Here is a 57671-nt window from a genome sequence, read left to right as displayed (position 1 = left end):
TCCTGATTGCCGGGGCCGTGCTGATGTTTATGCTCCGCTTCTACTGGGTGCAAACAACCGCTGGCCGTGCCTACAGCGCGCCTGTGCTGAAACTCAGTGGCTGGCTCAACGGTCTGGTGGTGCTCTCCGGCGTGCTGCTCTGTGTGGCGCTGGATCTCAACCCGTTCAATAACGGTACACCCTGGCTCAGCGAAAAGTTGATGGGTATTGTGGTGCTGGTGTTTCTGGCGACCATGGCGCTGCGGCTGGCCAAAAGCAATCTTATCCGCTGGTGTTCTTTTCTGGGCGCCCTGGGGTGGCTCTTTTTCATTGCCAAGTTGGCAGTGCTCAAACAGACGAGTTTATTCGGTTAAGGCATGAAGAAGATGTTACGCATAGACGAATGGACCGATTTTGAAGCTCATGACATCACCGAACTGGCGTTGTCGATCAGCGATGAGATTTACGGATCTGCCGAGCAGGGAGGGCGTGAGTTGACCCTGCTGGATGAGTGGCTGGACGAACAGATCGAAGAGGGAACGTGCGACGAGGTGCGTGAGCAACTGTTGCAGGGCTTTTACCAGCAGCTCGGTTTTCATGGCGACTGGCAGGATTACTTCTCTGCAAATAATAGTGACCTCAATCAGGTTCTAGTGCAGCGCAAGGGGATCCCGGTCAGCCTCGGTATTTTGATTATTCAGCTGGGGCGCAAGCTCGGGCTCGATGTGGAGGGGATCTGTTTCCCCGGCCACTTCCTGGTCAGTTTTGCCGGTGGTGAAGGAGAGGTCTATGTCGATCCCTTTACCGGCGATGAGCTGAGTCTGGCGCGTATCGAACTGTTGCTGCGCGGTGCGTTGGGGGATTTGGCCACCTTGACCCCGGCTTATCTGCAACCGTCTGGGCAGTGGGAAATCATCGAGCGACTGCTCAACGTCAGCAAGGGTGCCTTGCTGCGGGAAGATCGCATGCCAGAGGCGCTGCGCTGCAGTGAGCTGCTATTGCGCATGAAGCCGGGTGACCCGCTGGAGACGCGGGATCGCGGCTTCATCTATGAGCAGCTCGACTGCCCCCGTCAGGCCGCCGACGATTTTAGCTATTTTATTGAACAATGCCCGGACGATCCGGTAGCCGATGTGCTCAAAGTACAGCTGGCTGCGCTGGATCTCAGCCCCAAGCCTCTTCATTAAGGATGGCTTGGAACTGAAACAGAAGAATATCAAGGCTGCTGTGCCCGGTCGCAGCGACTAACTTGGCTTCATGCCCCAAGCCCCTTCATTAAGGATGTCTTAGATGGACCAGAAGAATATCAAGATCAACGAGATCGACGTTGCCAACGACAAACCGTTTGTGCTGTTCGGCGGCATGAATGTACTGGAATCGCGCGATATGGCGATGGCAGTGTGCGAGAAGTATATGGAAGTGACGACCAAGCTGGGTATTCCGTTTGTCTTCAAGGCGAGCTGGGATAAGGCTAATCGCTCCTCCATCCACTCCTATCGCGGTCCGGGTCTGGAAGAGGGGATGAAGATTTTCCAGGAGCTGAAGGCCACCTTCGGCATGCCGGTGATCTCTGATCTGCACGAGCCCCATCAGGCCAAGGCTGTTGCCGAGGTGGTTGATGTGATCCAGCTGCCCGCCTTCCTGGCACGCCAGACCGATCTGGTGGAGGCCATGGCGCGCACCGGTAATGTCATCAACATCAAAAAGCCCCAGTTCCTGAGCCCGGGTCAGATGAAGAACATCACCGACAAGTTCGAGGAGTGCGGTAATGACCGCTTGATCCTCTGCGAGCGCGGCGCCAACTTTGGTTACGACAACCTGGTGGTAGACATGCTGGGTCTGGGTGTGATGAAGAAGAGCACCGGCGGTTACCCGGTTATTTTTGACGTTACCCACTCCCTGCAGTGCCGTGATCCGCTGGGAGCGGCCTCCGGTGGTCGTCGCGAGCAGGTGACCGAGCTGGCTCGCGCCGGTATGGCAGTGGGTCTGGCCGGTCTGTTTATCGAATCCCACCCGGATCCGAAAATCGCTCGCTGCGATGGCCCGAGCGCCTTGCCGCTGGAGAAGCTGGAAGGCTTCCTCAAGCAGATGAAGGCCATCGATGACCTGATCAAGGGCTTCGAACCTCTCGATACCTCGGTCTGATCTCGATGCTGTCGTGCTTGATGAAAAATGCCCCGCAATGCGGGGCATTTTTTATATCTGCCATATTTTTCTGACGACTAAAATTAATCTTTGAGTAAACAACAATTAGTTGCCGTGGCGTTAAAGGTGTTAATTTTGTTGTGTGATTGATGTCTCTTAATTGTTTTTTGTTACATGTAGAGTAGTCGCCGTAGTAATGCAGAAACGGCATGGATCGGGTGAGATACGGAGATATCTCGTCCCGGCTATCTGCATGTTTATTGCTGCCCTAACAATGTGCAATTAAATTAACAGGACGTTAATAATGCGAAAGAAACTATTTAGCAGCCTCTATTTTCAGGTATTGCTCGCGATCACCCTCGGGGTATTACTGGGGCATGTCTATCCGGAGCTGGGCGCTGATATGAAGCCCCTTGGTGATGGCTTCGTCAAATTGATCAAGATGATCATCGCCCCCGTTATTTTCTGTACCGTGGTCACCGGTATTGCCGGGATGGAGAGCATGAAGGCGGTCGGCAAGACCGGCGCCATTGCCCTGCTCTACTTCGAGGTGGTCAGCACCATCGCCCTGATCATCGGGCTGTGCGTGGTCAACCTGCTGCAACCCGGGGTTGGCATGAACGTCGATCCGGCTGCACTGGATGCCAGCGCCATCTCTGCTTATGCGGAACAGGCCAAGTCACAGGGCATTATCGCCTTTTTGCTGGATATTATTCCGGGCAGCGTGATCGGCGCCTTTGCCAGCGGCAATATCTTGCAGGTATTGCTGTTTGCGGTGCTGTTCGGTTTTTCCCTTCACCATATTGGCGAAAAGGGACAGGTTATTTTCGGCGTCATCGACAGTTTCTCCAAAGTCATATTTGGCATTATCAATATGATAATGAGACTGGCGCCGATCGGTGCATTCGGGGCAATGGCATTTACCATCGGTAAATATGGGGTGGGTTCGCTGGTACAGTTGGGCCAGTTGATCGCCTGCTTCTATATCACCTGCCTCTTTTTCATCTTCGTTGTGCTGGGCAGCATCGCCAAAGCCTCCGGTTTCAGCATCCTGCGTTTCATCTCCTACATTCGCGAGGAGCTGCTGATCGTGCTGGGGACCTCCTCTTCCGAGTCGGTACTGCCGCGGATGCTGGACAAGATGGAGAAGCTGGGTTGCCAGAAATCGGTGGTGGGGTTGGTCATTCCGACCGGTTACTCCTTCAACCTGGATGGCACCTCCATCTATCTGACCATGGCGGCGATTTTCATTGCGCAGGCCACCAATACACCGTTGGACCTGTTCCAGCAGATCACCCTGTTGGTGGTGCTGCTGATCTCCTCGAAAGGGGCGGCCGGGGTAACCGGTAGCGGCTTTATCGTGCTGGCGGCGACCATTTCGGCGGTGGGTCATCTGCCACTGGCCGGTTTGGCGCTGATCCTGGGGATCGATCGCTTCATGTCCGAGGCGCGGGCGCTGACCAACCTGATCGGTAATGGGGTTGCCACTGTGGTGGTCGCCAAATACTGCAAGCAGCTGGACCAGAAGAAGATGGATGCGGTGCTCGGCGGCAAGGCCGGGCAGCTGGAAGTGGACAGGGCTTAAGCGCATTTTCCCCCGCACGGCCGCGTTGGCTGGTGCGGGAGCAATAAAAAAACGGCCGTTTGGCCGTTTTTTTATTGTGCTGATACCGTGAGTATCAGCGGTTCACTGCAAGGCGCTGATTACAGGCTGGCGGTGAAAGTACGGGTAACCACGTCACGCTGCTGTTCCGGGGTCAGGGCGTTGAAACGCACTGCGTAGCCAGATACACGGATGGTCAGCTGCGGGTACTTTTCCGGGTTGGCGATAGCATCTTCCAGGGTTTCGCGACGCAGAACGTTGACGTTCAGGTGCTGGCCACCTTCAACAACCGGGTCAGTTTGTACTGGCAGTTCACGATATTCGAACTGACCCAGGTCAGCCAGTTGCACTTCTTGATCGGCAGCGAAAGCATCGCCTTTGACGCAGATGCAGCGAGCTTGTTGCTTCTCTTCGTCCAGCAGCCAGAAAGAGTTCAGCAGAGCGGTGTTAGCAGCTTGGGTGATTTGAATGCCTTTGATCATGGTATGACTCCTCAATGGGAACGCGAATCCAACTGTAAGGAAATTACCCTGATGTATTTAAGCTACCGTCGATGGCGATGACTTAAAGGGCCCTTGCCTTACACCTTTACTTTGATGGGGTCATATATACCATGGTGGTAATATTACCAAAATTGATCCAGATCAATAAAGTTCAATAAAGCCGCATGTCAACGGCATTAATTTATTGAGTTGAATCAAATTTAGGTCATTTTTCCAAATTTGTAAGATATCCAGATAATGCATCTTTTATATCTTCAATCTAGTAATTTAACTACACCTTTTAGGCTTTTTTCTGATGAGGGCAGGGGGATTGGCTACACTCAGCAAACACACTGAGGAGAGTGCCGGGTGAAGAGCGGGTGGCGAAAGTGGGCATGGCTAGCCCTGTTTTGTTGTACCAGCGCAGTGCGTGCCGAGACGGTGCGCATTGCCGTGGGCGAGTGGCCACCTTATATCAGTGAGGCGCTGCCCAATCAGGGATTCCTCTGCCAGGTGGTACGCGAGGCTTTCGCTCAGTCGGGGCTGGATGTCAGCTTTCACTTCTACCCCTGGGCGCAGGCTTACCAGCTGACCCAGGAGGGGAGGTATGTGGTCACCATGCCCTGGTTTCGTTCCCGTGAACGTGAACAGCACTTTTATTTTTCTGCCACGCTCGGCGATTTCACGACTCGCCTCTTTATGCTGGTCGGTTCGCCGCAGGTGAATCTGGGGGAGCTAAAAGATCAGCCGGTCGGGGTCACCCGTGGCTATTTTTATGGCGATGGGTTTGCCGCCCGCCAAGCCGGGCTTACCCTCGAGTGGTCAGATTCTGATGAGCAGAGCATGGGCAAGTTGCTCGACGGGCGTATCCACTATCTGGTGATGGATGAGCAGGTGGCACAGATCCTGTTCCAGCAAGCGATCTCCCGTCATCCCCCATCGCTGGCGCTGACCAGTGCCGCTGATCCTATCTGGTCGCAACCGGGATACTTGTTGATGCGCAAGGCTGATCCTGAGGCGCGCCGTTTGATGTTGCTGTTCAACGCCGGCCTGCACAAACTGGAGCGCTCGGGGCGTGTTGCCCGAATTTGGCAGCAGTGAGCCACGGTTGCGTCTTGCGGGCTGGCCCCCTATCCTGAGCCCTTCGCCGATTCAAGTGAGGAGTTAGGGGTGCAGACCTGGAGTGATGTGATTGGCTCTGAAAAAGAGCAGGACTATTTCAAACTTACGCTGGCGACCGTCAGATCGGAGCGGGAAGCGGGTAAGGTGATCTACCCGCCAACAGCCGATGTGTTCAATGCCTTCAAGCTGACCGAACTGGATCAGGTCAAGGTGGTGATCCTGGGGCAAGACCCCTACCACGGCCCAAATCAGGCGCACGGTCTCTGTTTCTCCGTCCTGCCCGGGGTGCGTACCCCGCCTTCCCTGGTCAACATCTATAAAGAGCTGCAGCGGGATCTGCCCGACTTTGTCACCCCCAATCACGGCTTTCTCGAATCCTGGGCCAAACAGGGGGTCTTGCTGCTCAATACCGTGCTGACGGTGCAGGCCGGTCAGGCTCACTCTCACGCTCAGCTCGGTTGGGAGACCTTCACCGATCGGGTTATCGAGCAGATCAATGCCAGCTGTCAGGGGGTAGTCTTCCTGTTGTGGGGGGCTCATGCCCAGAAGAAGGGGCGTTTTATCGATCGTCAGCGCCACCATGTGTTGACCGCCCCCCATCCGAGCCCTCTCTCTGCCCACCGTGGTTTCATCGGTTGTGGCCACTTTACCGAGACCAATCGCTTGCTGGAACAACAGGGCAAGAGTCAGATAGAGTGGAAATCTGTCTGCATCCCACTTGATTGAGTGCAAAGTTCGGGCGACAAATGACCGTATACTCAGGGACATAACATTAATTCAGAGCCAAGGAGTGCCCATGTTATCCAGTCTGCACAAGGACCATCTCAACATCGCCCGACTCTTGGAGCTGCTCAAGCACAAGCTGGCAGCCATCCATGCCGAACAGCCCATCAGCTACTTTTTGGTGCGCGATGTCATCGACTACCTGCGGGAGGTCTCCGACAAGTATCACCATCCCAAGGAAGACCTCATCTATGACTACTACCTGAAATATCGGGTGGTGGAAGGGGAGGTTGCCAACCGTCTGCAGGAGGAGCACGTCAAGCTGCTGGAGGCAGGGGCCGATCTCAAGGAGATGGTGGAGATGATCCTGATGGATGCGGTGATCCCTCTCGATCAGTTCACCACCAAGCTGGAGCGCTTCGTGGAGCTGCAAGAGGCGCACATGAACTACGAAGAGGGGGTGATCTTCCCCCATCTGCGTGACTCCCTGACCGAGGATGACTGGCGCCAGCTGGAGCAAAACTGGCAGAACCGTGCCATTGGCGACCCCCTGTTCGGGGCCGAAGTGAGCCAGCACTTCCAGGCGCTGGCCAAGCGACTCTCGCTGCCGCTCACTACCGGCTAAGCGCTGCGCGTACCAGCAGCGCGGCGGGTACCCCGTGAGTGCAACTTGAGTGAAAACAGAAAAGGCCTCCATCCGGAGGCCTTTTGCATGGAAGGGCTGAGTTATGCCTGTGGTTTCAGGAAGTTGCGATAGAGCATATAGAGGTGGGCAGAGCTCCAGCTAAAGTTGCTGGCCCCCTGCATGGCACCGGTCTCCGGGTTGTAGTTTTCACGGATGGGGCCGCTGCCCGCCAACCCTTCGGCGTTGTTGAACAGCTTGTTGACCAGTGCCTCGGCATCGCTGCGGTAGCCGTAGTTTTCCAGCCCCTTCACCCCGAAGTAGAACTGATCGAGCCAGACCCGACCGCGCCAGTAGATATTGGGGTCGTAGGCCGGGTTGGTCAGCGCGGCTGTGCCCAGCGGGATCCTTGTGTTGAACTCCTGGGCGTTGAGCATCACCTCGCGCACCCGCGCCGCTTTCTCCTTGTCGGCGACCTCTGCCCAGAGCGGGCTCCACCCTTCCGGGCCACGGCCGCGGGCGGTCAGCAACTTGCCGACGCAGCCGTTGCCGTCAGCGACATCCCCCTGTCCAATCTGGCGATCGTAATAGAAGCCTGACGCCTCATCGAACATACAGCTGTTGATGTAGCCAGCCAGCTGGGTCGCACCATCGCGGTAGCGGCTTGCTTCATCCGGTTTGCCAAGCAGGTCGGCCATGTCTGCCAGAATGCGCTTCTCCTTGGCGAGAAAGGCGTTCAGCTCCACCGACTCCTGATCGATGGAGAAACCGATCAAATCGCCATTGTCCTGATGGTTTTCAAAGAAGGCGACGTTCCAGTCCTGACGCGCCTTGGCCAGATCTCCGCCATAGGTCTTGTCGGCATAGCGTTGCAGCTGGCCCGGTTCGATAAAGCCGAAGCGGGCGGCGTTGTCCATGCCGGACTCCCAACCGGCGCCGTGCTGGGCGCCGATATCCATGTCGCTGTAACCGCCCACGTTCAACACCTGTTGATAGAGCGGCATACCGGCGCAGGCATACCAGCCATCCTCCTCAGTGGTACAGCTGGAGAGATCCAGCCCGGCGGGAATACCGTTGGGGTACTGCACCTTGAAGGTGATATTGCCGAACTCATCGTTATGCTCGACATGCTTGGTGGCGCCATATTCGATGATGCCGTTGCGGTTGTTGTCCCGCGCGCGGTACCACCAGTCGTGATAGGCCTGCAGTTTGGGATACATCTCGGCGATAAAGGCCTTGTCTTTGGTGGCGCTGTAAATTTCCCAGATGGCCCAGGCGGAGAGGGGCGGCTTGGTATCGCGCTCGTTCCAGTTGCCGCCATCGCCACCGCGATCTGCCAGCTTGTTGTAGAAGACTGCGTCGATCACCATGCCCGCATCCTGCGGACGAACCGGATCATCCGGTTGCACCTGATAGTCATACATGGCGCGCACGTTGTTCTTGGCCACCTCAGGGTTGAAGTGGGCCATGGCGTAAGCGTGCTTCCAGCTGTCCCAGGCCCAGACGCCGTCGAACCAGCGGGCGGTATTGGAGGGGGTCACCCCGTCGTGGAGGATGGCGCCAGCCGGGGATCGCCAGTTGCCGTTGAGGGTCTCCATCGCCTTGACGGCGATGCGACGCTCCGACTCGGGGATCCCCTGATTGGAGAGACCGTTGGCGAGGTAGCCCTCCCAGCGGCGGATGGAGTCGGCAAAATAGTTGGCCGGGTTGGCCAGCAGGGCCTGACGGCTCTGCTGGTAGCGGCTGGCGTCATCTGCAGAGTGGAGATAGCTCTGCAGGGTGTAGATATCCTCGCTCCCCTTGGCGGCCAGGGTAATGCTGGCATCGCTTTGGTAGCCCAGCGTTTTCTGGTCGAGAGTGGTGCGGCTTGGCAGGGTGCGGTCGATGCGATAGCGAGCGCTGCCGCTCTGCATGATGTTCCAGGTGCTGCGAAGTTTGCCGAACTGGAATTCAATCCCTTTGTCGCTCTCGCTGATGGTGCGGGTCCAGGCAGGATACTGCTCGGCGATGGTGTGCTCGGCATCCCACTGGTTGAGCAGCTCGCCCTGCCAGTTGAGGTTGAGGGTGAGCGGCGCATCGGTGTGGTTTTGCAGGCGGGTGCGGATAAGCGCGGTGCGGGCATCGCCGTAGCGCAGCTCCAGCTCCAGCGTAAAGGGCTCGAACTCGAAGCGTTGCACCAGTGCGCCCGGAATCGCGAACACCTCTTGCTTGCGGGCGCTGGTCAACGGGAACTGGCGGCCGCTCGCATCGCTCAGGGTGAGTTTGTCGAGCTCGCGGGCAAAGAAGAGGCTGTACTCCTCCGCGATCACCATGGGGCCGGTGAAGCCACCCCACTCACTGTCCTTGGCAGGCAGCAGGAAGCCATGCCAGGCCCCCAGATCGAGCAAGGGGTTGTATTTGAGGTTGTCGTAACTATCAAAGTCACGGAATTGGATCGGTGTTCCCCGGCGGTCTATCACGTCCCGATATTGGGTTGCCTGCTCCGGCTTGGCGACGGTGCTCTCTTCCGTCTGGTTATCGTTGCAGGCAGTCAGTCCAAACAGGGCGGTGCCGAGGGCTACTGAGAGTAAAGTTTTACGAAACATTTCTCGCTCCAATTCCATTTTTGTAGGTTAAAAAGAAGACTTTTTGCGCTTACTTTTAGTGAAAAGGTTTTCGGTAGCCATTGTATGGCAAGGTTAAAGGGATCTCTGGTGCGAGATCACACTCTGAAGAGGTGGCAATGTGAGCGGGATCACCGGGTTACATCAGGTTACATAAGATCGTTGTTTAGTAATATTTTACTTGGCATTGCTCGCCAATCTGGCGGGGCAGGTGTGCAGATATTGATGGGGAGTCAGACCGAACTCCTGTTTGAAGCGGGCGGCAAAACGGCTGGGGGAGTCATAACCGCAGGCGAGAGCGACCTCCAGCGGGGTGAGGCCCTGTTGCAACAGGTTGAGGGCGTGGCCCATGCGCACCTGAGCCAGCAATTGGCTGCGGCATGCTAGCCAGGGCGGGTTCAATACGAAACCATATTTTTTGGCGGGCTTGACGCTCTCAATATAAAAAGCCCCGAGAGCAGGTGCTTTCGGGGAAGAGGAAAATCATCGACAAGGGATTACAAAGGCAGTGGGGTCAGGCCTGAAAAAGATCAGGCATCGACATAGAGCACCTGACCGCTAATAAAGCCATCGACGGAGCGCTCAAACGCCTTGCCGACCAAAGCGCCCGGCACCGGCTGGAAGCCCGGCATCATCTCGCCATATACGTCCCACGCCTCTTCCAGTACGGTCGGGTTGACCACATTGATGCGGATGCCGCGGGGCAGCTCGTGGGCCACGCACTGGACAAAGGTATCGATGGCGCCGCTGGTGGTGGCATCGGCAATGGCCAGCGGGATCGGCTTGATATTGAGGATGCCGGAGATCAGGGTGAAGGAGCCCCCCTGATTGATGTAGTTGAGGCCGACATTGACCAGATTGATCTGGCCCATCAGCTTGCTCTGGATAGTGGTTTGCCACTGCTCTTCGCTCATCTCGCCAAAGGGGGCGTATTCGCAAAATCCTGCGGTATTGACCACCGCATCGAAGGAGCCCACGTTTTGGTAGAGCCGCTCGATTGACTCCTTGCTGGTGATATCCACCTGAAAATCACACCCCTCGCCGGAGCGGCTGGCAGTGATCACCTTGTGCTTGCCCAGACCACTGAGGGCGGCTTGCCCCATTTTCCCCTGAGCACCAATCAGAATGACAGTTTTCATCGTTAACCTCGCTTTGCTGGAAGAGCTGCAAGGTTAGAGATCCGATGATACAATGTAAATCATGGGTAATTTGTATGTGATACAACTTAAATTGGTGAGACGAGGGTGGAGAAGATCGATATCAGGCAGATGCGGGTGCTGGTGCTGCTGGTCAGATACAAGAGTGTGTCGCGGGTGGCCGAGCTGCTGGAGATCTCCCAGCAGGGGGTAAGCAGTCATCTGAAAAAGCTGCGCGATCTCTTTCCCGCCGAGCTGTTTATCCGCCAGAGCGCCGGGTTGCAGCCGACCGACTACGCCTGCGAGCTGGCCGACAAGTTCGAGCAGATACTGGCCGATATCGACGGGGTCTTTGTAGCAGCCCCCTTCGATCCCGCCAGCAGCCAGCGCACCTTCAGGGTGATGGCCAACGAATATGCCCAGCTCGCCATTATCCCAAGGTTGGCGAGCGTTCTGCGCAATCAGGCGCCCTTCATCCGGCTCGATGTGGTGGATTTTCAGGCCGAAAACCATCTGGACGCGTTGGCCAGCGGCGAGGTCGATCTGGTGATTGGTTTTGATGCCTATCTCGACCCGGGGTTGCTGCGCGCCACCCTGCGCCGGGATCACTACTGCTGCGTGCTGCGCCAGGACTCCCGATATCTTCCGGATAATGCCCAGCCGCAGGATATGGCGGCCATCCCCTTTGTGCAGTTCGCCAACAGCGTCGGCAATTTTGAAGGGCAGATGAGCCCGCAGCAGGTCGCCAGCTCGGCGGTGGCGACGCTCCCCTGTTACACCTCGCTGCAAGCCTTTATGTCGGTCAATGACGTGGCGGCCTGCATCCCGTCGGCCATCGCCGCCCTCGGGGATTTTCGCACCGTGGCGATGGCCGGGTCGCCGCAGCCGTTCGAGGTGGTGGTCGGCAGACATCGCAAAAGTCAGGGCAATCTGGCCATCGAGTGGCTGGCCGAGGTGATTAAGTCGGTCTGCGATCTTGCCATGCCCAGATAACGCCGCCGTTTGCAGAGAGCGGCCGCCGCCAGCCAGCGCGGTAACGGCAGGCTGGATCTGCGGGGGAAATCCTGCGATGGTGCGGGCAGTTTTCCGCTTATCCCGTTATCGAGTGAAAAGGAGTTGAGATGCGCATTGCCATGATTGGTCTGGGGGATATCGCCCAAAAAGCCTATCTGCCGCTGCTGACGAGCGATGAGCGGGTTACCCCGCTGCTCTGCACCCGCAATCCGGCGGTGCTGGAGAAGCTCGCCCGCCAGTATCGGGTCACCGAGTGCTTTACCGATGTGGCAGCCCTGCTGGCAAGCCGCCCCGATGGGGTGATGATCCACGCTGCCACCGCGGTGCATCGCGAGCTGGCCGAGCAGTGCCTGCGCGCAGGTATCCCCACCTTTGTCGACAAGCCACTGTGCGACACGCTGGCCGAGGCCGAGGAGCTTGCCAACCTCGCCATGGCGCAGGATTGTGCGCTGTTTGTCGGCTTCAACCGCCGCTATCTGCCCGCCATGGATGCCGCCCGTGCCCAGCCGCTCACCGAACTCAACTGGCAAAAACACCGCTTCGCCCTGCCGGGGCGGGCGCGGGATTTTCTGTTCGACGACTTTATTCATGTGCTCGACAGCCTCTGCTTCTATGGCGGCGCGCCACAGGGGGATTTTCAGGCGGTGCTGCGGCCAAGTGCCCAGGACCAGCGCCTGCTGGCCGGGGTGAGCGTCAGCTGGCAGAGTGGCAATCGCGCCATCAGCGGCAGCATGAACCGCAGCGCCGGCATCACCGAGGAGCGCATCGACGCCTACGGCGACAATCTCTCCCTGCACCTTGAGAACTGCACCCGCGGCATCATCGCCCGCGACACGCAGGCCCAGATGCTGGCCCCCAACGACTGGCAGCCGGTGCTGGCCCAGCGCGGCTTTGCCGCCATGCTGGAGCACTGGTATCAGCAAATTGAACTGGGCAAGGCTGATAGCGAGTTGATCGCCTCCTACCTGCATGGTCATCGGCTGGCGGAGCAGTTGGTGGCGCAGGCTGAACAGCGGGGATAACGCTGGCTGAAAGTGCGCGTGACATGAATGCGCGGTGCGCGGGGAAGGCGCACCAAAAACAACGGGGGCCGCAGATGCGGCCCCCGTTTTATGGGTTCAGATACATTTCACCGGCTTGGGCAGGCCGCCAATCTTGGTCGCCTGCTTGGCGGGCCCTTCCGGGAACAGTTTGTAGAGGTAGCGGCTGTTGCCCTTCTCGGGGCCATACTGTTTTTCCATCGCCTTGACCAGCGCGCGGATGGCGGGGGAGGTGTTGAACTCCAGATAGAAGGCGCGCACAAAGCGCACCACTTCCCAGTGCGGCTCCTCCAGCTCGATCCCTTCCTGCGCAGCCAGTACCAGCGCCAGCTCCTCGCTCCAGTCGCTGCTGTTGAGCAGGTAGCCCTTGGCATCGGTCTTTATGAGTTGGCCGTTTAATTCCAGCTGATGTTGTTCGGACGCAGACATGGGGCTCCTCGCTAATGGGGCTATCAGGATTGGGCGGGCATGGTAGCGCCTTGATCCCCGGTGAGCAACCGGCTCTCGTTGGCCAGATGCAGCAACTGATCCGCCAGCTCGCTGATCAGGTTGAGCTGCTGGGTCAGCATCAGCTGCTCCTCGCTGCACTCCTGGTCACCATCGGTGGTGATCAGCAGGTTTTTGCTGCCGATGGAGCTGGAGGGGTTGCCCGCCAGATGACCGGCGGCCTGCTCCAGGGTGTGGCAGATGTGGTGGCGCAGCTCATCCAGCCCGTTCACCGCTTCCAGCTTGTCGCGATGAGCCCCCAGCGCCGAGATGTAGGAGAGCAGGGCGTGGTTGCGCCAGGTGAGGGTAAAGCAGAGATCGAGGAAGCGGCGGCGCTTTTGCGGCTCCACCAGCATGCTCTGCCAGGCGGTGGCCAGCTCGCTGTCGGCCAGATGGGCGCTCTTGCGCGCCACCCGATAGTCGATGGACTCATCCCGCTGCTGGGTGAGGCTCGCCAGCACCGCCGAGAGGTAGCGGGCGTTGGCTGACAGGGAGTTGGCGATCAGGGTCGGCAGCCGCTTGTATTGCCAGTCCGGCCACAGCCAGGCCACCAGCCCGTAGGAGATGAGGCAGCCGAGCAGGGTATCGAGCAAGCGCGGCCCCAGAATGGCAAAGCCGATGCCATCGAGCAGATTGAACGCCATCAACACATAGAGGGTGATAAAGCAGACCGCGGCGCTGTAGTTGTTGCGCACCTGGGTGAAGAACAGGAAGGCGGCGAGCCCCATCACCACCAGCTGAACGTGTAGCTCGGGGAACAGCCAGAGCACCGGAATGCCCACCAGAATCCCGGCGAAGGTGCCGAGCATCCGCTGCACCAGTCGGCGGCGGGTGGCGCTGTAGCTGGGCTGGCAGACAAACAGCACCGTGAGCAAGATCCAGTAGCCCTTTTCCAGATCAAAGGCTTGCAGTATGCCGTAGCCGATCACCAGCCCGAGCGACAAGCGCAATGCATGGCGAAACACCATGGAGTGCAGGGTGAGGTGCTGCTTGAGCTGGGTCAGCAGCGGCAGGCGGGGCGGGCGCGCCAGCGCGGGCAGGTTTTGCGGCGCCTGCTCGGGGTTTTGCAGCCCCTCGGCGCTGCCCAGCAGCTGGTTGATGCTGGCCAGATTGCGGCGCAGGAACTTCATCGGCGTCAGCAGGGTTTTCGGGTAGTGCTGCTTGAGATGGGTGAACTCCAGCTGATCGCCAAGGGCCTGCAGCGTCCAGTGAATGCGCTTGTTATGGCTGTAGGGTTTGTGCACCAAAATGGCGTAACCCAGCCGCTGACACGCCTCGGAGAGTTGCAGGAACACCTCCTGAAATCCTTCCAGTACGATGCCCTGTTTGAGCTCCGCTTCCAGTCGGCTGTAGGGGTAGTGGCTGGAGGTGGCGCGCTCGTGAATTTCCAGCGCCAGCAGGTAGAGACGCAGCAGGCTGGCAAGCTCCGGGCTCGCCGGATGGCGGCGGCTCAGGCGGGCGTTGAGGGCCGATTTGGTGAGGGTCAGCGCGCTCACCAGATTGATATTGAGCTGGGCCAGATTGTGGCGAATGGCCTGGGCACCGTGCTCGTCCGCCGGGAAGAAGCGGGCTTTTTCCAGCAGATAGCGGCCAAGGGCGAAATAGCTCTGAGCCAGCTGCTCATGCAGGGTTTTGTAGGGCAGCAGCCAGAGCCAGATGAAAGAGACCAGCCCGTACCAGAGGGCGCCAGCGCCGAGGGCCAGCGGTTGGTAGAAGAGATCCGGCGCCTTGGCGGCCCCCAGCATGGTGTAGATGGCGATCAGCAGCGAGCCAAAGCTGATGGTGGCGTAGCGGGCACCGAGCGCCCCCACCATCACGAAGATAAAGGTGGAGCTGGCCAGCCCGATGGCAAACAGCCAGGGAGTGGGGTAGAGATACTGCACGCAGAGGGACGCGAACATGAAGCAGACCAGCGTCATGGCGAGGTTCTTGAGGCGCCCCCACAGGCTGTCATCGGTTTCGGCGATGGCGCCCGCCACTAACCCGAGGGAGAGCAGCACGGTGAGCTGGATATTGCCGGTGGCCAGGGTGAAGGCGAGCAGACCGAGAATGGCCAGCAGCACCTTGAGGGCGAAATAGATGTGACTATCGGTCAGCAGTCGGCGTAACAGACTGGAGAAGTCCATGGGCATGCTAGATCCCCCCCTTGAGCGAAGTGAAATCGATGCGACTGTCGGTCAGCAGTCCGCGCAGCAGGCCAGAGAGATCCATCAGCATGAGAGAGGTGAAACCTTTGAACGAGACGAGAGCGGGATAGTAACCTGCCAAGCGCGAAGTGGCCCTGATTTGGATCAGGGCCACTTCGCTTCATATTGTTGATTTACCTATTATCTTGACAGAAATGGCGATGAGTCAATCGATGATCCTGTTTGGCGCCCGGCTAGCACTGTCACTAACCGTCACCTCCCCGGAAAAACCGGGCATCGCCACACTGCATCCGCTATCGGGTGGTGATGACTCAGACGCGGGGCTTTTCGCGCTTGGGTAGCAACAGGTTCATCAAGATAGCAGTGATACCACCGGTGGCGACGCCGTAGGAGAGCACGCTCTTGACGAGTTCCGGCATATGTTGCAAGACCTCGGGTACCTGGGCGACGCCCAGCCCCATCGCAATCGAGACTGCCAGGATCATCAGGGCGCGTCTATCCAGCTCCTCGCGGGAAATAATGCGGACACCCGCGGCAGCAATGGTGCCGAACATCACTATGGTGGCCCCTCCCAGCACGGGTTCCGGGATCTGTTGTACCAGGCTGGCGACCGCGGGGAACAGGCCGAGTAGCGCCAGCATGCCGGCGATAAAGAGGCCGACATAGCGGCTGGCCACCCCGGTCAGCTGGATGACGCCATTATTCTGGCTGAAGGTAGACATGGGGAAGGTAGAGAAGAGCGCCGCCATGATCGAGTTGCAACCATCAGCCAGCACCCCCCCTTTAATCCGTTTCATATAGATCTTGCCGCTGACCGGTTCGCCAGACACATCCGACGTGGCGGTCATATCACCAATCGCTTCCAGTGCGGTTACCACAAAGATGATGGCCAGTGGCACAAACAGCTGCCAGTCAAAGCCCAGGCCATAACGCAAGGGGATAGGCACCATCACCATGGGGCCGTCAAAGGTTGGTGGTGTCACCTTGCCCAGCAGCAGCGCCACGGCATAGCCGGTCAGCATGGCGATCATGATGGCCGAGAGGCGCAGCCAGGGGTTGCGGCTGCGTTGCAGCAGCACGATAAGACCGAGCACCAGCAGGGAAAGCAACAGGTTGCTGTGGCTGGCAAAGCTGCCATCCGCAAGGGCACCGTAGCCACCGCCCATGCTGATCAGACCCACCTTGATCAGGGTCAGGCCGATCAGCAACACCACTATGCCGGTCACCAGCGGAGTGATCACCTTTTGTACCAGATGCAGAAAGCGGCTCAGGATCACCATGGTGAGTGCCGCCACCATCATGGTGCCGAACAGGGTGCCGAGCATATCTTCCGTCGGCATGGCGGCTTGCTGCAGCGCGAGGCCCGAGGCGATGATAGGGCCGAGGAAGTTGAAGCTGGTGCCCTGTACCGATAACAGACCGGAACCGATAGGGCCGAAGCGGCGGGTCTGGATGAAGGAGGCGATACCGGACATGACCAGTGACATGGAGACGATATAACGGGTGTCGGCAGCAGGGAGCCCGAGGGCATTGGCGATGATGAGAGTAGGAGTGATGATGGCGACAAACATGGCGAGCATATGCTGCAGGGCGGCGAACAGGGTCTGGGGCAGCGGAGGGACATCATCTATGCCGTAGACCAGTTCGCTGTGCGCTCGTCGGGGTGGATGTGCCTCAGGGGTGATGGGGGCGGCGGCAGCCTGTTCCATAAGTACCTCGAATGGTGTGGGGAGGGGGAGAAAATTGGGCGCTATTGTAGAGATTGAAATGGTGCTGACCAGCGCTAATTATGCGGAAAAAGGTTTATTTTTCGATGCATTGAAACGTTTGCGCGCTGCGGTTATCATCTGTCGGTTTGTGTGACCCTCATCACTGTTTAATTTTCCCTTGCCCCCCCCTGACTCGGTGTAGAATGAGCCCTCTTTAGTTATGTGGAGCATCCAGATGCTGAAATTGGCGGAGTTCTGGAGTGCCAAGGCTCACTCCGAAGATTTTACCCGTACCCGCATGGGGTTTATGACAGTGCGCTTGCGCCTGCTCACCTGCCTGCTGATGGCGGGCTTGCCGGTGTGGGCCGTGATAGATTGGGCTACCTTGCCTGCGGGTCATTTCGAGCAACTGTTTCAGGCTAGGATCTTCTGCACTCTGGCGCTCTCACCCCTGATCCCGCTCTCCTATCTCATCCACTTTCGTCGGGAGCGGATGAAGCTGGCCCTTGGTTATCTGATGGCGGTGATGATGCTCTTCTCGCTCTTTTGCCTCCATAGCTTTGGTACAGAACAAGAGCTGCAAGCGGGCTATGTCGCCTTTCCCTATCTGCTGATCACCCTGTTTGCCATCTTTCCTATTCCTCTCTCCCTCGGGTTACAACTGGCGGGGGTGGTGCTGCTGACCATGCTGCTGGGCCACTGGCTGCTGGTGGGCCAGACCATCTGGAGTCAGGCCACCCTGAATCAGGTGTGGGTGCTTGGCATGTTCACCCTGGCCAGCTGCTGGGTGCAGTGTGGTCAGCTCAACATGTTGCTGCGGCTCTATCGGGAATCGACCACCGACGAGCTGACCGGCATGATGAATCGCCGCTTGTTGATGAAAGAGCTGGAGCAAGCCCGTGTCAGGCTGTTATCCAAGAAGAGATCGTTTGCTGTGTTGCTGCTGGATCTGGACCGTTTCAAGCGGATCAATGACATCTATGGTCATCTGGCGGGGGATGCGGTGCTCAAAGACGTCGCTGCGACCTTGAATGAACAACTGGACTCAGGGATGGTGTTGGGGCGTTATGGGGGAGAAGAGTTTGCCATTTTGATCCACAACTGTGCTGACCCGGCGCAGGCGAGCAAAATGGCCGAGCGGTTGCGCATTGCGGTCGAGGCGCGGCTGGTGAAGAGCCCCACCGCTGATGAGTTGCTGGAGGTGACGGTGAGTATCGGGATTGCCATGGCGCGCCCCGATGACACCATTGATCTCCTCATCAACCGTGCCGACGAGTGTCTCTATCAGGCCAAGATGGCGGGCCGGAACTGCGTGGTGGTTGAGCATCAGCCGAGCGTAAAAACAGATGCCGCCTGAGGGCGGCATCTTGTTGGCGACGGGTCGAACTTAGCTCAGCCGGTACTTGCCGGAGAGCTGCTGGGCCAGCAGCTTGAACATGTTGAATACCGCCATGGTCTTGCCGGTCGGGGTGCCATCTTCGGCCAGGAAGAACTCCCCTTTGAATACCAGAATGTCGCTCTTTTGTTCCACCGAATCGGCACGCATGCCGTGGATGAAATCCTCGTGGTTCTTGATGATGGTATTGGCCATCTCCAGCAAGGCACTCTCGGTGATCAGCTCTTTTTCGGGTTGCATGCTCGTCTCCTTAAACGACTACGAGGCAGCGGCGTTGCTGCATATGGCGGCGCCCTGCCTCTGAATTGAGAGGCGACTAGCATACTGCAAACGGGTTTTTACTGTCATTGATATGACCCCGATCCGTGCTGTTTATCCTATCACCAGGTTTTTGAGCCAGCGCCGCTGGCGAATGCGGCGTTGCACCAGCAGCACCTTGCTCAACTCTTCCAGCAACACCACTGCCACCACCCAGGAGAGGGGCCAGCCGAGCACACTGACGGCCACCCAGGCGAGCGGGATGCCGATGCACCACATGCTGACGATATCGATAAAGATGCTGTAGTTCACATCGCCGCCAGAGCGCAGCACGCCGATGATCCCCACCATATTGAATACCTTGAGCAGCATCCCCAGACACATGATGCCGAGCACCTGACCCGCCTCGGTCATCAGCTCGGCGGGGAGGTTGCCGACCCACTGCAGCAGATTGGCTTGCAGCAACCAGACCGCGATCCCTACCAGCAGCGCACCAATCGGCGCCAGCAGCAGGAACAGCTGGGAGTGTTGCCAGGCGATGTCGTACTCCTCGGCCCCGAGTCGGTGGCCGAGCAGGGTAGAGCAAGCCACTGCCAGCCCGAAGAAGAGGGAGATGAGGATGCTCTCCAGCGTGCCGAGGGTGGTCATGATGGCCAGCGAATCGGTCCCCAGATGGGCGTAGAGAAAGCCGTAAATTAGCATGCCAAAGGCCCAGAGCCCGTCGTGGAACAAGAGCGGCAGGGCGATCAGGGTGAAGCGCACCACCTCCTTGCGTTTGAAGGCGGCCAGCCAGTCTGGTGTGCGCGGGATCAGCCGCGACTCATAACGCTTCACGTAGATCAGCAGCAAGGCCGTTTGCAGCAGGCGTGAAATGGTCGTGCCCCAGGCCGACCCGGCCACCCCCATCGCCTCGAAGCCGAAGTGACCGAAGATGAGGGCGTAGTTAAGGATGACGTTTGCAATGATGGCGATAATGCCGATGCGGGTTGGGGCAGCGGCGTTGCCCACCGAGCGCAGCGCTGATTCCAAAGGCACCACGATGGCGGTACAGAGGATGGTGGCGCCGGTGATCATCAGGAATTGATCCGCCAGCAGGCGCAGCGCCGGATCCTGGCTGGCAAAGCCCAGCACGCTGCCCGGCGATAACACATAGAGAAAGGCAAACGGCAGGGTGACCAGCAGGGCCCCCACCAGCGCCAGCGCCAGGGATCGGCGCACACCGGCCAGCTCGCCGCGCCCGAAGTATTGCGCTGACAGTACCGAGACCCCGCCCGAGAGGCCCGCTATCACCAGCAGATTGAAGAAGAAGACCCGGTTACCCAAGCCGACCGCCGCCACCGCAGTGGTGCCAAGCTGGCTCACCATCATGATATCGATGAGGCCGAGCAGGGAGAACATCATGGACTGCAGCGAGACAGGCAGCGCCAGCCGCCACAGTCGGGTCATGAACTCGCGATCAGTGGTTTGTTTTAAAATCGCTTGCCAATAATTCATAGTTTTTAACCGGGGGTGAGAAAAGCAAGGTTTGTCAGGGGTATGATAGGTGGATATCGAGGTTTTCCCACTGTGGATACCTCTCGATTTTCTTGTGCAAAACTATCCTGTTGAGGTGTTATGCCATTTATCAGCGAGTGTCTGGAGATAGCCCCTGGCTGTGAAGAGCGGATGCTGGGGCGTGAAGGGCTGCCCCTGCTCGGTGAGGCGGGCATCTTTCTGACCGGCCTCTCCCGCGTGCGGGATCACTATGTGATCCGCCGCAATCGCCCCGAGTTTCACATCCTGATGGTGAGTCACGATGAGGGTGGGGTGCTGCTCACCGACGCGGGGGAGCAAGCCATTCCGGCCGGGTCGCTCATCTTTCTGCCTGCCGCACAGCCTGGTGGTCTCAAGCTGACGGGGAAAAGCTGGCAGATCAGCTGGATTTTGCTCGATGACGTGCCGCGCTGGCAGCACCTGCACCGGCTTGGCCATCGCATCTGGCAGGGCGATGGCGGCGATCAGCTCTACCATCTGCTCAGCCTGATGCAGGTAGAAGGTGTGCGCTCACCGTTGCAGCCTCAGTTGCTCAGCCTGCTACTGGCACTGCTGGAGCGCACCCTGCAAGGGGAGGTGCGGGGCACCCCGGAGCTCAGATTACAGGCGCTGTTTCGCCGGGTGGAGGCGCGTCTTGACGAACCCTGGAGTGTGGCCCTGCTGGCTGACCAGATGGCCTGTTCGGTGCCCCATCTGCATCGCCTTTGTCAGCAAGCATTTGGCATGGGGCCGATGGCGAGGGTGACCGAGCTCAGAATGAGCAAGGCGCGCCAGTTGCTGCTCTATACCAACTGGTCACTCGGTGAGCTGGCGATCCGGGTTGGTTACAGCGATGGGGCCAACTTTGCCAACCGCTTTCGGCGCCTGACAGGGCAGACGCCGGGTGCTTTTCGTCGACTGGGTCGCAAACCTTTTGCAACAGATGTGCAAACTCTTTGAAATTCATGGCGCAAGTCCCTAGGATCGGCGGGTTCCTGCGTCTCGCTAATCGTTTAGGTATCAAGATCCATGTTTGAAGATAATAAGAAACGTCCCCTCTACATTCCCTACGCCGGCCCCGCCCTGCTGGAGACCCCACTGCTCAACAAGGGCAGCGCTTTCACCAGTGAAGAGCGCGGCCACTTTAATCTCGAAGGGTTACTGCCGCAAAATATCGAGACCATCGAAGAGCAGGCCGAGCGCGCCTATCGCCAGTTCATGGCGTTTGGTAACGACATGGACAAGCACATCTATCTGCGCAACATTCAGGACACCAACGAGACGCTGTTCTACCGTCTGTTGCACAACCACCTGACCGAGATGTTGCCGATCATCTATACCCCGACTGTGGGCAAGGCGTGTGAAGAGTTCTCCAATATCTACCGCCGCGCCCGTGGCCTGTTTATCTCCTATCCGGATATGGATCGGATCGATGACATGCTGCAAAACGCCACCAAGCAGAACGTCAAAGTGATCGTGGTCACCGACGGCGAGCGGATCCTGGGTCTCGGCGATCAGGGTATCGGCGGCATGGGGATCCCCATCGGCAAGCTCTCCCTCTACACCGCCTGTGGCGGTATCTCGCCCGCCTACTGCCTGCCGGTGGTGCTGGATGCGGGCACCAACAACCAGCAACTGCTGAACGACCCCTTCTATATGGGCTGGCGCAATCCGCGCATCTCAGGTGAAGAGTATGCGGAGTTTGTCGATGCCTTCATTCAGGCGGTCAAGCGCCGCTGGCCCGATATCCTGCTGCAGTTCGAGGATTTCGCCCAGAACAACGCCATGCCGCTGCTCAACCGCTACAAGAACGAGCTTTGCTGCTTCAACGATGATATTCAGGGCACTGCCGCCGTGACCCTGGGTAGCCTGATAGCCGCCTGCAAGGCCTCCGGCGCCAAGCTCTCCGAGAAGCGGGTCGCTTTCCTCGGTGCGGGCAGCGCCGGTTGTGGGATTGCCGAGCAGATAGTGGCGCAGATGAAGGCCGAGGGGCTGACTGATGCACAGGCCCGTGGCCGGGTCTTTATGGTGGACCGTTTCGGTCTTATCACCGACAAGATCCCCAACCAGCTCGACTTTCAGCGTCGTCTCTCCCAGCCGGTGGAGCGTATTGCTGACTGGCCGGTGGGGGATAACATCTCCCTGCTGGAGGTGATGGAGCACGCTCATCCTGACATTTTGATCGGGGTATCCGGCCAGCCGGGGCTGTTTACCGAAGAGGTGGTCAAGACCATGCACAAACACTGTGCCCGTCCCATCATCTTCCCGCTCTCCAACCCCACCTCCCGGGTCGAGGCGACGCCTGCAGATTTGATCCGCTGGACCGACGGTCAGGCGCTGGTGGCCACCGGCAGCCCGTTCGCGCCGGTGGAGCACAAAGGTAAACGCTACGTCATCGCCCAGTGCAACAACTCCTTTATCTTCCCCGGGATCGGCTTGGGCGTTATCGCCTCCGGCGCCACCCGGGTGACCGATGCCATGCTGATGTCGGCCAGCCGTGCGCTGGCGGAGTGCTCGCCCTTGGTAAAAGGTGCTGAAGGCTCTCTGCTGCCGGATCTGGCGGATATTCACGAGGTCTCCCGCTACATCGCCAAGATGGTGGCCAAGACCGCCATGCTGCAGGGTAAAGCGGTGCAGACCCCGGATGAGGTGATCGATCAGGCCATCGAAGCCAACTTCTGGCATCCGGAGTATCGCCGCTACCGCCGCACCTCGTTCTAAGCTCGTTGGGCAGGGCAAACAGTGAGATGAAAAGAGGGAGGCTGATGCCTCCCTCTCTCTTTTATATAAGGTGGTGACGCTCAAGCCGCTCTTTCTGAACCTTGCTTGGTGCGGTCAAAAAAAGAGGCCCGTCGGGCCTCTGGTTGTACGCTGTTTTCAGCACAAGGTTATTGGGTCACTTGTTGGACACCGGTGACGCGCACTTCAACGCGGCGATCCGGCGCCAGGCAGGAGATCAGCTGAGCCTTGCCCTTGACGCTGTTGCACTGGGTGCCGGTGACAGGATTGGCTTCACCGCGACCTTCGATGGCAACTTTGCCAGCAGGCAGACCCTTGCCTACCAGGAAGTCGGCGACGGTACGAGCGCGCGCTTCGGAGAGTTTCTGGTTGTAGGCGTCAGAGCCGATGCGATCGGTGTAACCGACGACCACGGCGCTGCCATCTTTCGGCTGAACCTCAACGATCTGCTGATAGAGGGTGTTGAGCGCTGCGACACCTTCTGGCTTGAGGGTCGATTTGCCAAAGGCAAACAGCACATCAGAGCTCAGGGCGAAGTTTTTGTCGACCAGCACCGGCTCGGGAACCGGCTCAGGGGCGGGGGCGGCAACCGGTGCCACATAGGAGGTGCGGTTCGGGTGCAGCACCAGCTCCAGGGTAGCGATGCTCATGTCGCTCTCCCAGGTTTTCTGCTCGCTACCCAGATTCCACAGATAGCGGTAGCGGGCTTGCACATCGATAAGGTCAGAGACCTTGGCAGTCAGGCCGAGACCAGCCAGTGGCGCGGTGCCGTTGTCGCTGTTGCCATTGCCGTTGACGTGATTGAAGTAGGCACCACCTTCAGCAAACACCGAGAAAATATCATTCAGCGGCAGACGGGCGATGCCGGAGAGGGTTGCACCCTGGGTTTTGAAGTCGGTTCCGTCAACGCCAGCACTACCGGCGTAGAGGTAGCCCAGTTCAGCTGCATAGTAGTCGTTGAAGTTGTAGCCGCCGAACAGACTCAGTGCAGTGGCATCTTTATCGGTATCCAGACCCTTAACATCATCCAGATTGTGAGCATATGCCCAACCTGCACCGATACCGGTATACCAGTCATCAGCCGCCTGTGCCGTGGTGCCTGCGGCGGCCAGCGCCAGTGCAATCAGGGTAGGAGCCATTTTGAGTTTCATCGGTTTATCCTCGTTGTGTTAGCCCATGTCGGGCAATGCACTTGTTTTTATTGCTGCGAAAAATCGCCAGCAAAGTGGATAGCGAAGGCTTTTGGACTCTCATGATGCATTGGCGTCATGGACAACAGACGGACACGAAGCGCTTTTTAGTGCTTATCCAATACCTTACAGGCGCAACTACTTTATGCTTTTGGGCGTTAGCAGGCAAGTTAAGGGGACGATGTGACAGGCAAGCGGGGGAGGGGGAAATAGATATGCAAAAGGGGATGCGTTAGCATCCCCTTTTCGTAGCATTCAAGTCAGTTCAAATTACTTCTGAACTTCTTGTACGCCAGATACACGTACTTCTACGCGACGATCCGGAGCCAGGCAGGAGATCAGCTGGGCTTTAGCGGTAACGTTGTTGCACTTGGTGCCGGTTACCGGGTTAGCTTCGCCACGACCTTCGATAGCAACTTTGCTAGCGGCCATACCTTTGGTTACCAGGAAGTTGGCAACGGTGCGAGCACGGGCTTCAGACAACTTCTGGTTGTAAGCGTCGGAACCGATACGGTCGGTGTAACCAACAACAACAGCGTTGCCATCTTTCGGCTGGAATTCAACGATTTGCTGATACAGACCGTTCAGGGCTGCAACGCCTTCCGGCTTCAGAGTCTCTTTGCCGAAGGCAAACAGTACGTCAGAGTTCAGAGCAAAGCTCTTCTCAACCATCTGCGGAGCAGGGGCCGGAGCTTCTGCAACAACCGGAGCTGCTACCGGAGCAACGTAGGAAGTGCGGAACGGGTGGTATACCGCTTCCAGAGTAGCAACGCTCTGGTTGGACTTGTAACGGTCACCGTTGTCAGCGTGCAGGTCAGCAACGTCCCACATGTAACGGTAACGAGCTTGCAGATCCAGCGCGTCGTTGACTTTGTAAGTCACACCAGCACCAGCCAGCGGGGAAACTTTAGTGTCGCTTACACCCAGACCGTCGGTGTGAGCCCAGTAGGCGCCGCCTTCAGCAAACAGGGAGAAGTCGTTGCCAACTGGCAGACGAGCGATACCGGACAGGGTTGCACCCTGGTTTTCGTAGCGGTTGCCGTCGGTGTTGCCACGACCGGCATACTGGTAGCCCAGTTCGGTACCGAAGTTTTCGGTGAAGTTGTAACCAACAAAGGCGTTAGCTGCAGCAGCATCTTCTTCGCCTACGTTGGTGCTTTCGATCTTGTTCAGACCGTTGAAGTGAGCAGCACCAACACCGGCACCGAAGTAAATGTCGTCAGCAGCGTGAGCAGCGGTAGCACCCAGAGTAGCCATAGCGATGGCAATCAGGGAAGGAGCCATTTTCATCATAAAAAAATCCTCGTTGAGATCGCACGTTGTTCACGTGCTTCGCACTTTTTAATTTATGTAAACTGCAGCTCCGCCGTACTGCTGGCGTCGAGTCTGGCAGGTGACCCGGAGGTTCCGGGTTTGCACACTCTCCTGGTGTGTCTCGTGCACTGGTACGGTACGCAGAACGTAATAAACCGCTACTAGGCAGCTGGCGTCATTCCAATGACGAGGCGCACTCTATGCCGATTTGAAAACATGATCAAGCTCACAAATGAGCCTTATGGCAAATTGTGTCGTGTGGATAACTGGCTGTTTATCCAGATTAATTAGTGATCCAGATAGGCCCGGTGCAGTTTCTTTTCAAGCTTCATATAGGCCTGAACCCAGTCAGAATGCGGGTTGGCTGGATATTCTCTTGCCGTAAAGACCGCGAGGTAATCTGCCTCCATTGCACCCTGTAACAGGGGGGTGAAACCAGTCAAAAAATGGCGTGCCAGATAGGGGTCTAATGGCCAGATATTGAGGATGGCCCGCGCCACTGGCTGAACCGCAGCTGAACAGAGAAAATGGCGGTGTCCCGCTTCCAGCCAGATGGCCATCTCGGCCATGCCAGATTCGGGTACCAGGCCACCATCACCCGGGGTGGTGGCCAAGGTCATTGTTTGTCCATTGACGGTGATAATCTGGCCGTTGCTATGCAATTTTCCATCGTGGCTGCGCAGAGGCAACTCCTGGTGGTCCAGCTCTAAAAACAGGCTGCACTTGTCTGAGAGGGTCACCAAGACCTCGTTGGCCTGGCTGTGCAACAGGCCCGGGAGCCAGAATGCTTCGGCGCGATATTGTTCACTCTGATGGAGTTGTCGCTGAAGTTCTGCGGGGCTGGAAACGGGGTGCAGGCGAGAGATAATGCCGGGAAACGCCATACTTATTCCTCTTTATGGGTAGCCGGCAGATTATACGAGTTATTAGGGGGGCCACAATATGTGGTTTCTTTTCGAGACTGTTTACCTGAAGCGGCTGAGCGATTACCATCCGCGATGAAGACAAGGGTTGTCGCCGAAAGGCGCTCATAAAGATAGAGGCTCGACCATAACGAGTCCGCACAAAACTGATACACTTGACTACGAGTCGTCGCGAAAAATAAGGCGGAGTAAATCCGCCAAAAACGGAGTATGGAACATTATGAATTCAAATATCGTCACTGTTGGCAAGAAGATCCGTCAGATCCGTGAAGCGGTTGGTTTGAGCCGTCCGAAGTTTGCTGATTTGCTGGGTGTTCCCCCCACCACGCTGAAGAACTACGAGCTGGGTTATCGTGAAGTGGGTGGCGCCTTCCTGGTTGCCCTGGCTCACCACCCGGATCTGCACAAGTTCACCCTTTGGCTGCTGGCAGACAAAAAAGTCGCCGAAATTGGTCAGATTGGACCGGATGACCTCGCCAAGGCGTGATCATCAATGTGAATAGAAATGCCGCCTTCGGGCGGCATTTTTTTGCCTGTTAATCAGTATCCTGGCTCCTGCATTTTCGTTATCTGTGCTCTATATAGGGCTTTTGCTCAAAAAATCTTGGCAAACCACCATAAACCTCAGAAAATTCCTACCATCAAAACCCGGTTCATCTCGCATGATGCGAAATAAGTGAGACAAGCATGAGTCAAACACCTCCCAAGGCCCGCGACGGCTTTACCAGTAAATTCGGCGTCCTTGCCGCCACCCTTGGTTCAGCCGTCGGCCTCGGCAATATCTGGAAATTTCCCTACCTGACCGGTGAAAATGGTGGCGCCAGCTTTTTGCTGGTCTATGTGATCGCGACCCTGCTGGTCGGTTTGCCGGTGATGATCTCCGAGATCATGCTGGGCCGCAAAAGCAAAACTGACGCGGTGACTACCCTGAGCAAGCTGGCTCCCAAGGGCCAACCCTGGTGGCTGATTGCGGTGATGGGGGTGCTGGCTGCCTTCCTGATCATGTCTTTTTACTCGGAAGTCGCGGCCTGGGTGTTTGCCTACATCTTCAAGGCGATCGACGGCTCCATTCTCTCCACCGATCCCAAGGTCACCGGCGCGGCGTTTGGCGCGCTGATCAGCAACCCGTTGCAGAGCCTGCTGTGGCAGTGGCTGGTACTGGCCCTGATGGGCGGCATCTTGTTGATGGGGGTCTCCAAGGGGATCGAAGCGGTCACCAAGAAGCTGATGCCGGTGCTCTTTATCCTGTTGTTGATCATTGGTGTCCGCAGTTTGACCCTGCCGGGGGCGAGCGAAGGTCTCTCCTTCCTCTTCTCGCCAGATTTTTCCAAGATCACCGCAGGGGTGGTGTTGACCGCCATGGGGCTGGCCTTCTTCAAGCTCTCCATTGGCATGGGCTGCATGATGACTTACGGCAGCTACTTCCGTGATGACCAGAACATTCCGGTCACCGCCTTTCGGGTGATGTGCGCCGATTTGTTCGTCTCCATGCTGGCCGGTATCGCCATCTTCCCGGCGGTGTTTGCCTTCGGGTTCGAGCCGACCGCCGGTCCTTCGCTGCTGTTCATCACCATTCCGGCGGTGTTTGCCAGCATCCCGTTTGGCCATGTGTTCATGGTGCTGTTTTTCGTGCTGTCGGCCATCGCGGCCACCGGCGCCATGCTCTCCATTCTGGAAGTGCCGGTTTCGGTGCTCTCCGAGCGCTTCAAGATGAGTCGTCCCAAGGCGACTCTGATCAACCTGCTGGTGCTGGGGGCGGTCGGTTCCACCTGTGCGCTCTCCAATAACGTGCTGGCGGATGTGCAGATTGCGGGCAAGACCTTCTTCGATCTGTTCGACTACCTCTCCTCCAACATCCTGATGCCGCTGGGCGGTATCTTCCTCTGCCTGTTTGTGGGCTGGGTATGGGGCGAGGAGAAGATGCGCGATGCCCTGAGCAATGGCGGCGAGCTGGTTCTGCCAATCCTCAAGCCACTGTTCTTTATCATCCGTTACGTATCGCCGCTGCTGATCCTGATCGTGATGCTCAAAGGGCTGGGGCTGTTCTAAGCCTGCCGTATTGTCATAGCAAAAGAGCGCCGCAAGGCGCTCTTTTTGTTGGTGCGATTGGCGTGAGGATCACAGCAATCCGAGGCGGCCCAGTTCATCCTTGAGCTGATCGAGGTTGCGCTCGACACAGGCTTCCCCCTCGTTGATGGCGTCGCTGGCGCGATGAAAATCCATGATGGATAAACTGCCAAGGCGCGGGCAGAGCTGAATGTCTGGCGGGTCCCCGGCCATCCGGGCACGGGTGATCCGCTCCTGCATGATGTTGATGGCGCCGCTCATCACGCTCCACAGACCGGGCGTGGCGGGGGGAGTCTCCCCTCTATTGAGCCACTGACTGAGCAGGCCGCTGCTGCCCGGTTGATCCGGTTCATCGGTCCAGGGCTGGTGCATGTCAGTGTTGAGGTTGACCGCAATCACCACCTCGGCCCCCATGGCGCGGGCCAGCGAGATGGGCACCGGATTGACCACGGCGCCATCGACCAGCCAGCGGTCGTTGACCCGGGTCGGGGTGAGGATCCCCGGCATGCCGCAGGAGGCGCGCACCGACTGGCGCAGCGGGCCCTGTTGCAGCCAGATCTCGCGGCCGGTATCGAGTTCGGTAGCGACACAGGCGAAGGGGATGGGCAGGGACTCCAGCTCCGGGTTGCCCAGATGGTTGGCCGCAAGGCCAAACACCTTTTCACCGCGAAACAGGCCGCCAGAGAGGGCCGGGTCGAGCAGGCTGACCACCTGCAGGCGAGTAAAGCCGCGCACCCATGACTCCAGCCGATCCAGTTCTCCGGCGGCATACGCAGCACCAACAAAGCTGCCGATGGAGCAGCCAGCGATCAAGTCCGGTTTGATGCCGAGACGCTCAAGAGCGCGGATGACGCCGATGTGGGCCCATCCTCTGGCGGCACCGCTCCCGAGAGCGAGCCCTACGCGGGGTTTACGTGGCACGACTTTCCTCCAAAAAGGGTTGAAGCTATCAGCTTACGTCGAGAGCCATCAGGCGTCACCCTGCCATTTTTCGCTGCGGTTGCGGCCGTTGGCCTTGGCCTGATAGAGCGCCGCGTCGGCACGGCGTACCGCCTCCTGGAGCGGGGTGCCATCTGCGTGGAGGTGATAGCCGAGGCTGATGGTCACCGCCAGTGCAGGTTCAATGGCTGCCCAGTCATTACCGGCCACGGCGGTTCTGAGCCGCTCCGCCATGTCGGCGAGCTGCGTTTCGTTGCAATCGTTGACCAGCAGCAAAAACTCTTCGCCGCCCCAGCGGATCAGGCAGTCTTGTTTTCTTAGCTGTTGCTGACAGAGCTGCACCAGCCGGATCAGCACCATATCGCCCACCGCATGACCGAAGTTGTCGTTGACCCGCTTGAAGTGATCCGCATCGAACATCAGGATCCCCGGCCGCTGTCGCGTCAGCTCGCCCGACTGCTCCAGTCGCGCCAGATAGTGGCGGTTGAAGGCGCCGGTGAGGGCATCATGACAGGAGAGATAGTTAAGCCGCTGGTTGAGACGATGGGATCTCAGGTTGGAGAACACCGCCAGCAGCATAAAAAGGATGGCGAGCAGGGGGGGCGCTGACTGGCAGAGCATGGCCCACGCCAGCGGCAGCAGGGTGACGCTGTGTACCAGCCGCAAGGGGGTATCCGGGATCGCCAGGGTCAGTTGCAATGCCCCTTCCCGCCACTGGTACTCTGCGGTGGGCTCGGTGTTTTTCGGCACCACGGGCTGCGGCGCACTGCTGGCCAGCACCTGCTGGTACTGATTGAGCAGCAGATACTTGCCGAGTGCCGGAGTCAGGGTATTGAGTTGCTGCTGCAGGTGAGCAAGCAAGATATCGATGTTGATCATGCCGACCAGGGTGTCGTCTTGGTAGAGAGGCTGCGACAGGGTGATCATGGTGCCAAGGCCAGCGAAATCCTCGTAGGGGCGGGAGATGATGGTCACTTTGGTCGGGTTGGGGGTGGCCAGTGCATCCTGCCAGGCGTGTTTTTCATAGATGTTGTAGGAAAACCGGTACCGACTGGAGGGAACCCAGGGGTAGAGATAGATGAAGTTATCCACCCCGGTGAAATAGACCCAGGCAATCTCTTTGCCCAGGCGTTGGCTGGCGGTTGCCAGCAAGGGGGAGAGGCTCAGGGCCAGATGCATGCGCGCCTCCCGTTCACTGCCCGGTGGCGGCAGTGGCCCCTCACCAGTGAGGTTACCCGCCAGCCCCGCAGGCAGCTCGGCGGGGAGATGGTCGAGCACCAGTCCCTGATCAGGCAGTGGCTGAATATGATGGTAGAGCTGGCGGGTGAGCACCGATTGGGGGTCGCTGCGCAGTCGCTCTTCGGCCTGACCGCGCATTGCCTCCAGAAACACCTGGGTCTGCTTGAATTGATCCCGCAAGTGGATGGCACTGTTGAAGGTGTCGCTTTGATAGAGGCTCTCTATCTGCTTCAGGCTTTGCCGCAGGATCAGACCCACCAGCAGGATCACCAGCGCGAATAGCAGCCAGATGAGGCGCGAACGGGAGGAAGAGGTGTGATCTGACAGCATCGGCATAGGCAAAATACCCGGTATGGCGAAGGAAATAGCCGTTAGTGTATGCGACTAGTCTGAAAAAAAACTGAATCGACCAAGATGCAGTGATCTCGCCCCTCTCCTGTTACGTTTTGTCACATTTATACATAGTTACGGCATAGTATGGGGCTAAAATGGCCCCAATCTGGATTTACCTTCCAACTCTTCATGGATCGTTCGATGAAAATGCGTATCTGGCTCGGTGTGGGCCTTTTCTTGATTGTGATTGCTGCTGTCTGGACGATGCGCCACAGCCAACCCGCCGCCAAAGCCCCGACCAGAGAGGTCAATATTCGTAGCCACAAGGTCGCTCAGAGCCTGGCCGAGCCGACCCTCAAACTGGTGGGCAAGCTGGTTGCCAACAACTCGGTGGTGATCAGCCCCGAGGTGACCGGTCGCATCGTCAAGATTGCGGTGCAGTCGGGTCAGCAGGTCAACAAGGGCGATACCCTGATTGCGCTGGATACCGGCAAGCAGCAGGCGGCGGTGGCCGAGCAGAGTGCCAGCCTGCGCGATGAAAATCGCAAGCTGGGGGAGATGCGTAAACTGGTCGCCCGTGGCGCCGTGACCCAATCTCTGCTGGATGGGCAGGAGGCCATGGTGGCGCAGGTGCAGGCGCGGCTCGATGCCGCCCGTTATGAGCTCTCCCTGCGCACCTTGCGGGCGCCGTTTGCCGGCACTGTGAGCCTGATTGATCTCAGCGAAGGGGCATTGGTCAACAGTGGCGATACCCTGCTTCATCTGGATGAGATCGACAAACTGCGCCTCGATCTGGCGGTGCCGGAGCGTTACCTCTCCCTGCTGCGACCGGGCATGGCGGTCACCGCCACCAGTACCGCCTGGCCGGATCAACACTTTAGCGGCACTCTCACTACTCTGGATAGCCGCGTCTCCAACGATACCCAGAACATCAAGGCGCGGGTGATGATCCCCAATGGCAGCGGCCAGTTGCGGCCGGGCATGCTGCTCAACGTGGCGCTGGCGCTGCCTGCCCAGCAACTCACCCTGATCCCCGCCCAGTCGGTGGAGTACGCCGGTGAGCAGCGCTTTGTTTACCGTCTCGAGGCCGATGGCCGGGTCAAGCGGGTGCCTGTGGTGCTCGGCGAGACCGAAGGGGAGACCGTCTGGGTCACCGAGGGGCTGAAAGTCGGCGATCGCATCGTGGTCGAGGGCTTGGTTAATCTGCGTGATGGGGTGCAAGTGCGCGATCTGGCCGAGGTGAACGGCTGATGTGGCTCTCCGATATTTCAGTACGCCGCCCGCTGGTGGCGGTAGTGCTCAGCGCCCTGCTCACCGTGTTTGGTCTGGTTGCCTTCAGCAAACTGACGGTGCGGGAGATGCCCGATGTGCAGACCCCGTCGGTCTCCATCACCACCACCTATGAGGGGGCGGCCCCCTCGGTGATGGAGAGTCAGGTCACCAAGCCCATCGAGGATCAGCTCTCCGGTATCAGCGGCATCAAGAACATCAACTCCATGACCCGCAAGGGGCGCTCGATGATCACCGTCGAGTTCAAGCTCGGCTGGAACATGGTGGAGGGGATCTCCGATGTGCGCGATGCCCTTTCCCGCGCCCGGCCCCGGCTACCCGATGATGTGGACGAGCCGCTGGTGACCAAGGACAGCGGCAGCGGCGATGTGGCGATCTGGCTCAACTTCAGCAGCAGCCAGATGGATCGCACCGCCATGACCGATTACGCCAACCGGGTGCTGGTCGATCCCCTGAGTCTGGTGGACGGGGTGAGCGAAGTTGCGCTCTCCGGCGACCTGACTCAGGTGATGTATGTGCGGCTGCGCCCTGCCGACATGGCGGCCCGTGGCATCACGGTGGCGGATGTGGAAGATGCCCTCAAGCGGGAGAACATCGAGCTGCCGGGCGGCGAGATCCGCAACAACTCCATGACCATGGCGGTGCAGATCGCCCGTCTCTACCACACCGCGGAGGATTTCCAGCAGTTGCAGATCCGCACAGCCGCCAACGGCCAGAGCGTCTATCTGGCCGATATTGCCGACGTGGCGGTGGGGGCCAAGAACGAAGACAGCGCCTATCAGCGCAACGGCAAAGAGAGTCTGGGTATCGGCATCGTTGCCCAGTCCACCGCCAACCCGCTGGCGGTGGCGCAGGGGATCGAGAAGAAGCTCGGCGAGATGCAGCGCTTCCTGCCGGAGGGGGCCAAGCTCGAGGTGGATTACGACTCCACCATCTTTATCAAGCAGGCCATCGACGAGGTGTACGAGACCCTGGCCATCTGCGCCGTGCTGGTGGTGGCGGTGCTCTATCTGTTCCTCGGACAGGCCCGTACCACGCTGATCCCGGCCATCACTGTGCCGGTATCGCTGATCTCCGCCTTTATCGGCGCCTGGTACTTTGGCTTTTCCATCAACCTCATCACTTTGCTGGCCCTTATTCTGGCCATCGGGCTGGTGGTGGATGACGCCATCGTGGTGGTGGAGAACATCCACCACCATCTGCAGCGGGGCGAACCGCCGCTGCTGGCCGCTTGGCACGGCACCCGCGAGGTGGGCTTTGCGGTGATCGCCACCACAGCCGTACTGGTGATGGTGTTTGTCCCCATCGCCTTTATGGATGGCATGGTGGGGCGGCTCTTTACCGAGTTTGCGATCCTGCTCTCCTTGGCGGTGCTCTGCTCCTCGCTGGTGGCGCTGACCTTGACCCCGGCCATGGGCTCCTGGCTGATGCGCCCGCTGGATAAGCCGAACCGGCTGACCGCCGGGCTCGATCGTGGCATGGGTTGGCTGGAGGGGATCTATCGCCAGCTGCTGGCATGGGTATTGCGCCACTCCCGCTGGATGCCGTTGCTGTTGCTGCTCTGCCTTGGCGGCATTGGCGCGCTGTTCAGCCTGATCCCCAACAGCCTGACCCCCACCGAGGATCGCGGGGTGGTGTTCGTCTTCGTCAAGGGGGCAGAGGGGACTAGCATAGAGCGGATGAAGCGCAATATGCAGCAGGTGGAGTCGGCCATCATGCCGATGCTGGGGCAAGGGGTAGTGCAGGCGCTCAGCTTCAGTACCCCGGCCTTTGGCCGTGGCGGTGATCAGACCGGCATGGCGATTATCCAGCTTACCGACTGGGCCGCGCGGGATATCACCGCCAGTGAGTTTGCCCGCACCCTGGGGGGCAAGCTGTCAGGTATTCCTGATGTGATGATCCGTCCCTTTATGCCGGGTTTTCGTGGCGGTTCCACCGCGCCGGTGCAGTTTGTGCTGCAGGGTAACGACTATGGCGAGCTCTACCTGCAGGGACTTGAGCTGCAAAAGGCGGCGCTGGCCAGTGGCCTGATGCTGAGCCCGGATCTCGACTATGCCGAGAAGACCCCCGAGCTGCAGGTGACCATCAATCGCGACAGCGCCAGCCAGCTTGGCATTCCTGTCTCCACCGTCGCCAACAGCTTGCAGACCCTGCTGGGCGGGGCGAGCAAGACCACCTATGTGGACAGGGGCGAGGAGTATGACGTCTACCTGCGCGGCAATCAGACCGAGTTCAACGGCATCTCGGATCTCGGCCGCATCTATCTGAAGGCCGCCAACGGCGAGATGGTCAGTCTCACCACCCTGGCCACCGTCAAGCAGGTGGCGACCGCCAACCGCCTCAACCACTACCAGCGGCAGAAGGCGATCACCCTGACCGCCGACGTGCACCCGGATCACACCCTCGGTGAGGCCCTCGATTTCCTCGATGACTGGGCCAACGCCAATTTGCCTACCGGCATGACGGTGGATTATGCCGGTGACTCCAAGGATTACCGCGACAATCAGGGGGAGATGGTGCTGGTGTTTGGCCTCGCCCTGCTGGTGGTCTATCTGGTGCTGGTGGCCCAGTTCGAGAGCACCCTGACCCCGGCGGTGGTGATGGTGACGGTGCCGCTCGGCATCTTCGGTGGCCTCTTGGGCCTGTGGCTAACGGGGCAGGAGATGAGCATCTACAGCCAGATCGGGATGATCATGCTGATCGGCATGGTGACCAAGAACGGCATCCTCATCGTCGAGTTCATCAACCAGCTGCGCCAGCGGGGGGAAGGGTTCGAGGAGGCAATCATCGCCGGTTCGGTGCGCCGCTTACGCCCGATCCTGATGACCTCGCTGACCGCCATTATCGGCGCTGTGCCGCTGATGCTCTCCATGGGTGCGGGTTACGAGAGCCGGATGGCGGTGGGCACAGTGGTGTTCTTCGGGCTGTCGTTGGCAACTTTGGTCACTCTGCTGGTGGTGCCCGCCATCTACCATCTGCTGGCGCGCCACGCCGGAATGACAGGGGCGCGGGATCAGCAAGTGGACGAAGCGCTGGCCGCCAAAGGGGCAGGGGAGTCGCAGCCTCCGGCGCTCTGATCAGCGCCTTGGCCTGAACTCTCACCTGAACTCTGACCCGAACCCGAACTTGAGCCCAAGCGGGGCCGGTTGTCAGCCTTATCATCACAAGGGCGCCTGCGGGCGCCCTTGCTATTGCTGGCGGTGGCTTATTCCGCGGTATCTATAGGGACAAAAAGCCATCGCTCCCCTTAGCCGCAACCGGTATAATGCGCGACCCGAATTTTTCCAGGTGTTCAAAATGCAGCCGGTACCCAACCTTTTCTCCTATCCCCGCTATTGGGCCGAGTGCTACGGCACGGCGCCCTTCCTGCCCATGTCCCGCAAAGAGATGGACAAGCTGGGTTGGGACAGCTGCGACGTCATTCTGGTGACCGGGGATGCCTATGTGGATCACCCGAGCTTCGGCATGGCGGTGATTGGCCGCATGCTCGAATCCCAGGGCTTTCGGGTCGGCATCATCGCCCAGCCAGACTGGTCATCGAAGGATGACTTTATGCGCCTTGGCAAACCGAACCTCTTCTTCGGGGTCACTGCGGGCAACATGGACTCCATGATCAACCGCTACACCTCCGACAAGAAGCTGCGCCACGACGACGCCTACACCCCGGGGGATGTGGGCGGCAAGCGGCCGGATCGCGCCACCCTGGTCTATACCCAGCGCTGCAAAGAGGCGTTCAAAGAGGTGCCGGTGCTGATCGGCGGCATCGAGGCCTCCCTGCGCCGCATCGCCCACTACGACTACTGGTCCGAGACCATCCGCCGCTCCATCCTGCTCGATGCCAAGGCCGATATCCTGATTTACGGCAACGCCGAGCGGCCGCTGATCGAGGTGGCTCACCGCATCGCAGCGGGGGAGAGCATCGACACCATGCAGGACATTCGCGGCACCGCGGTGATCCGCAAGGAGCCGCTGCCGGGCTGGAAAGGGGTGGATTCGAGCAAGCTCGACCAGATTGGCCGCATCGATCCCATCATGAACCCTTATATGGAAGGGGCTCCATGCTCGGATGACGCCACCGACGCGGCTCCTGCCGCCCAAGAGGCTCAGCCGGTGCTGGTGCAGCCGCCAAAGCCCAAGCCGTGGGAGCTGACCTATGTCAAGCTGCCGGCGTTCGAGCGGGTCAAAGAGGACAAAGTGCTCTACGCCCACGCCTCGCGCATTCTGCACCACGAGACCAACCCCGGCTGTGCTCGCGCCCTGTCGCAGGCCCACGGCGATCGCATCATCTGGGTCAACCCGCCCGCCTTCCCGCTCGAAACCGACGAGATGGATGGCGTGTTCGGCCTGCCTTACCAGCGGGTGCCGCACCCGGCCTATGGCAACGAGAAGATCCCGGCCTTCGAGATGATCAAGACCTCGGTCAACATCATGCGCGGCTGCTTTGGCGGCTGCTCCTTCTGCTCCATCACCGAGCACGAAGGGCGCATCATCCAGAGCCGCTCGGAAGAGTCGATCCTCAAAGAGATCGAAGATATCCGCGACAAGGTGCCCGGCTTTACCGGCGTCATCTCGGATCTCGGTGGCCCCACCGCTAACATGTACAAGCTGCGCTGCCAGAGCCCCAAGGCCGAGCAGACCTGTCGTCGCGCCTCCTGTGTCTGGCCCACCATCTGCGCCCACATGGACACCGACCACACCCCGACCATCAACCTCTACCGCAAGGCCCGTGACCTCAAGGGGATCAAGAAGATCCTCATCGCCTCCGGGGTGCGTTACGACATCGCGGTAGAAGATCCCCGCTATATCAAGGAGCTGGCCAAGTACCACGTCGGCGGCTACCTCAAGATCGCGCCGGAACACACCGAGGAGGGGCCGCTCTCCAAGATGATGAAGCCGGGCATGGGCAGCTACTACCAGTTCAAGGAGCTGTTCGACAAATACTCGAAAGAGGCGGGCAAGCAGCAGTACCTGATCCCCTACTTCATCTCTGCCCACCCGGGCACTACCGATGAAGACATGGTGAATATGGCGCTATGGGTCAAAGAGAACCGCTTCAAGCTCGATCAGGTGCAGAACTTCTACCCGTCGCCGCTGGCCAACGCCACCACCATGTATTACACCGAGAAAAACCCGTTAAACAAGGTGAGCCGCACCGGTGGCGATGTGTTCGTGGTCAAGGGTGAACGCCGTCGCCGCCTGCACAAAGCACTGCTGCGCTACCACGATCCGGCCGGTTGGCCGATGATCCGCGAAGCCCTGCTCGCCATGGGTAAGGGCCACCTGATTGGCAACGGCCCCGGCTGTCTGGTGCCGCCAGAAGGTCGTGGTGAGGCGGTGGCCTCGCGCAGCACCAACAAGGGGCTAAAACCGGCCCTGACTCGCCATAGCAACATCAGCCATCAGCGTGGCAATGGTGGTAATGGCACGGGTAACAAGGGGACTGGCGGCCAGAGTAACGGACGTGGCACCAGTGCCGCCCGCAGTGAGGCTGGCGCAGCTAATGCCCCGGCGGCCAGCAGAAATGGCGGCAAGGCGGGCAATGGCAAACCTGTGGGTGGTCAGTTGCAAAAAGGGGCTGGCAACGGCAAACCCGCCGCTCCAGATGCTAAACCGACAGGGCAGGGGAAATCCGCCCATAAAGGCAAGGCGCCAACCCGCGCTGGCTCTGTCAAGCCGGGCACCAAACCCGCCACTCAAGGCAGCAAGCCTGCGGCCAAAGGGAATGGTGCCAAGCGACCGGCGCGGTAATGCCAATCAGTTAAGGGTCTATTGACCGCTTCTCCTGATGTGTAAAAATCCGAAACCTATTGATTGGTTTCGGATTTTTTATGCGTATCTAACAGGCTCTCGACTTCCTTCATGCCAGCAATTCTGCCCAGTTTGAGCCACTCTCCGACTTCATTCCCTCTGCGCTCATTATCGACCTGCTCGGTGAGGAGGGCGTTGCCACCCTGCGCCGTCACCATATACCCATGGAACTGCGGGTCTGGGCCATCATCGGCATGGCCATGTTCCACCACGTCCCCATGGCTCAGCTGGTCAATCAGCTCTATATCCTGCTGCCTTGTGAGACCGCCTATCCGCAGGTACGCATGCTTTGTCAGATGGAGCTGACCAGTCACCTGATCACCTAGGCCGTCATGGAGAGCTGCGTCGTCAACGAGATGGTGCTGGCCGAGCTGCTCATTGAACTCTTGGGTGTTGAGCATCACCTCGCGCACCCGCGCCGCTTTCTCCTTGTCGGCGACTTCTGCTCATCGGGGACTCGACTCTTCGCAATCTACATAATGAGGCTGCATTGCATTCTCGTATGAGGCACAATATGGGCTGCAATATTGATTGTCTGACTCCATTTGGAGTCCCTTGGTTTGTGGATATTTTCTCAATGGTAAGGCGATTGGATATCTGTATAAGAGAGCCTGTCTTTTGCTGAAATATTCCCGAGGAGAAAGAGTATTGCCTAGGAAAACAGCCTAAAAAACTCAAATAAAAATAACTGGTTGTCTATTGAGCGATCTGAACATGTTGCGACCGCACGCGGTGTGTTGGTGATTTTTTGATCAGCTCAATATTAAGACCAGTCCCGATGATATTCCGAGTGTGCCGGTATTTATCATGGAATTGTTTATCAACGCGCTACTCAGAGTTTTGTCTACTGACTCGCGGTGAGTTGAGGGACTGGCAATAAATCTTGCTATTCAGGTAAACATAACAAAAAAAGGGATAAGTAATGATTAGGATGCCTATAGATAGGCCAACAGTGCTGGCGATGGCCATAACCTTGTCCGTGACAGGGTGTGCAACCATCGACAAGCAAGTGGCTGAGAGTGATAGCTGGGTAAGCTGTGCCGGTGGTGGCTTGCTAGGCGCTCTTGCTGGAGCGGCGATCGGTGCCACCCAAGGTGGTAGCGACAAGGTGCTCCTCGGCGCTGTTGCTGGTGCCGCTGTGGGTTGTGGTGGCGGCCTTTGGTACAAAGACCGAGTTGATCGGTTGCAAAAAATAGCCCAGGAAGAAGGTTTAAAAATGCAGGTACGCGAACTGCAAGTGGCTGCCGTTCAGGAGCAACAGAAACCGAAGGATGAATCTTCTACAGCTGTGGGACTTGAAGCGTCTATAGAGTACGCCGAGATGTTCCCAGTCGGTTCTGCCAACTTAACCACCGAGGGCCACCGGAAAATGACCCGTGTGGCGCAAGAGTTTGCCAGCAAACGGGAAGAACAGTCCAAGCTCCCCGAGAATCAACGTAGAAAGGTGTTGGTGGTCGGCCATACCGATTCTGCTGGCGCTGCTCAGTTCAATCAGCGCCTTTCTGAGGAACGAGCTCGGGCCATGGGCCAGATATTGGCTGCTGCCGGTGTGCCTCGTAGCGATATCTACTACCAGGGGGCAGGTTCTTCCCGACCGATTGCCAGCAACGACAACGAAGATGGTAGGGCACAGAACCGCAGGGTCGAGTTGGTCGAGGTGCAAAATGAGGCCTTGCTGGTCAAGCGTGTGAGTGAGGAACGTGCCAGTCCCAAATATTTAGCTCATGGTACCGGCTCTGCGAGTAAGGTCGCATTGGCTTCCACTACCACAGCTGTGACCCAAAAGACGATGAAGGCTGAAACAACACCAGCTAAGTCTGCTAATGCTACCGAGTCGACGACTACTGCTACAGCCCCCCTCAATGATAAGCCGGTCGCTCAACCTAAGTCGGGTGACGTTATCTCCCCTTCATCGACCGCCAGTGAATCTGTAGCGATCAAACTGGCCGGCAAGGGAACTATCGACTTTGGTGGTCATCTGGTTGCCGACAGTTCCTCACCGCTGACCGGCAGCATTGCGCCAAAAACCCCCACCTTCTCCATTATCACTCCGGCTTACGCCAGTGCACCTATCAGTTCTTGCATAGGGGACATGCCCCGTGTCGAGGGCCAGGTTAAAAATCTGGCTAATGGCCAGCCGTTGGCGGAACATTCTACCGAAGAATACTTCCCTGGCCTCAATGGTAAACCATGGGTCGCCGCTGTGAATGGTCATGTGGCCTCGGTGGGACCGGTTGCGGTACTGCGTGACGAAGCGAAAGTGGCTAAGCAGCCCGCCATGCAGTTCATCCCTGACTACAAGAAATCCAAAAAGCAGACCGCCAAGATTGAATCGGTCGCCAATACCTATGAAGGGGAGACTCAAATCCTCTATCGGGTGTTTGCCGTCAATCAGGCCGCTTCGCCAGTGTCGTGCATGGACGTTGTGTTCGACAAACGATCTGGTGCTGCGGTTGCGGGCGAAATTTACTATCCGAAGCAGGGTGATGCCTACGTGGCCCAATACCTGCCCAAGCGTCGTTAAGGGAATTAGACATGTTTGAAAACATCATTCACGCCCTGTCGGGTGCCTGGCACATCATCGGTCTGGTGATAGGCCTTATGGTTGCGGTCGTGACCACCATCGTTTATTGGTACGAAGTAAAATACTGGCACATGGAGATGCGGCTGCGGTTGCCATGGATTGGCCGCATTGCAGTTTGGACCAGAATGCCGGGTAAAAACGAGGAGAGGTCCGAGGACAACCCCAATGCAGTCGGCTTCAATGCCGGTGAGAAAGGGGTGTGCGGTGCGTATCAAACCTATTACTCAGAGCATCAGCCATCAGAAGAGAATTTCAAGCGCAACCTGGATTATCTGGGCAAAGCAGACGAGGCGGACCGGTCTGAAAAGGGATTGGGTATCTGGCTGCTCATGATCGTCCTGATGGTGATTGAAGCATCAGCCTTTGGTTATGCGTTGGCACCGTTTGCCCTTACTATGGCAACCCCCAACACGGCCATTGTCGGCGCGTTCTTCCTGGGTTTAGTTATCTCCATTATCGCTTTGGTTCTGTCCGAGTTTGCAGGCCGTCAACTCTACCGCAACGGGGTAGTGAACAAGATCCTCTCCTACGAGTCGATTCGTGATGGTGCAGACATGACAAAGACGCTCAACGCGACTATCGACAATACCTATGACGACAATGAGGCTAAACCCTTCCAACAATTGCTGAACCGGATCAATGTGCCGCTCGATAAATACGGGCAGCCACAGCGCCGGTTCTCGATTATTGCTGGGTATGGGATCTTCATTGTAGGGCTGGCTATCGCTGCATTTTGGGTTCGAACCGAAACCCTGAACCAGCAGGAAGCTATGTTGGTCGAGAATCCGACAGCCGTCGTCCAGAGTACCGATGATTTCCCTGTTGCATCTGGCGAGGAGGAGATCCCTTTGCCTACTGACATGGCCGAGTTGTCAATTAATAGCAGCCAGAAGTCAGCGCAAGACCAGATTGATGCGATGCATCGTGCCTCGTTGGTGACCTTTGCGGTGCTGTCTGGTTTGTTCTGCTTTATCCAGTTCGCCTCTACCTACCTTGCTTTCCGTCACGGCTTCGCTGGTACCTACTCACGTCGTGCCTGGGAGTTGACCCACAAGTACAACAGTGCTGACGAGTTTGTCCGTCACCACAAGGCCAAAGCTGCCACCATTGCTCAAGATGCCCAATCTTCTTTGGTGAAGTTGCAGTCGTTGCAGGACAAGGTGTTCAGGGTGAACGGTAAGACGAAGGACGACCTGAGTCATAACAAAGACAGTCGCACCTTCCTGCGCTATGTGGAAGAGCAGGCGATCATTGAGCATAACCAGAAAAACCGGGCGATCGGCCAGCATAGTACCGATCTGCTCACCGATTACGTCGCCAAGACCATAACGGATTTGAAGGCCGCGATAAACGCAAAGGATAACGAGAAGATCTGGGCGATCACCGATGTTGCTGGCCCCCGGTTCGCCGCGATCAACAATCCAGCGTTGATGGCTCAAAAGGCGACGTTCAATGAACTGGTGGCAGTCTTTGGTGCGAGACCTACAGTGGCACAGCCACAAGTTATTGCTCAATCCTATCAACCGGTCCCGCTCGCAGCCACATCAGTACCATCAGCCGAATCGGTAGAACCAGTGGCTGACATGGCACCGGTGACCCAGACCATCGAAGCACCAAAGGCGCATTCCGAGGGAGAAAGGGTGGCAGGTTTCGATCCTCATGCTTGGGGCGATCTTACTCAATTTGAAGCTGACGACATGGACTATGTCGCTAAGAAGAAGGGCGTGTCTGTGGACGACCTTAAACGAGCGCGTCGATTGCAAATGCTCGACAAAGTGGAGGCGTGATGAAACCACGGATCCTTCTGACATTGATGTTGATGCTTCCTGCGACAGTGATGGCAGCAGAACGCAACGACCTGAGCAGTTGTTATCAACAGGCTAGGATTATCGAGTTCAAGCCAGCGCCCTCGGGCCGCATGTTGTCGGTTGTGGTGGATCAGACCACGCCGCTCACGTCGGATCTACAGCGCACCGCCTGGGAGCATATCAAGCGATTCCTGCAGCCTGGCGATCAGTTGCGCTTGTACTCCTTTTCCGCTTATTTGGAAGGCCACTACATGCAGCTCAAATATGCAGGCCAGCTAGATAAAGGGCTTGACCAATCGCAACTGGGTGATGTGCCGATGATGAACGCCAAGAAGCTCGATCAATGTCTTGCTGCTCAACCCAAAGTTATGTTGCAACAATTTGGTAAGCAGTTTGTTCAAACCATGGGCAAATCCTCGACAGATATCCCGCGCAGCGAGATCCTGTTTAGCCTCAAGGCGGTGAGCGACGATATCCGAGCGACTGAGGGCGTGAAGGATAACGTCATTCTGCTGATGTCTGACATGCTGGAATACAGTGACTTTGGTAGTTTCTATCAATCCAAAGGGATCCGTGATATTTCGCCTTCAGTGGAGCTAGCCAAGGTCGAAAAGGCTAATCTGGTTGCTGACTTCAACGGTGCAAGGGTTTATGTGCATGGGGCGGCCTTTGTGCCTACCGATACAAAAAACGGTTATCGGAGTGGCAAGATGATCCAGAATCTAGAATCCTTCTGGAGCCAATATTTCCAACGTTCTAACGGCCAGCTCATAGCATTTGGGCATCCAGAGCTTACGGTCTCTGTGCAGTAACGGCCTCACAGCATTAAGCTGGTAGGGATAAAAGTTACCACCGTCATGGTTAATGCCAGTCAGTTAAATCTGACTGGCATTGTTTTTACTTACTTTTTTCACTGTGCTGGCAGCATGACAGCCATAAAAAAACCGGCATCATGGATGCCGGTTTTTTGTTTGACGATGAGAGGGCTGCTTAGCGCAGGATCATCTCGTCACGGCCCGGGCCGACGGAAACCATCGGAACCGGCACACCCAGCAGTGCTTCAATACGCAGCACGTAGTTCTGGGCGGCTTTAGGCAGGCTTTCGAAGGTGCGGCAGCCGGTGATGTCTTCACTCCAGCTTTCCATCACTTCATAGACAGGCTTGAGGGCTGCAGTCTGTGGCCAGATCGGGTTCTCGGTGTGAGCACCTTCATAAGCGACGCAGATCTTCAGATCCGGCAGGCCGGTCAGGCAGTCCAGCTTGGTCAGGGCAACTTCAGTCGCCGCTTGCAGCTCAACGCCATTCTTGGTGGCGACGGCATCGAAGTAGCCAACGTCACGGGGACGACCGGTGGTGGCACCGAACTCGTTGGTGATCTTGCGGAACTCGTCCTGGTTCTCCATGGCGGTCAGCAGGGTGCCGGTACCGACAGAGGAGCTGAATGCTTTGGCCACGGCGATGATGCGCTCTGGGCGCAGTGCCGGCAGGCCGCCACCGATACCGGCATAAGCACCGGAAACGTGGGAGGAGGTGACCCATGGGTACTCACCATAGATGAGATCACGGCCAGCACCCAGCTGCGCTTCGAACAGCAGGGTCTTGCCTTCAGCCTGCAGCGCTTTGAGCGGCATGCTGACGTTGCACACGGCGTCGATCCACGGTGCAGAGACTTCCAGCAGCCAGTCGGCCATCTCCTGGGCGGTCTGGGTGAATTCGAAGGTCGGATAGATAGCCTTCATCTGCGGCAGTTTCCAGTCCAGCATGAACTGGATGCGCTCGACCAGTACGTCCGGCTGCTTCAGCCAGCCAACCAGGATCGCTTTCTTCATCACGCGATCACCGTAGGCCGGAGCAATACCTTGACGGGTAGAGCCATAGGCGCCATCGCCCAGACGCAGCTCTTCCAGGGTATCTTCCAGCGCGTGCAGCGGCAGGCAGAGGGTTGCGCGGTCAGAGATTGCCAGCTTCGGAGTCACGCCGGAGGCTTTGACTTCATCAAGCTCAACGGTCAGTTTCTCTGGGCTGATCACCATGCCAGGGCCGAGAACAACCAGGCAATCCGGGCTGAATACGCCACTGGGGATTTGGTGCAGCTTGAATGTGCCAAGATCGTTGACCACTGTGTGGCCAGCGTTGTTGCCGCCCTGGAAGCGAATGCTGGCGCCAGCTTGACCTGCCAGATAATCAACGATGCGGCCTTTGCCTTCATCACCCCAGTTAGCACCTACGACTACGATAGACGACATGACTCTTTCTCCTAAGACGTTAGGCGTCCATCCTAGGAGCCTGATGCGGATTAGAAAAATTAATTATTTTTATAATTCCAATAAGAAAGCCATATAATGGTGGCCAATTAAGCGGCAAACGGCCCAATTTTGCCGTGCAGACCGCGTCAATAGCGGGTTGAGGGACTCTTATGCTGGATATTCACTGGCTGCAAACCTTTGTCACCCTGGCCAGATTGCAACATTTTGGCCAAACCGCCACCGAGCTGCACATGACCCAGCCCAATGTCAGCCTGCATCTCAAGCGGCTGGAGCAGGCGACCCGGGTGCGGCTGATCGAGCGCAGCCCGTTTCGGCTGACGCAGGCAGGGGAGCGCTTGCTGCAAAGCGCCGAGCGCACCATCGCCGAGCTGCAGCTCTGTCAGTCCGATCTCAATGCCCTCAACCAGTTGAGTCAGGGGACGCTGGCCATCGCCGCCAGCGACATCATCTCGCGGCTGTTGCTGATCCAGCCGTTCCAGCGCTTCAAGCGGGAGTTTCCCGGCATCGATCTCACCCTGTTCAACACCACCTCGGATCAGGCCGCCGAGCTGGTCAAGGCGGGCAAGGCGGATCTGGGCTTCGTGATGGCGCAAAAGCGCAGCGAGCCGCTGTTCTATACCGAGCTGCAGCAGGTGACCTGGTGTGCGTTGGGCCACGGGCTGGCACGTTGGCAAGAGCGGGCCATCGCGGGAGAGAGCGATCCCCTCGATGAGCCGACGCTGATCTTGTTGGGTCATGACACCCGTACCCGGGCGGTGATCGATCCGTCCCTGCCGCTGCTGGCGTTGCCCCCTTGCCGCATCATGGAGGTGGGCAGCGTGGATGCCCAGCTCGATTGGGCCGAGGCTGGCTTTGGCGTTGCCATAGTGCCGGATTTTTCCTTGCATCCGCGCCTCAACCTGACCGCACCGGTCACCAGCCTGAGCGATTTTCCCGGCACCAGTCTGGGCTATGTGGTGCGTCAGAATCAGGTGCTGTCGCGAGCCATCAAGCAGTTATTGCACTGGGTGGAGGAGGAGATCCAGAAGCCCAATCCCTATCTGACCCGGGGTGGGGCGCAGTAGCAGGGCAGTCAGGTTGCGCGACAATATCTACAAGCCAATTGTCACAAGCCACAAGCCACAAGCCAATTAGCGCAAGTGGGCACTCACAATCAGGGCAGCCGAGGCTGCCCTGATGCGTTTCTCTGTGCTGCCCGATTCAGGGTTGCAGCGGTGCTGCTGCGCTGGTGGCGGGTGGGAGGGTTGCGTCAGTTTTATCCTGCGGTGGGGTTTCGCTAGCAACCGCGCTGCTGGCCGGCTGCTTTTCCTGCTCTTGCGGCGCACTGGCCGCAGAGGCGCTCTGTGGCAACTGGGTCGAAACGGCTGCCGATACCGCTGCCGATAGCGCTGCTGATGCAGCAGGAGCGGTTGGCGCAGCGGAGGAGGCCGAGGGTGTCAGGCTGGCGTTGGTCGTCACCTCGGCGGCTGGTGTTGTCAGCTCAGGGGTGACCTCGAGCGCGGCCTCGGGCAAGGGGGCGCTCCCGGTGGCCAGCGCTGCGCTGCTGGTGGCGGTGGCATCCGATGGGATGTCGGGAAGGGCTGCGGTCCCTTCGGCGGCACTGGCCTGTGCCGCCGTTTGCTCTGCACCTGAGGTCAAGGGCGCCGCTGTTAACTGTTCTGGTGCTAATTGTTCGGGGGTCAGTGATAACGGCTCGGGTGGCTGATCCGACATCCCCGGGTGCAAAGGCAGCTCGGTTTGGGCCTGCAACTGCTCGGGAGTCACCTTGCTCAGGGCTGGATGGAGGCGGCTGAACTGCTTGACCCGGGCCAGCAGGGTATCGCGCACGGTACGCACAATGGGGTCCGGCAAGCTGTCCAGCGTCACCAGTTCGGCGCTCATCCCGATGTTGTTGAGAGAGCTGGTCTGCCCCGGATAGAGGTTGGCCGCGATGCGGCTGCGCTGGTAGTAGGGATGACGTTTGAGCAGCTTGTCGACCTGCTCCCCTTCGATGGGGATAAGGCGAACTTTGCAGCGATTGATGAGATCGCCAATAGAGAGGCTGGGATGACCCTCGACCACAAAGGCGGCATCCAGCGAGCCATCGCACAGCCCTTCCAGTGGTTCACTGTTCGACTTGAGTTGGTAGGCGACAAACTGTCCTGGCTGCCACCCCATCGCCGCCATCAGGGCCTTGCTGGTGATCTGTTCACCGGTGCCGGGGTTGCCCGGATAGACACGCTTCCCTTCGATATCCGCCAGGGTGGTGATGCCGCTATTGGGGGCGGCCAGCAGGGTCAGCGACTCCTGATAGAGACGAAACAGACTGCGCAGCTCATGGTTGGCGCCCTGCCCGCTGAACGGGCCGCTGCCGTGCAGGGCGTGGTGCAACACATCGGACTGCACCAGCGCCAGCTGTACTTCCCCCTTGTTCAACGCCTTGAGGTTGGCCATCGAGCCACGGGTACTCTGCACGGTGCAACTATCCCCATGCAGGGCATGGCCGGCATTGAGCACCCGGCAGATGGCGCCACCAGTCGGGTAGTAGACCCCATTGAGCGGGCCGGTGCCTATGGTCAGTGCCTGACTGCTCAAGGGGAGCAGCGCAGGTAGCGCACAGAGGGGAAGAATAAGGTGACGCAAGATCCGTAGAGACATAATTGACCGTTAACTGAGTTGAGCTGTGGCTGACGATGCCGGGTAACAAAGGATGGGGCTGACCCCATCCCGTTGCAGCTTGACTAGGGCTTGCTGTGGTTGAGGATCGCCCCTTCCATTCGCGCCAGCGCGTCGGTCAGCCGTGCCCTGGTGCAGCCGAAGTTGAGCCGCACGAACTGGCCGTCGCCAAATTGGGCACCCGGTGATAGACCGACCCCGGCCTGCTCGAAGAAGGCGATGGGATCGGCAAGGCCAAGGGCGCTCACATCGATCCAGGCCAGATAAGTAGCCTGATGGCTGGCCAGCTTGACGCCTGGCCAGCGGGCAACCGCTTGTTGGATCAGGGCCAGATTGGCCGCCAGATAGTCGAGTTGCTCGGTCAGCCACTGCTCGCCACCCTCATAGGCTGCTTCGGCGGCGACAAAGCCCAGCAGGTTGACGTCGGCGCTGATGCCGCGCATCGCCTGTTGCAGCCTAAAGCGCAGACGGGCGTTGGGGATGATGGCGAAGGAGCAGCACAGACCGGCGATATTGAAGGTCTTGCTCGGGGCCATCATCACCGCGCAGCGTTCGGCCGCTTCTGGACTGATGGCGCCGTAGGGAATGTGGCGGGCATGTTTATCCAGCAGCAGATCGCAGTGGATTTCATCGGAGCAGATCACCAGATTGTGGCGCGCGGCGATGGCGTCGATGGCCAGCAGTTCGTCACGGGTGAAGATGGTGCCGCCCGGGTTGTGGGGGTTGCAGAGCAGCAGCAGATCTGCGGCGGGGGCCTGACGCTCCAGCTCTGCCAGATCCAGCACCCAGCGGCCCGCCTCTTCAATCATCGGCACTGTGAGCAGCGGACGGTCGTTGAAACCGGGGGCCTGCAGGAAGGGGTAATAGACCGGCTTGGGAGTGATAATGCCGCGGCCATGCTGGCTCCACGCCTTGCAGGCGAGGTTGAGCCCGGGCACCACGCCGGGCAGGAACACCAGCCATTCGGGCTCGATTGCCCAGCCATAGCGGGTCGCCATCCGTTCGATAATGAGTTCGATCAGGCGCGGCGAGGGGCGCGAGTAGCCAAAAATGCCGTGGGCAACCCGGGCGGTCAGCGCCTCGACCACCGCAGGGGGGGAGGCAAAGTCGGTATCGGCAACCCACATGGGCAGCACATCCTGATCCTTGTACTTGTCCCACTTCAGACTCATGGTGCCACTGCGCTCTATTTCCCGATCAAAATCAAACATGCGAACTCCTTGTGCTGGTCGGATGGGGGTTCACTCTACGGGGTCACGGCCCGAGTCGCAAGGCGTACACAGTCCCATGCCAGCTGATGTAATCCTTGGGCAAACCTTGAGCCGGCTCTTGATAATGACATAAGATATGTGCCGCTATTTTATACGGCCGTAGTCAGTTGGCCCGCCTTTTTCCTTCCAATCAGTGGTAACGCAATGAGCTTGTCGATAGCGGCGGTCAAACGCCCGGATCCGGTGTCCCTTTCATTTCTGGCGGTGACTTTCATGACCGGCGTCGCGGTGGCGCTGCAGGTGCCTACCTTGAGCCTGTTTCTGGCCGAAGAGGTACAGGTGCGCCCGGTACTGGTCGGGCTCTTTTACACCATCAATGCGGTGGTGGGTATTCTGGTCACCCAGTGGCTGGGTCATCGCTCCGACAACAAGGGGGATCGCAAGCGACTGATCCTGCGCTGCTGTTTTGCCGGAGTTGCCCTTTCGCTGCTGTTTGCCTGGAACCGCAACTACTGGTTATTGGCGAGTCTGGGGGTGTTGCTGGCGGCATTGGCTGCCACCGCCAGCCCACAGCTGTTTGCCCTGGCGCGGGAGTATTCTGACAGCCGTAACAAGCGGGCAGACATGTTCAGCTCGGTGATGCGGGCTCAATTTTCGCTGGCCTGGGTGATAGGCCCGCCCATCGCCTTTGCGCTGGCCATCGGCTATGGCTTCGAGCTGATGTATCTGGCCTCGGCGCTGGCCTATCTGCTCTGCGCGTTTGTGGTGTGGCGCTGGTTGCCCTCCCTGCCGCTACCCAAAATGGCTGAAGAGACCGAGCGGGTCAGCAGCTGGCGGGATCCGGCCGTGCGGGCGCTGTTTATCGCCTCCACCCTGATGTGGACCTGCAACAGCATGTACCTCATCAATATGCCGCTCTACATTACTCGCGAGCTAGGACTGGATGAGAAGCTCGCAGGGATATTGATGGGCACTGCCGCTGCCATCGAGATCCCCTTTATGTTGCTGGCAGGCTACTACACGGCCCGTTTTGGCAAGCGCCCCATGATGTTGCTGGCGGTGCTGGCTGGCGCGGCCTTTTACACCGGTCTGGTGACTCTCACCGATCAATACGCCCTGATTGGGCTGCAACTGTTCAATGCCATTTTCATCGGCATAGTGGCGGGGATCGGCATGTCTTACTTTCAGGATCTGATGCCGGGACGGGCCGGGGTGGCCACCACCCTGTTTGCCAACAGCATCCGTACCGGTTCCATCATGGCGGGGGCCATCGCCGGTGTGGTGGCGGAGGTGTGGAGTTTTCACGGGGTCTTTATGGTGGCACTGGTATTGGCGCTGGTGGCACTGGCCGCCTGCTGGCGGGTGCCCAACGTCTGACGGGGGATTTAGCTGTTACTTGCCGTGCCGTGCCGGGGCTGGGCGTGCGGGAGCTGGGATGACTCACTCTGATATTCGTTGCGCAGGCAGCGCAGCAGCAGTTCGGTAGCGGGGCCGAGGGATTCGGGGGAGAGGGTCAGCAGATAGGTGTAGAGGTGGCGCTCGTTGCCGCTCTCCAGATCCAGCTGTACCAGCGAGCCTTCCGCCAGCTCCCGCTCCACCAGATGGCGTGGCAGCCAGGCGTAGCCAAGGCCAAGACGCAGCATGGCGGTCACTTCGTGGTAGTGGGTGGCCTTCCAGCCGATGTCATCCGCATCGTTCCAGTCCACCGAGCGGTGAATGGGGGGATGCAGGCTTATCTGGTTGTGGCCGATCAGCACATCGCTGCGGATCGCGCCTTTCTCCTGTGCCAGCGGATGGCTGGCGGCGCAGAGGGGCAGCAGGCATACCTCGTCCAGCGGCAGGCCAGCCTGATCGCCGGGCAGGTGCTCGGAGAGCATCAGGTCCCCCGGTTGCAGGGCATTGAAGTGACAGTGAATACGTTCGTGCAGATTGATCCGGCAACCCCGGCTGCGGGGATAGAAGCTGGCCAGCGCCCGATAGAGGCGATCCCTTGGCTGCAACGCCGAGACATAGAGGTTGATCTGCGGCTCCCAATGCCGCTCTAGGTTGTTGGCCAGATTCTCCAGCTCCTCCACCTGCTGGCTCAACTGACGGGCCCGCTTGAGGAAGATCTCGCCCGCCGGGGTCAGCACTGCCTTGCGGCCGCGCACCTCCAGCAAGGGCACCCCCAGACTCTGCTGCAACTTCGCAACCGCATGATTGAGGGAGGACTGGCTCTTGTTCAGCGCCTCGGCCGCCTGGGCGTAGCCGCCGCAATCGACCACCGCCTGAAAGATCCGCCATTGCTCAAATGTGCTCTTGGGACGAAACATAATTCAACCTGATTGGAGATAGGGTGGTCAGGGGCTGCTACAGGGAGCCGGAGCTCCCTATTCAATTTAATCCCTGCGGCACAACACTCTGGGTATTTTATTGATTTATTTGGGCTGGGCCACGCAACTTGTTTATTTAGGCTGCGCCATCTGTTTATTTCGGCTGGGCCACAAAAGTCTGGCCGGTTTTGCCGCGGCTGTCTGACCCCATCAGGTAGAGGTAGAGCGGCATCAGGTCGGCCGGGGTCTTGAGGTTCATGGGATCTTCCGCCGGGAAGGCGCTGGCACGCATTTTGGTGCGGGTGCCGCCCGGGTTGAGGGTGTTGACCCGCACGTTGGTGTTCTCCAGCTCGTCGGCCAGCACTTCCATCATCCCCTCGATGGCGAATTTGGAGATGGCATAGGTGCCCCAGTAGGCGCGTCCTTTGCGACCCACGCTGGAGGAGGTGTAGACGATGGAGGCATCGCCCTGCGCCTTGGCGGTCTGGCGCAGCAGTGGCAGCAGCGCCTGGGTCAGCAGGAATTCCGATTTGACGTTGACCTGCATCACCTCGTCCCACTCCTGCTCCTGAATGTGTTCAAACGGGGATAGGGTGCCGAGCAGACCGGCATTGAACAGCACGCCGTCGAGGCGGCCAAACTGCTGGGCGAAGGTTTCGGCCATGCCACGGTAGTGGGCGGCGGTGGCCCCTTTCAGATCCACCGGCACGATGGCAGGCAGCGGATAACCGGCGGCTTCAATCTGGTCATACACGGCTTCGAGTTTGGCGCTGGTGCGGCCGAGCAGGATCACGGTGGCACCGTGGGCGGCGTAGGTGAGGGCGGCTTCGCGGCCGATCCCGTCGCCGGCACCGGTGACCAGAATGACTTTATCCTTGAGCAGATCGCGGGGTGCCTGATAATCGAGCATGACAACTCCTGTTAACAAATTCCGGCCATAAGTGCATGGCAATCGGCGCCAAGTGTACTGATCCGCGCGCCTGTTTGACCAGCTAGCGACAAGAAAAATGTGAACAAAATAGAGAGGTTGTGATGGTACAGTTGGTTTTTCGGCACGCTGACTGCGATTTTTTGCGCGCATCCACCAAACTCCCTAGAATGTGACGAAAACCGATCCATTCTGGAGTCCATCGTGACATTTCTGACCGAATATGGCCTGTTTCTGGCCAAGACAGTGACCTTCCTGCTGGCCATCGGCGCCATCATCCTGATGATCGTCAGCACTCGCCAGCCGAAAGTGCGCAAGGGAGAGCTGGTGGTGACCGATCTCTCGAGCGAGCTTGAGCAGGGGCAGTTTGCGCTCAAGAGCGCGCTGGCCAGCAAAGCCGAGCGCAAGGTGCTGGAAAAGCAGCAGAAAGAGGAGCAGAAAAAGCGCGCCAAGGCGGGTGATGAGCGCAGCCGTCTGTTCGTGATCGATTTCAACGGCAGCATGGATGCCAAAGAGGTGGCCTCCCTGCGCGAAGAGGTGAGCGCGGTGATCGGCGTGGCCCAGCCCGGCGACGAGGTGCTGCTGCGGCTTGAATCCGGTGGCGGCGTGGTGCACGGTTACGGCTTGGCCGCTTCCCAGTTGCAGCGTCTGCGGGACAAGGGGGTCAAACTCACGGTGGCCATCGACAAGGTGGCGGCGAGCGGCGGCTACATGATGGCCTGTGTGGCGGATCAGATCCTGGCGGCCCCCTTTGCCATCGTCGGCTCCATCGGGGTGATCGCCCAGTTGCCGAACTTCAACAAGTTGCTGAAAAAGCATGACATCGAATTCGAGATGCACACGGCCGGGCAGTACAAGCGCACCATCACCATGTTCGGTGAGAACGACGATCTGGGGCGCGAGAAGTTTCGCGAGGAGCTGACGGCGATCCACGAGCGCTTCAAGGCCTTTGTGGCCGAACACCGCCCGCAACTCGATATCGATCAGGTCACGACCGGTGAGCACTGGCTGGCGAGTCAGGCCAAGGGGCTGGGGCTGGTGGATACCCTCTGCACCAGCGATGACTACCTGCTGGCCCAGGCCAGCCACCACAAGGTGATCGGCATCAGCTATCGCAAGCCAAAAAGCCTGACCCAGAAGCTGGGGCAGCAGGGTGCTCAGGCGCTCGAAGCCGGATTGGGCCGTCTGTGGCAACAGAGCCCCTGGCGCTAAGCCCACCCCTCTGGCATTAGCCCGAGGGTAATCCCGTGATAAAAAGGCCAGCCGGTACCCACCGGCTGGCCTTTTTGCATCCGGTGGCGCCTTGATGGGGCACGAGCGTTGTTTCTATTGAAGCCCTCTGTTACAACTGAATGCTTTCCCCGTTTAATGAAGGATCTTGTGGTAACAGCTGCGGGGTCATGGAGCATAGCTATGTTATGGAGCACCTTCAGGCACTTTACCCCGCTGGTCTGGATCGTCATTCTGGGCACCTTCATGGTGCGCACCAGCTACTACATGGTGTGGCCCTTCCTCTCCATCCTGCTCTATCGGGAGTATGACCTGTCGGCCACCTTCATCGGCCTGTTGCTGGGGGGCTCGATGGCCCTCTCCACTCTGGTGAGTTTTTATGGCGGCTGGCTCTCTGATCGTTTCGGGCGGCGCAGCATACTGCTGGCCGGTTGTCTGGTGGCGATGCTCTGTTTCGGCCTGCTCGGTTTTTCGCACACTGTGTTCTGGCTCGGGGTTGGAGTGATGGGCAGTGGCCTCTCGTCGGGGCTCATCGATGCCCCCGGCAAGGCGCTGATGGCTGATAGTCTGGCGTCGGCCAAGGCGCGGGAGCTGGCCCTTCACCTGCGCTATTTTCTGCTCAACCTGGGGGCGGCGCTGGGGCCGCTGCTCGGGGTGACCCTCGGGATCAACGCCCAGCAGGAGACCTTCCTGTTTCTGGTGGTGAGCTATCTGCTGCTGGCGCTGGCCTTTGGCTGGGGATTTCGCCAGGCCGGTAGCACTGGCAAGCCGGGGACGGCAGGCCCCGGGCTGCGGGATGCCCTCAAGGTGTTGCTGGCGGATCGGGCCTTCCTGCTGCTGGTGATGGCCAACCTGTTGATGGTGCTGGTTTACTCCCAGTTTCACTCGCCGCTGGTGCAATATCTGACCCGGGCTGGCATGCCGCAGGTGGCCGAGCTGATTGCCCTGCTGGTGGCGACCAATGCCCTGACCGTGGTGCTGCTGCAATTTCCGCTGCTGCGGTTGTTGTCACGCTGGCCGGTGCGGGTACGACTTCATATCGGCATGGCGCTGTTTCTGGCGGCCCAGCTGCTCTTCGCGCTGGGAGACCCGACGGTGCGCAGCCACTGGTTTGGCGCCGTGCTGCTGCTCAGCATCGGCGAGACCATTCTGTTCCCTCTGCTTAACGTGCTGATCGACCAGATGGCCCCCGCCCATCTCAAGGGGAGCTACTTTGGTGCCAGCGCGCTGGCCGGGTTGGGAGGGGCTGCAGGCGCCCTGCTGGGAGGCTGGATCCTCGAGCAGTGGAGCGGCCAGCTGCTCTATGTGCTGATGGCGCTGCTCTGTGTGGTCACCTTCTGGCTTTATGAAGCTGGCGCCCGTCATCATGGGCGGCGGAGCTCCTCCGCTCGGGAGGAGGCCGCCAGGTAGTGGGTCGCAGAGCAGCCAAGGTACCGTGATTAAAAGGTCAGTACCTTGTCGGCGGCCAGGGTCCACTGGGCCAGCATCGGCAGGGTGCCGACCTCAATCCCCTCGATCAGCGGCAGGGCTGTGATGCCACGGGCATCGGTGCAGGTTTTGCACAGGCGGATGGTGACCCCTTGCGCCAGCAGGATCTCCAGCATCTGGCGCAGGTTGTACCCCTCGGCCGGTGCCTGACCGGCCAGCGCCGCGCTCACCGCATCGGACATCAGGAACAGCTTCAGGCTGGCGCCACCCTGCTCGTTAAGGGCGATAGCGAGACGCAGAGCGTTGAACAGGGATTCGCTGCCGTAGGGGGCGCCGTTGGCAATCACCACAATCTGTTGATTCATAAGAGACTCCTGATCCTAAAAAGCGTCATTGTAGAACCAATAGGGTGACGATTGCGTGATGTTGCACAACTTCTGTCGCACCTTTTCCCTGCTTGCTTGACCCGTGGGTGGAACGCGGTTCTTATTGTCAGCTCGCAAATATGACCGGGTGAATCGAGATGTGGAAAGTGGTGGGAATAGGGTTGCTGCTGTTGGCGGGTCAGGCCTCTGGCAGTGAAGCGGTCGGTTGCAAGGCGCGTCTGCAGGCCGTCAACGACCAGCTGGTGTTTGCCAAAGCGCATAACAATGCCGGACAGACCGCCGGGTTGGAACAGGCCGCGCGCAATATCAAGGCCAACTGCCCCGACGAGGAGATGCGTAATCGTCCGCCACAACGGGTGAACAAGAGCGACAGTTGCAAGGCGCGCCTGCAGGCGGTCAATGACCAGCTGGTATTTGCCAAGGCGCACAACAACACCGGGGAAATTGCCGGATTGGAGAGTGCCGCCCGCAATATCAAGACCTATTGCACCGATTAAGAGTTACTTAAGCGGCAGCAGGAGCGGGTAAGCCATGCTGGTGGTAATGTGAGCATTCATCTGCTCGGCAAGTGATGGCCAGCGGTTGCATACAGGATCAAAAAAGGCCGATTGCTCGGCCTTTTTTCGTTTTACTCTCTGTGCATCCGCTATTGCCTGTGCATTCGCACAAACTTCTCCATCAGCTGATCTTCCGTTTCCACATGAGCGGGATCCCAGATGATGCAATCGATAGGGCAGACGCTGATACAGGTCGGTTTCTCATAGTGACCGACGCACTCGGTGCAGCGACTGGGGTCGATCTCGTAGATCTCCTCGCCAAGCGTGATGGCCTGGTTGGGGCACTCGGGATCGCACATGTCACAGTTGATGCACTTGTCGGTGATGAGCAGTGACATTTCAAGCGGCCGAATGGGGCTGACGGGTATCCTGACGCTCGCCGAGATTGCGCAGCAGGATGCCGAAGTTGACATCAACCTCTTTCGGCACCGGTACATAGACCACGTGGCCATTGCCCGGTGCGGTATCAATCAGCTCGCCCTTGCGGTTCTGCATCTGCTCCAGATTGAAGCTGAGGTTGCCCTGCGGGGTCATCAGCTCCAGGCTGTTGCCCACCAGGAACTTGTTCTTCACCTCGACCTCGACCATGTCGCCGTTACGACCGGTGATCTCGCCGACAAACTGCTGGGTGTCGGAGACGGAGTAGCCGTAGTCGTAGTTCTGGTACTCGCTGTGGTTGTGACGGCGCAGGAAGCCCTCGGTGTAGCCGCGGTGGGCCAGATTTTCGAGGGTGCCCATCAGGCTGCGGTCGAACGGACGACCCGCCACCGCATCGTCGATGGCCTTGCGGTAGACCTGAGCGGTACGGGCGCAGTAGTAGAAGGACTTGGTACGGCCTTCGATTTTCAGTGAGTGAACGCCCATCTTGGTCAGTCGCTCAACGTGCTCGACCGCGCGCAGATCCTTGGAGTTCATGATGTAGGTGCCGTGCTCGTCCTCGAACGCGCTCATGTACTCGCCCGGGCGGTTGGACTCTTCCAGCAGCACCAGCGCATCGGTCGGTTTGCCAAGGCCCAGGGTGTTGTCCGGGCGAATGGCGATGGGCTCCTGACGGTGGACGATCTGGCCCACGTCATCTTCTTTACCTTCGTGCACCTTGTACTCCCAGCGGCAGGAGTTGGTGCAGGTGCCCTGGTTAGGATCACGCTTGTTGATATAGCCGGAGAGCAGGCAGCGGCCGGAGTAGGCCATGCACAGAGCGCCGTGGACGAACACTTCCAGCTCCATTTCCGGCACCTGCATGCGGATCTCTTCGATCTCGTCCAGCGACAGCTCACGGGAGAGAATGGCGCGGGTTAGGCCCATCTGATGCCAGAACTTCACCGTGGCCCAGTTGACCGCGTTGGCCTGCACCGAGAGGTGAACCGGCATATCCGGGAAGGCTTCGCGCATCATCATGATGAGACCGGGGTCGGACATGATCAGCGCATCCGGCTTCATCTCCACCACAGGGCGCATGTCGCGGATAAAGGTCTTGAGCTTGGAGTTGTGGGGCTGGATGTTGGCCACCACATAGAACTGCTTGCCCAGCGCATGGGCTTCGTTGATGCCCAGCTGCAGGTTTTCGTGATCGAATTCGTTGTTGCGCACCCGCAGGCTGTAGCGGGGCTGGCCGGCATAGACGGCATCGGCGCCATAGGCATAGGCGTAACGCATGTTCTTGAGGGAACCTGCGGGGGAGAGCAATTCTGGTTTAAACATGGCGGACTCTTTATATCTGATTGCAAATCAGTAGCTAGCACCTAAGTACTGCTGTTAAATCAAAGACTTACGCACCACTTAATGGCATGTATAGTCGTGTATAAATGGGGTATTCAAAACCTCTAATATTTTACCACCAAAACCAACAACCAGCCACTGAACAACTGTTGAGTGGGTCACTATGCTCAGTGCTAACCATATAGAACCTGTAACCGATAACATGGCTACGTTCAATGAGCGCTCAAGTTGGTTGATTATTGTGCTCATGTAGTGCCTAAGCCGCATGTCACCTAACAGAGGTGATGCATAGATCAAAAAAAAGACTCCGATTTGAGCCGGAGTCTGGAGATAAGTAATATATAAATATATTCACTTTAACCTAGTAACAAAAATACTTTTTTCTATACCATCCACTTTGAGTTTGGTATGACCATTTGAGGTGTATAAAATAACTTTTGGTGAGTAGGCATAGTAATAATAATACCAATATTCTGATTGCTGCCATATTTGTCCATTGGTTAATTTAAAGATAGTATTTCCATCAAAGCCTTTAAAGTCACCAGCAATGCTCGTTTCAATTAACATGCTTTTGGGGGAGTTCTTATTATTTCCACTAAGTGATGATATGTTAAGTTTTTTCCCATCGACTATCATGAAGCCCAGGGCCGACGCATGATCATTCTTTGCGCTAGTTGATCAAGTATCGATCAGTTGAGCGGCGCCAAGTACGATTTTAATTGTACCTTGCGTTGCCAAGCTGTAAATAGTCGAGATCTTAACTAAC

Annotated in this window: 48 protein-coding genes and 2 pseudogenes (1 of these 50 running past the window's edge); 26 read left to right on the top strand and 24 right to left on the bottom strand. The window is 58.5% G+C overall.

Features of this window, described 5'->3' with window-relative positions:
* The 4 genes from BN4575_RS14685 to BN4575_RS14670 form a co-directional block, all read left to right on the top strand.
* On the top strand, positions 1 to 353 hold the 3' portion of the coding sequence (locus BN4575_RS14685; protein ID WP_256028979.1) for a SirB2 family protein. It extends 22 nt beyond the left edge of the window; only the last 353 of its 375 coding nucleotides appear in the window; its start codon lies off the left edge, out of view; it ends in the stop codon at positions 351 to 353.
* Positions 354 to 365: 12 nt separating this feature from the next.
* On the top strand, positions 366 to 1166 hold the full coding sequence (locus BN4575_RS14680) for a SirB1 family protein (RefSeq protein ID WP_042020543.1): 801 nt from the start codon (positions 366 to 368) through the stop codon (positions 1164 to 1166).
* Between the two features lie 103 nt (positions 1167 to 1269).
* Positions 1270 to 2124: a 3-deoxy-8-phosphooctulonate synthase gene (gene kdsA / locus BN4575_RS14675; RefSeq protein WP_042020544.1), complete on the top strand. Its 855-nt coding sequence runs from the start codon at positions 1270 to 1272 to the stop codon at positions 2122 to 2124.
* 304 nt (positions 2125 to 2428) lie between these two features.
* The gene (locus tag BN4575_RS14670) at positions 2429 to 3709 is read left to right on the top strand and encodes a dicarboxylate/amino acid:cation symporter (RefSeq protein ID WP_068978738.1); all 1281 of its coding nucleotides are present in this window, start codon (positions 2429 to 2431) and stop codon (positions 3707 to 3709) included.
* A gap of 119 nt (positions 3710 to 3828) precedes the next feature.
* On the opposite strand, the gene grcA is transcribed toward BN4575_RS14670, so the two are convergent.
* Positions 3829 to 4209, bottom strand: coding sequence for an autonomous glycyl radical cofactor GrcA (gene grcA / locus BN4575_RS14665; RefSeq protein ID WP_042020546.1), 381 nt, complete (start codon positions 4207 to 4209; stop codon positions 3829 to 3831).
* 369 nt (positions 4210 to 4578) lie between these two features.
* Here grcA and BN4575_RS14660 point away from each other — a divergent pair, with 369 nt between their 5' ends.
* From BN4575_RS14660 to BN4575_RS14650, 3 genes are all read left to right on the top strand, one after another.
* Positions 4579 to 5310 carry a substrate-binding periplasmic protein gene (locus BN4575_RS14660; RefSeq protein ID WP_068978737.1) on the top strand — a complete coding sequence of 244 codons (732 nt, stop codon included), beginning with the start codon at positions 4579 to 4581 and terminating at the stop codon, positions 5308 to 5310.
* Between the two features lie 69 nt (positions 5311 to 5379).
* Positions 5380 to 6057, top strand: coding sequence for a uracil-DNA glycosylase (gene ung, locus BN4575_RS14655; RefSeq protein ID WP_068978736.1), 678 nt, complete (start codon positions 5380 to 5382; stop codon positions 6055 to 6057).
* Between the two features lie 70 nt (positions 6058 to 6127).
* Complete coding sequence (locus BN4575_RS14650) at positions 6128 to 6679, top strand: hemerythrin domain-containing protein (protein ID WP_068978735.1); 552 nt, start codon at positions 6128 to 6130, stop codon at positions 6677 to 6679.
* Positions 6680 to 6780: 101 nt separating this feature from the next.
* Here the strand turns inward: BN4575_RS14650 and ygjK are convergent, their stop codons facing one another.
* The 3 genes and pseudogenes from ygjK to BN4575_RS14635 form a co-directional block, all read right to left on the bottom strand.
* The gene (ygjK, locus tag BN4575_RS14645) at positions 6781 to 9261 is read right to left on the bottom strand and encodes an alpha-glucosidase (RefSeq protein WP_068978734.1); all 2481 of its coding nucleotides are present in this window, start codon (positions 9259 to 9261) and stop codon (positions 6781 to 6783) included.
* Positions 9262 to 9456: 195 nt separating this feature from the next.
* Positions 9457 to 9651: pseudogene (locus BN4575_RS14640) on the bottom strand (helix-turn-helix domain-containing protein); the annotation flags it as partial.
* 158 nt (positions 9652 to 9809) lie between these two features.
* Entirely contained in the window at positions 9810 to 10418 is a 609-nt protein-coding gene (locus BN4575_RS14635) for a short chain dehydrogenase (RefSeq protein WP_068978732.1), read from the bottom strand.
* 105 nt (positions 10419 to 10523) lie between these two features.
* On the opposite strand from BN4575_RS14635, the gene BN4575_RS14630 reads away from it, so the two are divergent.
* A complete protein-coding gene (locus BN4575_RS14630; protein ID WP_068978731.1) occupies positions 10524 to 11408 on the top strand; it encodes a LysR family transcriptional regulator in 885 nt (294 codons plus the stop codon).
* Positions 11409 to 11536: 128 nt separating this feature from the next.
* A complete protein-coding gene (locus BN4575_RS14625; RefSeq protein ID WP_068978730.1) occupies positions 11537 to 12451 on the top strand; it encodes a Gfo/Idh/MocA family protein in 915 nt (304 codons plus the stop codon).
* 96 nt (positions 12452 to 12547) lie between these two features.
* Here BN4575_RS14625 and BN4575_RS14620 read toward each other — a convergent pair whose 3' ends face one another.
* The 4 genes from BN4575_RS14620 to BN4575_RS14610 all read right to left on the bottom strand — a co-directional run bounded on the left by BN4575_RS14620 (position 12548) and on the right by BN4575_RS14610 (position 16811).
* Complete coding sequence (locus tag BN4575_RS14620; RefSeq protein WP_068978729.1) at positions 12548 to 12898, bottom strand: TusE/DsrC/DsvC family sulfur relay protein; 351 nt, start codon at positions 12896 to 12898, stop codon at positions 12548 to 12550.
* A 23-nt stretch (positions 12899 to 12921) separates the two neighbouring features.
* Positions 12922 to 15087: a YccS family putative transporter gene (gene yccS / locus BN4575_RS14615; protein WP_068978728.1), complete on the bottom strand. Its 2166-nt coding sequence runs from the start codon at positions 15085 to 15087 to the stop codon at positions 12922 to 12924.
* 1 nt (position 15088) lies between these two features.
* Entirely contained in the window at positions 15089 to 15256 is a 168-nt protein-coding gene (locus BN4575_RS22100) for a hypothetical protein (RefSeq protein ID WP_157830565.1), read from the bottom strand.
* A 157-nt stretch (positions 15257 to 15413) separates the two neighbouring features.
* Positions 15414 to 16811: a nucleobase:cation symporter-2 family protein gene (locus tag BN4575_RS14610; protein ID WP_068978727.1), complete on the bottom strand. Its 1398-nt coding sequence runs from the start codon at positions 16809 to 16811 to the stop codon at positions 15414 to 15416.
* A gap of 235 nt (positions 16812 to 17046) precedes the next feature.
* Between BN4575_RS14610 and BN4575_RS14605 the strand changes: the two genes are divergently transcribed.
* Entirely contained in the window at positions 17047 to 18168 is a 1122-nt protein-coding gene (locus tag BN4575_RS14605) for a GGDEF domain-containing protein (RefSeq protein WP_068978782.1), read from the top strand.
* A 30-nt stretch (positions 18169 to 18198) separates the two neighbouring features.
* Here the strand turns inward: BN4575_RS14605 and BN4575_RS14600 are convergent, their stop codons facing one another.
* Together BN4575_RS14600 and BN4575_RS14595 are read right to left on the bottom strand one after the other, a co-directional pair.
* Positions 18199 to 18447, bottom strand: a complete 249-nt coding sequence (locus BN4575_RS14600; protein WP_042020559.1) for a DUF2498 family protein — start codon at positions 18445 to 18447, stop codon at positions 18199 to 18201.
* 132 nt (positions 18448 to 18579) lie between these two features.
* Positions 18580 to 19959, bottom strand: coding sequence for an MATE family efflux transporter (locus tag BN4575_RS14595; protein WP_068978726.1), 1380 nt, complete (start codon positions 19957 to 19959; stop codon positions 18580 to 18582).
* A gap of 120 nt (positions 19960 to 20079) precedes the next feature.
* On the opposite strand from BN4575_RS14595, the gene BN4575_RS14590 reads away from it, so the two are divergent.
* Together BN4575_RS14590 and BN4575_RS14585 are read left to right on the top strand one after the other, a co-directional pair.
* Positions 20080 to 20937 (top strand): helix-turn-helix transcriptional regulator, encoded by an 858-nt coding sequence (locus BN4575_RS14590; protein ID WP_068978725.1) that lies wholly within the window; start codon positions 20080 to 20082, stop codon positions 20935 to 20937.
* Between the two features lie 69 nt (positions 20938 to 21006).
* Positions 21007 to 22698 carry an NAD-dependent malic enzyme gene (locus tag BN4575_RS14585; RefSeq protein WP_068978724.1) on the top strand — a complete coding sequence of 564 codons (1692 nt, stop codon included), beginning with the start codon at positions 21007 to 21009 and terminating at the stop codon, positions 22696 to 22698.
* Between the two features lie 167 nt (positions 22699 to 22865).
* Here BN4575_RS14585 and ompA (BN4575_RS14580) read toward each other — a convergent pair whose 3' ends face one another.
* The 3 genes from ompA (BN4575_RS14580) to BN4575_RS14570 all read right to left on the bottom strand — a co-directional run bounded on the left by ompA (BN4575_RS14580) (position 22866) and on the right by BN4575_RS14570 (position 26104).
* Positions 22866 to 23867, bottom strand: a complete 1002-nt coding sequence (ompA, locus tag BN4575_RS14580; protein ID WP_068978723.1) for a porin OmpA — start codon at positions 23865 to 23867, stop codon at positions 22866 to 22868.
* A gap of 309 nt (positions 23868 to 24176) precedes the next feature.
* The gene (gene ompA, locus BN4575_RS14575; protein WP_068978722.1) at positions 24177 to 25199 is read right to left on the bottom strand and encodes a porin OmpA; all 1023 of its coding nucleotides are present in this window, start codon (positions 25197 to 25199) and stop codon (positions 24177 to 24179) included.
* 308 nt (positions 25200 to 25507) lie between these two features.
* Positions 25508 to 26104: a hypothetical protein gene (locus BN4575_RS14570; protein ID WP_068978721.1), complete on the bottom strand. Its 597-nt coding sequence runs from the start codon at positions 26102 to 26104 to the stop codon at positions 25508 to 25510.
* Positions 26105 to 26363: 259 nt separating this feature from the next.
* On the opposite strand from BN4575_RS14570, the gene BN4575_RS14565 reads away from it, so the two are divergent.
* On the top strand, positions 26364 to 26630 hold the full coding sequence (locus BN4575_RS14565; protein ID WP_005338367.1) for a helix-turn-helix domain-containing protein: 267 nt from the start codon (positions 26364 to 26366) through the stop codon (positions 26628 to 26630).
* A 200-nt stretch (positions 26631 to 26830) separates the two neighbouring features.
* Positions 26831 to 28192 (top strand): sodium-dependent transporter, encoded by a 1362-nt coding sequence (locus BN4575_RS14560; protein ID WP_068978720.1) that lies wholly within the window; start codon positions 26831 to 26833, stop codon positions 28190 to 28192.
* Positions 28193 to 28261: 69 nt separating this feature from the next.
* Here BN4575_RS14560 and BN4575_RS14555 read toward each other — a convergent pair whose 3' ends face one another.
* Together BN4575_RS14555 and BN4575_RS14550 are read right to left on the bottom strand one after the other, a co-directional pair.
* On the bottom strand, positions 28262 to 29131 hold the full coding sequence (locus BN4575_RS14555) for a patatin-like phospholipase family protein (protein WP_068978719.1): 870 nt from the start codon (positions 29129 to 29131) through the stop codon (positions 28262 to 28264).
* 48 nt (positions 29132 to 29179) lie between these two features.
* Positions 29180 to 30724, bottom strand: a complete 1545-nt coding sequence (locus BN4575_RS14550; protein ID WP_068978718.1) for a sensor domain-containing diguanylate cyclase — start codon at positions 30722 to 30724, stop codon at positions 29180 to 29182.
* 198 nt (positions 30725 to 30922) lie between these two features.
* Here BN4575_RS14550 and BN4575_RS14545 point away from each other — a divergent pair, with 198 nt between their 5' ends.
* From BN4575_RS14545 to BN4575_RS14520, 7 genes and pseudogenes are all read left to right on the top strand, one after another.
* Complete coding sequence (locus BN4575_RS14545; protein WP_068978717.1) at positions 30923 to 31972, top strand: efflux RND transporter periplasmic adaptor subunit; 1050 nt, start codon at positions 30923 to 30925, stop codon at positions 31970 to 31972.
* Positions 31972 to 35088: an efflux RND transporter permease subunit gene (locus tag BN4575_RS14540; RefSeq protein WP_068978716.1), complete on the top strand. Its 3117-nt coding sequence runs from the start codon at positions 31972 to 31974 to the stop codon at positions 35086 to 35088. Before BN4575_RS14545 ends, BN4575_RS14540 begins: the two co-directional genes overlap by 1 nt.
* 220 nt (positions 35089 to 35308) lie before the next feature.
* Complete coding sequence (locus BN4575_RS14535) at positions 35309 to 37759, top strand: YgiQ family radical SAM protein (RefSeq protein ID WP_068978715.1); 2451 nt, start codon at positions 35309 to 35311, stop codon at positions 37757 to 37759.
* A gap of 80 nt (positions 37760 to 37839) precedes the next feature.
* Positions 37840 to 38142 (top strand): annotated as a pseudogene (locus BN4575_RS21295) (transposase domain-containing protein); the annotation flags it as partial.
* Between the two features lie 638 nt (positions 38143 to 38780).
* On the top strand, positions 38781 to 40343 hold the full coding sequence (locus BN4575_RS14530; RefSeq protein ID WP_176716441.1) for an OmpA family protein: 1563 nt from the start codon (positions 38781 to 38783) through the stop codon (positions 40341 to 40343).
* Positions 40344 to 40354: 11 nt separating this feature from the next.
* Complete coding sequence (locus BN4575_RS14525; RefSeq protein WP_068978713.1) at positions 40355 to 42190, top strand: hypothetical protein; 1836 nt, start codon at positions 40355 to 40357, stop codon at positions 42188 to 42190.
* Positions 42190 to 43023, top strand: coding sequence for a hypothetical protein (locus BN4575_RS14520; protein WP_068978712.1), 834 nt, complete (start codon positions 42190 to 42192; stop codon positions 43021 to 43023). The genes BN4575_RS14525 and BN4575_RS14520 overlap by 1 nt, the downstream gene beginning before the upstream one ends.
* A gap of 178 nt (positions 43024 to 43201) precedes the next feature.
* On the opposite strand, the gene BN4575_RS14515 is transcribed toward BN4575_RS14520, so the two are convergent.
* The gene (locus tag BN4575_RS14515; RefSeq protein WP_042020579.1) at positions 43202 to 44458 is read right to left on the bottom strand and encodes an adenylosuccinate synthetase; all 1257 of its coding nucleotides are present in this window, start codon (positions 44456 to 44458) and stop codon (positions 43202 to 43204) included.
* Between the two features lie 170 nt (positions 44459 to 44628).
* On the opposite strand from BN4575_RS14515, the gene BN4575_RS14510 reads away from it, so the two are divergent.
* Positions 44629 to 45543, top strand: a complete 915-nt coding sequence (locus BN4575_RS14510; RefSeq protein WP_042020581.1) for a LysR family transcriptional regulator — start codon at positions 44629 to 44631, stop codon at positions 45541 to 45543.
* Positions 45544 to 45679: 136 nt separating this feature from the next.
* Here the strand turns inward: BN4575_RS14510 and BN4575_RS14505 are convergent, their stop codons facing one another.
* Together BN4575_RS14505 and BN4575_RS14500 are read right to left on the bottom strand one after the other, a co-directional pair.
* On the bottom strand, positions 45680 to 47116 hold the full coding sequence (locus BN4575_RS14505; protein ID WP_068978711.1) for a TAXI family TRAP transporter solute-binding subunit: 1437 nt from the start codon (positions 47114 to 47116) through the stop codon (positions 45680 to 45682).
* 83 nt (positions 47117 to 47199) lie between these two features.
* Positions 47200 to 48345: a MalY/PatB family protein gene (locus BN4575_RS14500; RefSeq protein WP_068978710.1), complete on the bottom strand. Its 1146-nt coding sequence runs from the start codon at positions 48343 to 48345 to the stop codon at positions 47200 to 47202.
* Between the two features lie 204 nt (positions 48346 to 48549).
* On the opposite strand from BN4575_RS14500, the gene BN4575_RS14495 reads away from it, so the two are divergent.
* Positions 48550 to 49722, top strand: a complete 1173-nt coding sequence (locus BN4575_RS14495; protein ID WP_068978709.1) for an MFS transporter — start codon at positions 48550 to 48552, stop codon at positions 49720 to 49722.
* An 8-nt stretch (positions 49723 to 49730) separates the two neighbouring features.
* Here BN4575_RS14495 and BN4575_RS14490 read toward each other — a convergent pair whose 3' ends face one another.
* Together BN4575_RS14490 and BN4575_RS14485 are read right to left on the bottom strand one after the other, a co-directional pair.
* Entirely contained in the window at positions 49731 to 50657 is a 927-nt protein-coding gene (locus tag BN4575_RS14490) for a LysR family transcriptional regulator (protein WP_068978708.1), read from the bottom strand.
* Between the two features lie 154 nt (positions 50658 to 50811).
* Positions 50812 to 51567 carry a YciK family oxidoreductase gene (locus BN4575_RS14485; protein WP_068978707.1) on the bottom strand — a complete coding sequence of 252 codons (756 nt, stop codon included), beginning with the start codon at positions 51565 to 51567 and terminating at the stop codon, positions 50812 to 50814.
* A 222-nt stretch (positions 51568 to 51789) separates the two neighbouring features.
* On the opposite strand from BN4575_RS14485, the gene sohB reads away from it, so the two are divergent.
* Together sohB and BN4575_RS14475 are read left to right on the top strand one after the other, a co-directional pair.
* Positions 51790 to 52797 (top strand): protease SohB, encoded by a 1008-nt coding sequence (sohB, locus tag BN4575_RS14480; RefSeq protein WP_068978706.1) that lies wholly within the window; start codon positions 51790 to 51792, stop codon positions 52795 to 52797.
* 156 nt (positions 52798 to 52953) lie between these two features.
* Positions 52954 to 54225, top strand: a complete 1272-nt coding sequence (locus tag BN4575_RS14475; RefSeq protein WP_256028978.1) for an MFS transporter — start codon at positions 52954 to 52956, stop codon at positions 54223 to 54225.
* Between the two features lie 29 nt (positions 54226 to 54254).
* On the opposite strand, the gene BN4575_RS14470 is transcribed toward BN4575_RS14475, so the two are convergent.
* The gene (locus BN4575_RS14470; RefSeq protein ID WP_005334901.1) at positions 54255 to 54608 is read right to left on the bottom strand and encodes a DsrE/DsrF/TusD sulfur relay family protein; all 354 of its coding nucleotides are present in this window, start codon (positions 54606 to 54608) and stop codon (positions 54255 to 54257) included.
* A 158-nt stretch (positions 54609 to 54766) separates the two neighbouring features.
* Here BN4575_RS14470 and BN4575_RS21290 point away from each other — a divergent pair, with 158 nt between their 5' ends.
* Positions 54767 to 55126 carry a DUF1090 family protein gene (locus tag BN4575_RS21290; RefSeq protein ID WP_083221052.1) on the top strand — a complete coding sequence of 120 codons (360 nt, stop codon included), beginning with the start codon at positions 54767 to 54769 and terminating at the stop codon, positions 55124 to 55126.
* A 149-nt stretch (positions 55127 to 55275) separates the two neighbouring features.
* On the opposite strand, the gene BN4575_RS14460 is transcribed toward BN4575_RS21290, so the two are convergent.
* The 3 genes from BN4575_RS14460 to BN4575_RS21820 all read right to left on the bottom strand — a co-directional run bounded on the left by BN4575_RS14460 (position 55276) and on the right by BN4575_RS21820 (position 57472).
* Positions 55276 to 55524 carry a YfhL family 4Fe-4S dicluster ferredoxin gene (locus BN4575_RS14460; protein ID WP_042020594.1) on the bottom strand — a complete coding sequence of 83 codons (249 nt, stop codon included), beginning with the start codon at positions 55522 to 55524 and terminating at the stop codon, positions 55276 to 55278.
* 1 nt (position 55525) lies between these two features.
* Positions 55526 to 56887 carry a prephenate-dependent tRNA uridine(34) hydroxylase TrhP gene (gene yegQ / locus BN4575_RS14455; protein WP_042020596.1) on the bottom strand — a complete coding sequence of 454 codons (1362 nt, stop codon included), beginning with the start codon at positions 56885 to 56887 and terminating at the stop codon, positions 55526 to 55528.
* A 369-nt stretch (positions 56888 to 57256) separates the two neighbouring features.
* On the bottom strand, positions 57257 to 57472 hold the full coding sequence (locus BN4575_RS21820; RefSeq protein ID WP_141689814.1) for a hypothetical protein: 216 nt from the start codon (positions 57470 to 57472) through the stop codon (positions 57257 to 57259).
* Positions 57473 to 57671 lie beyond the last annotated feature (199 nt).

The organism is Aeromonas sp. EERV15, assembly GCF_900079845.1.
GTDB lineage: Bacteria > Pseudomonadota > Gammaproteobacteria > Enterobacterales > Aeromonadaceae > Aeromonas > Aeromonas sobria.
This window is presented reverse-complemented; position numbering and strand designations above follow the sequence as displayed.

Coding starts and splice junctions, on each gene's coding strand:
- BN4575_RS14680 (WP_042020543.1), top strand. CDS start 366: ATGTTACGCATAGACGAATGGACCGATTTTGAAGCTCATGACATCACC.
- kdsA (WP_042020544.1), top strand. CDS start 1,270: ATGGACCAGAAGAATATCAAGATCAACGAGATCGACGTTGCCAACGAC.
- BN4575_RS14670 (WP_068978738.1), top strand. CDS start 2,429: ATGCGAAAGAAACTATTTAGCAGCCTCTATTTTCAGGTATTGCTCGCG.
- grcA (WP_042020546.1), bottom strand. CDS start 4,209: ATGATCAAAGGCATTCAAATCACCCAAGCTGCTAACACCGCTCTGCTG.
- BN4575_RS14650 (WP_068978735.1), top strand. CDS start 6,128: ATGTTATCCAGTCTGCACAAGGACCATCTCAACATCGCCCGACTCTTG.
- ygjK (WP_068978734.1), bottom strand. CDS start 9,261: ATGTTTCGTAAAACTTTACTCTCAGTAGCCCTCGGCACCGCCCTGTTT.
- BN4575_RS14635 (WP_068978732.1), bottom strand. CDS start 10,418: ATGAAAACTGTCATTCTGATTGGTGCTCAGGGGAAAATGGGGCAAGCC.
- BN4575_RS14625 (WP_068978730.1), top strand. CDS start 11,537: ATGCGCATTGCCATGATTGGTCTGGGGGATATCGCCCAAAAAGCCTAT.
- BN4575_RS14620 (WP_068978729.1), bottom strand. CDS start 12,898: ATGTCTGCGTCCGAACAACATCAGCTGGAATTAAACGGCCAACTCATA.
- yccS (WP_068978728.1), bottom strand. CDS start 15,087: ATGCCCATGGACTTCTCCAGTCTGTTACGCCGACTGCTGACCGATAGT.
- BN4575_RS14610 (WP_068978727.1), bottom strand. CDS start 16,811: ATGGAACAGGCTGCCGCCGCCCCCATCACCCCTGAGGCACATCCACCC.
- BN4575_RS14605 (WP_068978782.1), top strand. CDS start 17,047: ATGCTGAAATTGGCGGAGTTCTGGAGTGCCAAGGCTCACTCCGAAGAT.
- BN4575_RS14600 (WP_042020559.1), bottom strand. CDS start 18,447: ATGCAACCCGAAAAAGAGCTGATCACCGAGAGTGCCTTGCTGGAGATG.
- BN4575_RS14595 (WP_068978726.1), bottom strand. CDS start 19,959: ATGAATTATTGGCAAGCGATTTTAAAACAAACCACTGATCGCGAGTTC.
- BN4575_RS14590 (WP_068978725.1), top strand. CDS start 20,080: ATGCCATTTATCAGCGAGTGTCTGGAGATAGCCCCTGGCTGTGAAGAG.
- BN4575_RS14585 (WP_068978724.1), top strand. CDS start 21,007: ATGTTTGAAGATAATAAGAAACGTCCCCTCTACATTCCCTACGCCGGC.
- ompA (WP_068978723.1), bottom strand. CDS start 23,867: ATGAAACTCAAAATGGCTCCTACCCTGATTGCACTGGCGCTGGCCGCC.
- ompA (WP_068978722.1), bottom strand. CDS start 25,199: ATGATGAAAATGGCTCCTTCCCTGATTGCCATCGCTATGGCTACTCTG.
- BN4575_RS14570 (WP_068978721.1), bottom strand. CDS start 26,104: ATGGCGTTTCCCGGCATTATCTCTCGCCTGCACCCCGTTTCCAGCCCC.
- BN4575_RS14565 (WP_005338367.1), top strand. CDS start 26,364: ATGAATTCAAATATCGTCACTGTTGGCAAGAAGATCCGTCAGATCCGT.
- BN4575_RS14560 (WP_068978720.1), top strand. CDS start 26,831: ATGAGTCAAACACCTCCCAAGGCCCGCGACGGCTTTACCAGTAAATTC.
- BN4575_RS14550 (WP_068978718.1), bottom strand. CDS start 30,724: ATGCCGATGCTGTCAGATCACACCTCTTCCTCCCGTTCGCGCCTCATC.
- BN4575_RS14545 (WP_068978717.1), top strand. CDS start 30,923: ATGAAAATGCGTATCTGGCTCGGTGTGGGCCTTTTCTTGATTGTGATT.
- BN4575_RS14540 (WP_068978716.1), top strand. CDS start 31,972: ATGTGGCTCTCCGATATTTCAGTACGCCGCCCGCTGGTGGCGGTAGTG.
- BN4575_RS14535 (WP_068978715.1), top strand. CDS start 35,309: ATGCAGCCGGTACCCAACCTTTTCTCCTATCCCCGCTATTGGGCCGAG.
- BN4575_RS14530 (WP_176716441.1), top strand. CDS start 38,781: ATGGCCATAACCTTGTCCGTGACAGGGTGTGCAACCATCGACAAGCAA.
- BN4575_RS14525 (WP_068978713.1), top strand. CDS start 40,355: ATGTTTGAAAACATCATTCACGCCCTGTCGGGTGCCTGGCACATCATC.
- BN4575_RS14520 (WP_068978712.1), top strand. CDS start 42,190: ATGAAACCACGGATCCTTCTGACATTGATGTTGATGCTTCCTGCGACA.
- BN4575_RS14515 (WP_042020579.1), bottom strand. CDS start 44,458: ATGTCGTCTATCGTAGTCGTAGGTGCTAACTGGGGTGATGAAGGCAAA.
- BN4575_RS14510 (WP_042020581.1), top strand. CDS start 44,629: ATGCTGGATATTCACTGGCTGCAAACCTTTGTCACCCTGGCCAGATTG.
- BN4575_RS14505 (WP_068978711.1), bottom strand. CDS start 47,116: ATGTCTCTACGGATCTTGCGTCACCTTATTCTTCCCCTCTGTGCGCTA.
- BN4575_RS14500 (WP_068978710.1), bottom strand. CDS start 48,345: ATGTTTGATTTTGATCGGGAAATAGAGCGCAGTGGCACCATGAGTCTG.
- BN4575_RS14495 (WP_068978709.1), top strand. CDS start 48,550: ATGAGCTTGTCGATAGCGGCGGTCAAACGCCCGGATCCGGTGTCCCTT.
- BN4575_RS14490 (WP_068978708.1), bottom strand. CDS start 50,657: ATGTTTCGTCCCAAGAGCACATTTGAGCAATGGCGGATCTTTCAGGCG.
- BN4575_RS14485 (WP_068978707.1), bottom strand. CDS start 51,567: ATGCTCGATTATCAGGCACCCCGCGATCTGCTCAAGGATAAAGTCATT.
- BN4575_RS14475 (WP_256028978.1), top strand. CDS start 52,954: ATGAAGGATCTTGTGGTAACAGCTGCGGGGTCATGGAGCATAGCTATG.
- BN4575_RS14470 (WP_005334901.1), bottom strand. CDS start 54,608: ATGAATCAACAGATTGTGGTGATTGCCAACGGCGCCCCCTACGGCAGC.
- BN4575_RS21290 (WP_083221052.1), top strand. CDS start 54,767: ATGTGGAAAGTGGTGGGAATAGGGTTGCTGCTGTTGGCGGGTCAGGCC.
- BN4575_RS14460 (WP_042020594.1), bottom strand. CDS start 55,524: ATGTCACTGCTCATCACCGACAAGTGCATCAACTGTGACATGTGCGAT.
- yegQ (WP_042020596.1), bottom strand. CDS start 56,887: ATGTTTAAACCAGAATTGCTCTCCCCCGCAGGTTCCCTCAAGAACATG.
- BN4575_RS21820 (WP_141689814.1), bottom strand. CDS start 57,472: ATGTTAATTGAAACGAGCATTGCTGGTGACTTTAAAGGCTTTGATGGA.